We start from the raw sequence: 56,764 nt of genomic DNA, 5'->3' as shown, positions 1-56,764 counted from the left end.
TTCCTGGCGGCATTCGACGCCGGCAGCACGCCCTTGCGGCCGGCGGTGGACAACATCGTGCGCCTGCTGGCGCACTGCCGCGCGCAGGGCATTCCGGTGTTCTACACCGCCCAGCACGGTGACCAGGACCGTCGCGACCGCGGCCTTCAGGCCGACCTGTGGGGACCGGGCATGCGTCGCAGCGCCGATCATGAGCCGATCATCGAGGCGCTGGCGCCGCAGCCGGGCGAGCATGTGCTGGTCAAGCATCGCTATAGCGCCTTCCAGCGCAGCAACCTGGAGACGCTGATGCGGGTACGTGGGCGTGATCAGCTGCTGGTGACCGGCGTGTACGCCCATATCGGCTGTACCGCGACCGTCGTCGAGGCCTTCCAGCGTGACATCGAGGCCTTCATCGCCGCCGATGCGGTGGCGGACTTCTCGCGTGCCGATCACGATCAGGCGCTGCACTGGATCGCGCGCACCTGTGGTGTGCCGATGACCACCGATCAGCTGCTGGAGGTGCTGTGATGGCTGCCATGGGTGAGGCGCTGGATCTGGAGCGGATGCGCGCCGACGTGGCGCGCGTGCTGGAGTGCACGCCGGCCGAGATCGGGGACGACGACAACCTGATCGACCTGGATCTGGATTCAATGCGCATGCTCGGCCTGGTCCTGGCGTGGGGCAACACTGGCCTGCCGCTGGAGTTCTCGCAGTTGGCCGAGCACACCACGCTGCGCCGGTGGTGGGGTGTGGTGCAGCAACTGCAGGCCGCGCAGAACGCATGAACGCCGCAGCGCTGGCCACGCCGGTGGCGTTGACCGAGGCCCAGGCGGGGCTGTGGTTCGCACAGCGGCTGGCACCGGACAATCCGTCATTCAATACCGCGCACGCGGTATGGATCGACGGCCCGCTGGACGTGGCCGCGTTCGTCGCAGCCGCAGACCAGGCTGCGCGCGAGGCCGAGGCTTTCGCATTGCGCTTTGCCGAAGGTGCCGATGGCCAGCCACTACAGTGGCATGACCCGGCACACGTGCCGTTGCTTTCGGTGCGCGATGTTTCTACCGAGGCGGATCCCGCCGCTGCGGCACGCAACCTGATGCACGCCGACCGGCTGAGCCCGGTCGATCCCGCCCGCGACCGGATCAGCCAGCAGGTACTGTTCGATCTGGGTGGCCTGCGCTGGGTCTGGTACCTGCGCGTGCATCATCTGGCGGCCGATGGCTACGGCATGGCGCTGTTCACTGATCGGGTGTGCGCGTTGTATGCCGGTCGTACCGGTGAGTCACTGCCGGGGCTGGCGGGCGTGCTGGCCGATGATGCCGCGTTTCGTGCCGATCCGCGCCGCGTGCAGGCCGGGCAGTGGTGGCGCGAGCACATGCAGGGCGCACCGGCAGGTGCAGGCCTGGCCGGCACGCTCGCGGCCAGTGACGACGCGCTGCGCTGGGTGCAGCCGCTCGATGCGGCATTCCGTGAGCTGTTGCTGCAGGCTTCGGTGCGTTGGCTGCAGCCCTGGCCGGATGTGCTGGTCGCGCTGGCGGCCGAGTACCTGCGGCGGATGAGTGGCGCCGATGAAGTGGTGCTGGGCGTGCCCTACATGGGGCGGTTGGGCAACGCGTCGGCGCGGGTGCCGGCGATGGTGATGAATGTGTTGCCGCTGCGCGTGGCGGCCGGCGAGGGCAGCGTCGAGGCCTTTGCCCGGGGCCTGGGTCGCCAGCTCAGTCAAGGCCGCAGGCACGGCCGCTACCGGGGCGAGCAGCTGCGCCGGGACCTGGGCCTGGTCGGCACGCAGCAGCGCCTGCATGGTCCATTGGTGAACGTGCAGCCGTTCTACAGGCCGCTGGCGCTGACCGACGTGCAGGCGACGCTGGAGGTGCTGTGCACCGGGCCGGTGGATGACCTGGCGCTGGGTTTCCGTGGCGATGGCCAGCACCTGCTGGATCTGGAGATCGAGGCCAATCCCGCGCTGTACAGTCGCGAGGATGTCGAGGCGCACGCGGTGAGGCTGCTGCATTTCGTGTCGGCGGCGCTGCAGGCTAACGATATCGAAACCGTACCCTTGGCGACGCCCATGGAGGCGCAACAGGTGCTGCAGGGTTTCAACGCCACCGCGCACGCGCTTCCTGAGACCACCTTGGTTGAATTGCTGCAGCAGGGCATGGATCGGGACCCGCACACGCCTGCGCTGGTGTTCGGCGATGCGACGCTGGATTACGCGACGCTGGAAGCGCGCAGTTTCGCGCTGGCGGCACAGCTGCGGGCGATGGATGTCGGCCCGGGCAGCGTGGTGGCGGTGGCATTGCCGCGCTCGCTGGAGCTGGTGATCGCGCTGGTCGCGGTGCTGCGCGCAGGCGCGGCCTATCTTCCGCTGGACCTTGCCCATCCCGATGAGCGGCTGGCGCGCATCCTCGCCTCGGCACAGCCTGTGTGCGTACTGGCTGCGTCCGAGGTTTCGGCGCGCATGGCCGGCGTACCGGTGCTCGCGCCGGAGCAGTGGGCCGCGCTGAGCTTCGCTGCGTCCTGGGCCGATCCGGCGCCCAGCGATGCGGCCTATGTGATCTATACCTCCGGTTCGACCGGCGAGCCGAAGGGCGTGGTCATCGAACACCGCGCCATCGTCAACCGCCTGCTGTGGATGCGCGAGCACTACGGCATCCGCGCCGATGACCGCGTGCTGCAGAAGACCCCGGCCACCTTCGATGTGTCGGTCTGGGAGTTCTTCCTGCCGTTGCTGTGCGGGGCAACGCTGGTGATTGCCGGGCCCGATGCGCATCGCGACCCCACTGAACTGGCCCGCTTGATCCGTGGCCATGGCATCACCACGGCGCATTTCGTGCCGTCGATGCTCGATGCCTTCCTCGCTGCACCGGCCTCCGAAGGCCTGCAGCAGCGACGGGTATTCACCAGTGGCGAGGCGCTGGACGCCGCGTTGCGCGACCGCTTCCACGCGCGCATGCACGCCGAGCTGCACAACCTGTATGGCCCGACCGAAGCCGCGGTGGACGTCAGCTACTGGCCGGCGTCGGCGCAGGATCGATCGCGGCCGGTGCCGATCGGCTTCCCGGTCTGGAATACCCGACTTTACGTGCTGGACGCGCGGATGCAGCCGGTGCCGGTCGGTGTGGCCGGTGACCTTTATCTGGGCGGTGTGCAGCTGGCGCGCGGCTATCTCGGTCGCGAGGACCTGACTGCCGAACGCTTCCTTGCCGATCCTTTCCTGGCGGGCGAGCGAATCTACCGCACCGGCGACATAGCGCGCTGGCGCAGCGATGGCGCGGTGGAGTACCTGGGCCGCAGCGACCATCAGGTGAAACTGCGCGGCCTGCGCATCGAGTTGGGCGAGATCGAGGCGGCTTTGCGCGAACTGCCGGGCATGGAGCGGGTGGAAGTGCTGCTGCGCCAGGATGCGCCCGGCGACGCGCGTCTGGTGGCGTATGTGCCGACTGCGCTTGCCGATGCCGTGATGCTGCGCAGCCATTTGGCCACGCGTGTGCCGGACTACATGGTGCCCTCGGCGTTTGTCGGCGTGGACCACTGGCCGGTGACCGCCAACGGCAAGCTCGACCGCAACGCGTTGCCGAAACCATCACAACATGAGGTCGCCGGATTGGCGCCGCGCACGCCGTTGGAACAGAAGCTGGCGTCGCTGTTTGCCCAGGCACTCGGGCGAGAAGCGCCGGTGGCTGTGGATGCGGATTTCTTCAGTCTCGGCGGTGACTCACTGTCGGCGGTGCACCTGCTGCTGGCGATCGAACAGCGCTGGCGCTGCGATCTCGGTCTGGGGGCGTTGTTTGCCCAGCCCACCGTGGCCGCGCTGGCGGTTCGCATTGCCGAGCCACCCGCGCTGGCCGATCACGCACTGGGGCCGGTGATCGCGCTGGCCGCGACCGACGCTGCCGGGCCTACGCCGCTGTTCGTGCTGCACCCGGCCGGCGGCATCGCCTGGAACTACCGCACCCTGGCCCGGGCACTGCAGCCGGCACGCCCGGTATATGGCCTGCAGTCGCCGGCACTGGACGCGCGGCAGCCGCTGCCGAGCAGCATCGAGGCGATGGCCAGCGACTACGTACAGCGCGTGGTTGCATTGCAGCCAAAGGGGCCGGTACACCTGCTGGGCTGGTCGGTGGGTGGCATCCTCGCGCAGGCAATGGCGGTGCGACTGCATGAGATCGGGCGCGAGGTCGGCGAACTGGTACTGCTGGACGCCTATCCCAGCGAGTGCTGGCGGGCCGAGCCGGAACCCGATGCCATCGCCGCATTGCGGGCACTGCTGGCGATTGCCGGGCATGACCCGGATGCGCATCCGGAACTGGACAGCCAGGAGCGCATTCTCGCGTTCCTGCGTCGTGGTGGCAGTGCGCTGGGTAGCCTGCCGGATGTCGTGCTGGATGGCGTGGTGCGCGCCGTGACCGGCACCAATCGACTGATCCGTGAGCATATCCACCGGCCGTTCGATGGCACGCTGGTGCATGTGCGTGCGGGCCGGGATCACCAGGCGCGGCCACAGTTGCAGTCGGCGTTGTGGCGGGCACACGCGCGTAGGGTGCAGTCGTTGGAACTGCCGTTCCTGCATGCAGAACTGACCGGCCGCGATGCGGTGGCGCAGCTGGCGCCGTGGTTGTCGGCGCGGTTGCGCCAATGGGACGAGCAACAGGAGATCGCAACATGCAGTTGACCGGCTTTGAAGGCCGCGTGGCGCTGGTCACCGGCGCTGCCGGCGGCATCGGCGAGGCACTGGTACGGTTACTGGCCGAGGCCGGTTGCACCGTGGTGGCGACCGATCGCGAGGCGCCTGTTACGGCAGATGTGCGTGTGCATACCTTCGCACTCGACGTGACCGACAGTGCCGCCGTGGACGGCTTGGTGGATCAGGTCGAGTCCAGCATCGGGCCGATCATGCTGGGCGCCAGCGTGGCCGGTGTGCTGCATGTGGGCGGCGTGACCGAGACCGGCGATGACGACTGGCGCCGGGTGTTCGCGGTGAACACCGACGGGGTGTTCCATGTCGGGCGTGCCCTGGCGCGGGTGATGTCGCCGCGCGGGCAGGGCGCGATGGTTACCGTCAGCTCGAATGCGGCCGGTGTGCCGAGGCATGGCATGGCCGCCTATGCGGCATCCAAGGCCGCCGCCACGATGTTCACCCGCTGCCTCGGGCTGGAGCTGGCGCCGTTGGGCATCCGCTGCAACATCGTCGCCCCGGGCTCGACGCTGACCCCGATGCAGACCGGCATGTGGCAGGACGAGCACGGCGCCGAACGGGTGATCGCCGGCAACCTGGAGACCTACAAGGCCGGCATTCCGCTGCGCAAGCTGGCCACCCCCGAGGACATCGCGCACTCGGTGATGTTCCTGCTCTCCGAGCAGGCCGGGCACGTAGCGATGAGCGACCTGTACGTGGACGGTGGCGCCACCCTGCGCGGCTGAGCCCCGACCGCCGCTGCCCGGCAACGGTAGTGCCGGCCGCTGGCCGGTAGTCCATAGCCCCCGGTAGTGCCGGCCGCTGGCCGGCAACCTCATTCAGCTTCAGACATCTCCCAGCCCCCATCGAGGCTTGGCCCGACAGCCAGCGCCCAATGATCGACCCACCATGGCGCATGAGCAGCCATCGCCTCCGCCTGGGCCGTCGCTCGATCATTGGCCAGGCCTACGTTCTGACCACCACCACGCATCAGCGCCGCAGGCTCTTTGAAAGCGATGCTTCGGCAGCATGTGTAATCGATCAGTTCGATTGCATCGAACAGCGCGGGCTCGTACGGTCACACGCATGGGTCGTCATGCCGGATCACGTCCACTGGATGTTCGAGCTGCGTGCAGCTGACCTTCCCGACATCGCGCGCCGGATGAAGTCGTCGAGCGCGCTTGCCCTGAATCGCCTGGCGGGCCGTCGAAGCACGGTGTGGCAGCCCGGCTACTTCGATCATGCATTGAGGACCGAAGAGTCGCTGGCGCGGCAGGCGTTGTACATCCTGGGGAATCCGGTACGCGCCGGTCTCGCTGGACAGATTGGCGAGTATCCCTATGCGTGGTCGGCCTGGATGTGATGCCGGCCAGCGGCCGGCACCACCACAGCAGAACCGACGCGCAGCGTAGATCGCGTTCCGGCGCACAGAGCACCCTCGATGGTAGTGCCGGCCGCTGGCCGGCAACCACATGACCCGCGCAGAGATGCGTAGCTGCCGGCCAGCGGCCGGCACCATCATTCAATGTTCAGCGCGACCATTCGCTGTTCAGCGCCGCCTGCGCGCGCTTCGGCCGTGGTCGGCCGGGATGTGATGCCGGCCAGCGGCCGGCACTACCACAGCAGAACCGAAGCGCAGCGCAGATCGCGTTCCGGCGCACAGAGCACCCTCGATGGTAGTGCCGGCCGCTGGCCGGCAACCACATGACCCGCGCAGAGATGCGTAGCTGCCGGCCAGCGGCCGGCACCATCATTCAATGTTCAGCGCGGCCATTCGCTGTTCAGCGCCGCCTGCGCGCGCTTCGGCCGTGGTCGGCCTGGATGTGATGCCGGCCAGCGGCCGGCACTACCACAGCAGAGCCGACGCGCAGCGCAGATCGCGTTCCGGCGCACAGAGCACCCTCGATGGTAGTGCCGGCCGCTGGCCGGCAACCACATGACCTGCGCTGAGATGCGTAGCTGCCGGCCGGCGACCGGCACTACCATTCAGTGTTCAGCGCGGCTTGCGCGTACGCTTTGGCTTTGTGGTATCACCGCCGCTGGCGGCGCTGTCCTGCAGCGCCTGCAGCCAGGACAAGGTGTCCACATAGTCGATGAAGTGGCGCAGGTAGCCGGGGCTGGTGGCCTGCATCGTGTCGAGCATGCGTTGCACCAGTACCGCCGAGTTCAGCGGGCCGCCATCGGCCGGGGCCTCGGCGCGTAGCGAGCGGCGCACCTGCAGTTCGCTGCGCAGCTCCGACCATTCGCGCTGCGCCTGTTGCAGCATCGGCACCTGCGGGTAATGCGGCAGCGAGCGCGACCCCGCATCGAGGTCACGCACCAATGCGCGCAGGCCTTCCAGGGCGGGCGGTTTACTTGCCATCCGCCGCCTTGGGCTTGGGAATCGGCGCGATTTCCACGCGGCGATTGCGCGCGCGGCCTTCCTCATTGGCGTTGGAACTGACCGGCTGCTCGCTGCCGAACGCGGCGGCGAACACGGCGTCGGCCGGTACGCCATCGGCGATCAGGGTGCGGGTCACGGTCAGCGAGCGCTGCGCGGACAGCTCCCAGTTGTCAGCAAAGCGGCGGTTGCCTTCGCGCACGGGCGCATCGTCGGTGAAGCCGCTGACCATCAGGATCTCTTCGCGGCTGCCCAGATAGGCGGCCAGCGGTGCGGCCAGGCTGCGCAGCAGCTCCTGGCCTTCCGGCTGCAGCTGGTCGGAGTTGAGCGCGAACAGCACGCTGCCGCTGATGCCGATGCGGCCATTCACCAGCGTCACGCGGCCGGCCGCCAGCGGTCCGGCCAACGCTTGCTCCAGCGTCTGCAGGCGCTTGGCCTCGGCCTGGCGCTGCTTCACTTCCTGCTCCAGCCGCTGCGACAGCTCCAGCTGCACCGCGACCACACCCACCAGGATCAGCACGAACGCACCCAGCAGCACCGACATCAGGTCGCCGAAGGCGGCCCAGATCGGCGCGTGCGAGCCGCCATCGACCTCCAGCTCGTCGCTCATGCGCTGCCGGCCTTGCCGCGGCGTGTGGCCAGCTGCTGCAGTTCTTCCATCACCTGCTTCTGCGACAGCAGGCTGAGGTCGACCACCTCGCGCGCCTGCGCTACGTAGTAAGCCAGTTGCTCATCGCTTCGGGCCAGCGAGGCATCCAGTGCACCACCGATCTGTTCCAGGCGGCCGGAAAGCTCGGTGGCGGCACTGCCGAACTGCGCGACCGCTTCACCGAAGGCGCCGGCCAGCTGGCCGACGTCACCCGCGCTGCCGGTAAGTGCTGCCGCAATGCCATCCAGCTTGCCGGTCTCGGCGGCGATATGATCGGTAAAGCGGTTGCCGACACGCTCCAGCAGCTCGGCCGAACCGCCAACCAGTGCGTCCACCGCGGTGCGCTGTTCGTGCGATGCGTGGTTGATCGCATCGAGCAGGGTCTGCACGGTGGCCAGCAGGCGGCCGCGCTCTTCCAGCATCGCGTTGTCGCGCACCAGGCTTTCGGACAGCGTACTGCGCAGCTCGTTGATGACGTCGGCCGCAGCCTTCGGCGCGGCCGCGGCGGTCTGCAGCAGGGTGGACACTTCGGCCAGCGTGGCACTGGCCTGCGCGCGACCGTTCTCGCCGATCTGCTGTGCGGTGGCCGCCAGCGTGTCGCAGACCTGTTGCTGCTGCGCAGCCAGGCGTTCGCCATTGGCCTGCAGGCGCTCGGCCAGCTCAGTGGAAACGTGCTGCAGGGCATCACTCCAGCGCTGCAGGCGCTGTTCGTCGCCAGCCTGCAGTTGCGCCTGCAGGGCGGCGTGGGCCTGCTGCAACTCGGCGCTGACCGCGTCCCAGCGCGCTTGGCGCTGCTGCTCGCGGCTTTCCAGGCTGGCCTGCAGTTCGGCGTGCGCAGTCGCGGCGGCGGCCTGCGCGGCCTGCCACTGCTGCGAGCGCTGCGCTTCATGATCCTGCAGCAGTGACTGGTTGGCGCTGTGCTGCTGTTCCAGTGCCTGCAGCAGCGCCTGCGCACGCGCATCCAGATGTTCGCTGGCGGCGATCAACGCCTGCTGCTGGCGCTCGACCAGCGCGCTGTTGAGGGCCTGCTGCTGCTCGGCGGCGGCACGCAAGACGTCTGCATTGCTCTGTGCATCGGCCTGCAGGCGCTCGCCGATGCGCGCGATCAACGCTTCGGCATGCGTGCCCTGGCCATCGCTGAAGGCCTGCAGGTGCTGGCGCAGATCACTCACCAGCGCCTGCTGCGCCTGGGTCTGTTCACTCACCACCTTGGCCCAGCTGGCTTCGGTGGCGACCCGGCTGCGTTCGAAACCGTCGCTCAGGCCCGCCAGCTGCTGTTGCACGGCCCGCTCGACACGGGCATGCAACGCTTCGCCATGGTGAGCCAGACCGGCCAGGGTGGTCTCGGCCATCGGCTGCAGCGCGCCACCGATGGCCGCGGCACTGGCTTCGGCACCTTCGCGCAGCGACTGCTGCAGCGACAGGGCCAGGCGTTCCTGCAGCGCCTGGCTCTGCGTCAGGAACTCGGCCTGGCCTGCCAGCAGGCGCTCATTGGCGGCCGCACTGTGCTGTTCAAAGGTGCTGGTCATCGCCTGCAGGCGGTCGACCAGCGCCGGCAGCGCGGCGGACTGTGCCTGCAGCAGGCGCAGGGATTCGGCGCGCTGCCAGGCCTGCGAATACGGGTGCAGGTCGCCGGCAATGGCGCGGTCCAGCTGCTGCACGGCCTGCAGGCGGTCGCGGCGCAGCAGCGCGGCCAACAGACCGAGCATCGCCGAGCTGGCCACGCCGGCGATCGAGGTACCGAAGGCCACCGCCAGGCCCTGCACCGGCGAGGCCAGCGAGCCGCGGATCGCGGCCATGTCGGTCGCGCTCTGCAGGGCCAGGCCGGTGCCACGCAGCGTGTCCATCATGCCCAGCAGGGTGCCGAGCATACCCAGCAGCACCAGCAGGCCGACCAGGTACGGGGTCAGCACCGGCGCGGGCAGGGCAGTGCGCTCGCCTTCCACGCGCAGGCGCACGGCGTTGCGCAGGCCCATCGGCACGCGCTCCAGCCAGGGGGCGAGGCCTTCCTTTGCGCTGGACAGGTCGTTCAGTGCGGCGCGCAGGCCGTTGCTGGCCTGGCGGTAGCGGTACAGCTCCACGCCGCCGGCGATGTAGCAGGCCGCGATGATTGCCGCCACCGCTGCACCCAGCGGATGCACCGAAACGTAGCCAATGCCGATCCAGCACACGGCCAGCAGGCCGACAAGGAAAACAACGACATGGAGAGCAGTTCTGGACATGGTGTTCCGGTCAGTGGGAGCGCAGGGCGTCTTGCAGCCCTTCGATCGGGTGGAAGCGCAGCTGCAGCTCGGCGAGCAGCAGCGTGCGCATGTCATGGCGGAAGGCCGCGCGCCAGCCGGGCTGGCCATGCACGCGTTCAAAACGGGCGCCGAGCACCGCCGGCGCGGTGGCCAGCAGGCTGTGCTCGCGCGGGGTGAGGGTCTGTTCCATCACCGCATCAACCTCGGCCAGTCGCGCCAGCTCCGGCGAGACCTGTACCAGCTGGTCGCGCAGGCGGCCGCGCAGGCGCCCGGTGGCGGTCTGGATGGCCTGCTGCAGCACCCGGTAGCGCTGGCGCAGCGAAGCGAAATTGGGTGCGGCAGTCGCCTCGGCCAGGTCCAGCAGGCGCTCGGCCTCGGCGTCCTCGCGGATCGAGGCCAGCAGGCTGGCATGGGCCTGGGCGCAGTCGGCCAGTACATCCTCGGCCCCCTCGGCAGCTTCGCCGGGCTCGGGCAGGCGTCCGCCCAACGCGCCGGACAGGGCCACGGCACGGCTCCAGTCCACCCACTGGCCGAGGCGATCGGTCAGAGCGGGACTGCTGGCCGGCATCGCGCCGTCGCTGAGACGGGCGAGCAGGCGGAGGAACTCCGGTCCACCCAGGACCGGCTGCGCTGCGTTCGCCATCAAGGGGTGAGGGGCCAAAAACCGCTGATTTTACAGCCAGATGACCCCGGCTGGATGAAGGCGGGGCGTGGGGGGGCGGTACCTGCAGGCGCGACAAGGCTTAGAATGTCCGGCTGCATCCACCCGCTCGACCCTTGGAGTACCCCCATGACTGTTGCGCAGTTCTACCCGATCGGCACCCCCGGACAGCCCTGGGGCGACGTGGAACGCGCACAGTGGCGGGCCCGCCAGCAGCGCCAGCGCAGCTACCACGATGACGTGGTGGCCGCCCTCGAACGCCTGGACGACAGCGTTTTCGACGTGATCCAGTACGGCCAGCTGGACTATGCGCCGGACCATTATCCGCTGTTCGCGGTGGTCAACCACGACTGGAACCCGGCGCTGCCGACCGCGCTGATCACCGGCGGCGTACATGGCTACGAGACCAGCGGCGTGCACGGCGCCCTGCAGTTCCTGGAACAGCAGGCCGAGCGTTACCTGGGTCGGCTGAACCTGATCGTGGCGCCGTGCGTCAGCCCGTGGGGCTACGAGCGCATCCAGCGCTGGAACCCGGATGCGATCGATCCGAACCGCAGCTTCCGTGACGGTGGCCAGATCGAGGAAGCGGCCGCCCTGATGCGCTGGGTGGCCGAGCGCAAGCCGAACCTGCTGGTGCACCTGGACCTGCACGAAACCACCGACAGCGACCTGCACGAGTTCGATCCGGCGCGTTGCGCCCGCGACGGCAAGCCGTTCGAGCGCGACACGATTCCCGATGGCTTCTATGTGATCGGCAACAGCGAAGACCCGCAGGCCGAGTTCCAGAAGGCCCTGATCGCCGCAGTGGCGCCCATCACCCACATCGCTCCGGCCGATGCCGACGGCAACCTGGTCGGCCTGCCGCTGCAGTCGCCGGGCGTGGTCTGGGGCGAGTCGCGTTCGATCGGCGCCTGCGCCGGCTTCACCGACGCACGCTTTGCCACCACCACCGAGGTCTACCCGGACAGCCCGCGCACCAACCCGCAGGAATGCAACGACGCCCAGGTGGCGGCGGTGTGCGCCGGCCTGGATTTCGCCCTGGCGGCGCAGTAGCGCATCAACACGAGGTAGCGCCGGGCCCTGCCCGGCGGGTCGGGCGTGCGCTAGCCCAGCAGGATCACGCCCCACACCGTACCGACCATCAGCAGCGCGGTGGTCTGTGCGGCGCTGCCCATGTCCTTGGCGTTCTTGGATAGTGGGTGGTGGTCAAGCGAGATGCGGTCGACCACCGCTTCGATGGCCGAGTTGAGCAGTTCCACCAGCAGGCTGATGAAGCAGGCCGCCAGCACCACGGCGCGTTCGACCCTGCTGATGTCCAGCAGGAACGCGGTGGCGATCAGCAGTGCATGCAGCAGCAACAGCTGCCGGAAGGCTGCTTCGCCACGGAAGGTGGCAATGAAGCCATCGCGCGAATGGATCAGCGTATGGAAGATACGGCGAAGCCCGGTCTTGCCGTGCGGGTACTTGCCGCTGTCCCTGGGGTGAAGTGGCTGCATGCCGGTCCTGCCATGAGTTGACCTCACGACAGGATGTGCATGCAGGCGTCGGGAAGGCGTCGGACGCCCGTTGGATTTTCCTTCAGCCGCCTTGGCGCTGCGCCTGGATGGCCTGGTCGAGGGCGTCCAGCTCATCCGTCGGCGAGGCCAACCATGCCGGGTACGCCTCGGTCTCGACGAAGGCGGAGGATCGCAGCACGTCATCGAACGCCGGATTGTCCTTCTCCGCATGGCGCAGCAGGCCGGACATCAGCCCGCAGATGCGGACTGCGGCCTGGAAGGCGCCCTGCAATGAACCGGCCGGCTCGGTGACCGTGTTGAGGAAGGCCGCATAGGCCGGCCCATCGAAGACGAAGTCCTCGCGCCGCTGGAAGGCATCACCGTTGAGGTTGGCTTCGCCAGAGACGTGCCGCGAGAATCCCCAGGACCAGATGTCGAGGAAACGCAGGTCATCCAGCATCCGGCGCGCATCGTCATTCAGTGGAACGGCGCCGGACAGGGCGTGCTCCAGCGTGGCCGCCGCGAAGGGCTCGGTGCCCTCGTGGGCCAGGAAATCGCTCAGGCAGCGCAGGGCACCGGGATGATGCGGGTCCAGCTGCAGCGCCCGGTAGATCACCCGCGCACCTTCGACGTGACGGCCCTGGGCGATGAAGATGTTGAGGGCATGGTGCGCGAGCTGGTCGGCGCTGAGGTCGGCAATGCGGGTCATCGGGTCTGGCGGGCATGGACGAAAGGTGTGCGCCAGTCTGACAGATCGCTCAATCGGCCGGGCTGCGTGAATCGCGGATCGAATAGATCACCGAGAAGTCCTGGGGAGGAGTGAGGTGCCGCTCGCGCATCAGCGCGCGTAGGTTCGCCAGAAAAGCACGTGGTCTTCGGCCGTGTTGACGGCGACGAAGACGGATTTTCCGGATTCGGGCGCGCAGCGAAAGACGCGGTACGACGACTTGAGCGTCCCGTCGCCCGGCCACCAGTATCGATCGAACGCAACAGGATCGCTGCTACTGAATGTCGTTGCCTGGCAATCCGCCGGCAGCTGCAGTGATGCCGCAGGGGGTTTGGTGAAGGCCAGCGCGCTGGTGTTCGAGTCGAGGTCATGTACCTCCCGCAGATCGGTCGCCGCTTGCGGCACCCAGCCGGGAATCCACCCCTTGTTCACCCTGTCGGAGTCAAGCGCCTCCTGCAGGGTGTCGAACGAACTGTCCATCACCATACCGCAGGCGCATAGCGCGATACAGAACGTCACGACAATGGCGCGCCTGGCCCATGCAACGGGGCTGGTCATCCTCGTCATGCTCTGCGGAAAGCAGCCTACCCACTTCTTAGGGCGGCAAGCGCTTGAGCCGCGCTTCCAGCCCCGGTCGTACGGCCGGTCGCAGGGTTCTGCATGGCGCTGCGCCTTGCGCGCGTACTGCTGCATGAACAGGCCGATCTCCTGCGCGATCCTGTCCTTCCGGCTCTTGCCTGCCATCGACGGGCGTCCCTGTGTTCATCCTGAATCATCGGTCGGCGCACGCCAGCACGGATGACGGGCGCCGCAACAGGCCGGTTTGACGTTGAGGAAGGTCTGCGCGGATGATGCGCGGGCGCGCGGCGCAGGAGGGGATCTGTCAATGGGGCAACTTGACGTGGTGGAGCATGCCGGTGTTCCCTTTACCCGCTATGCCAGCCGTGAATGCAGTGGTCTCTGTGCGCAGCGATGGTGGTATGAGAACCGGTTGGGCCTGGATACCGAAGCCTGGTCGGTGGAACTGGATGCTTCCGATCGCGTGCTCGCAACGTCGCGCTTGACGTCACCCTAGAAGACCGCGACGAACGCATGCGCATCCATCGACCTTTCGTCTTCATCGCAAGCCTGGCCCTGATGGCGTTGTGCGGACTGATGGGCGTACTGGTGCTCATCCATGGCTTCAACGAGCAGGGCCTGCGCTGTGGCAGGCTGTGCTCACTGGAGGTCTCCCTCCGCCTGCTCTTCGGTGATCGGGGATTCGAACTGCTGGTGGCGATGGGACTGTTTGCCACAGCGCTGATGTGCGCGTATATCGCACTGCGGGAGGGCATGCATGCCGGGCGGCCGCGGAGGCAGGTGCAGCGTCGGGGGCGCAAGCGCCGCCGACCGTCACAGCCCCGGTCGTGAGTATCCCTCCACGTGGCGTGCTGCCGCGCGGAGGGACACCGCAGGAGGTCTCAGCGATGCAGCGCGTCGATGATCAAGCCGGTCGCGATCTCCACCAACAGATACTCGGTGTCGGACTGGCGCACCCAGCGCTGGCCGCGACCCGGATTGCGCAGGTCGTAGCGCGCGTAGTCGTCTACCCAGTAGCGGCGGTCCACTTCGGCCCAAGGCAGGCGGTCGCCACGACGCCAGGCCTTCTTCTGCCAGCCCGGCGGCGGCGCATCGCGGTTGTGCGGGCCACCTGCATGCGGCGGCGGGCCGTTGCCGCGGGCGTGGTGCGGCGGATCGGCGAAGGCGGGGGCCGCAGCCAACGCGGTGGCGGTGGTCAAGGCGATGGCAAGCAAACGTGTGGTCTTCATGGAGATGCCTCCGTCATGGCCGCGGCATGCGGCGCTGTGGCGGGAATATAGGGCAGGCAGCGTGAATGAATACGGGTGTGCGCGGCACTTTCCTGAACACACGGCGTGACGTGCAGTCGCCGTCCCGGAACGGATCAACGGGTCCCGTCCCGGGCCGGATCCGTTGCGCCCCAACCACCGCCCAGTGACAGGAACAGATCCATCTGGCGATCGACCCGGTCCGCGCGCGATGCGGCCAACGCGGACTCCGCATCTGCCAGTGCGGCCTGGGCCGAAAGCACATCGAGAAAATCGATCCTGCCGAAACGGTAGAGCTGCTGCGCCTGCCCCGCGGCCCGCGCTGCGTCCCCACGCGCCTGTGCCAGGCTGCGCTCGCGTTCGAGCTCCTGCGTGCAGGCAGAAAGCGCAGTCTCGGTCTGGCGCAGTGCCTGCAGCACCGCGCCGTCAAAGGAAGCAAGAGCGGTATCTGCATTGGCACCGGCCGCTGCGATGCGGGCCTTGGTGGCGCGGCGGTTGGGCCAGTGCCATGACAGCAGCGGCCCGACGCTCGCCCCGAAACCGTTGGCGGAAAGCAGCTGCCCTCGCATGCCCGCCGTGCCCAGGGACGCGCCCAGGGTGACCTGCGGATAGAGTTCCGCGGTCTCTACGCCGATCATGGCCGTGGCCGCGGCAAGGCTCCGCTCGGCGGCACGTATGTCGGGGCGCCGCTGGAGCAGCTGCCAGCCCTCACCGACCGGCAGCGCCTGCCCCAGCTCCGGGGGGCGCGGGCACGCTTCCGCCTCCCTCGGATAGTCTGCCGGCACCCTGCCCATCAGCGCGGCCAGTTCGAACAGTGCGGCCTGGCGCTTCGCCAGCAGGTGCGGCACCGCCGCCGCGCTGCGGTTGACCGCCGCTCCGGCACGGCTGACATCGAAGTCCGTTCCGCGCCCGCCCGCGGCCAGGCGACGGGTTGCCTCCAGCGTGGCGCGCTGTATCGCCAGCACCTGCCGGGTCGCAGCGAGCGTGTGATTGCTTGTGCAGATCTGGAGATAGGCACGGGTGACAGCAGCAGCGACGACCACGCGGACCTGGTCGCGTGCCGCAGCGACAGCCTCCGCGTCGGCGTTGGCGGCTTCGATGCCGCGGCGGATGCCGCCTGCAAGATCCAGTGGATAGGAGAGGTGAAGGCCCAGCGCATAGGACTGCGGCGCGGCCGACGCCTGGGTGTAGCCACCGGCACGGGTGAGCGTGCCCGATGCATCCACGTCGGCCTGCACGGCACCGCGCGCGGTACTCCAGCACGGTAGCGCTGGCGCGCCGAAGATTGGCATCAGCGGCGCGCAGGTCGGTGTTGGCCGCCAGTGCTTCGCGCACGTAGCCGTCAAGCTGGGGGTCGCCATACAGTTGCCACCACCGATCGGGTGGCGCGTCGTGGCTGAACGATGCCTCCTTGCCCGAGACGAACGGCTGCGCCGCGCGTGTGGAGGCAGAGGCGGCATTCGCAGGCAGGTGATAGTCGGGGCCGGAGACGCAGGCCGTCATCGGCAGCAGCAGGGCAAGCAGCCCACCGCGTAGTGTTCGCAAGCTCACTTGCAGGCTCCCTGTGCCGAGGGCGTGATGGTCACACTCGCAGTGCGACCGACGATCAGGCGGGTATCCGGCCGCGCATCATCAATGCGGATGCGTACCGGGATCCGCTGTGCCAGCCTCACCCAGGTGTACGTCGGCGCTACGGCGGGGAGCAGGTTGTGCGTGCTTGAGCGCTGATCGTCGGCAATGCCGGCGGCGATGGTATCCACCTGCCCGCGCACGTCGTGGTCGTCGCCCATCAGCCGGGCCACGGCGGCATCGCCCTCGGTGATGCAGCCCAGCTTGGTTTCCTCGAAATAGCCCTCGATGCGCAGGCTGCGGGTGTCGATCAGCGCCAGCGCCTGTGCCCCCGGCTGCAGGTAGTCGCCCGCGTGCAGGTCCAGGTTGGTGACGATGCCATCGGTGGTCGCGCGCACCTCGGTGCGTTGCACATTGAGCCGGGCAACGCGCTGTTCGGCCCGCGCCTGTGCCAGGGCGGCCAGCTCGGTATCGACCTTGGCGGCATTGCGTTCGCGGGTTTCCGAAGCGACCAGGTTGCCCAGTGCGTTGTCCCGCGTCGATTCGCGGCGGGCCAGCGCCAGCGTGGCGCGTGCGCTGCTGGCCGCTGCGTCGGCCTTCACAAGTGCGGCAGCGAAGCGCGGCTGGTCCAGCACCAGCAGCAGCTGTCCGGCGCTCACCCGCTGGTTATCGTGCACCAGCACCTGGGTGACCAGCCCCCCCATGTCTGATGCAACGCGCACCACGTCGGCACGCACCCGTCCATCGCGCGTCCACGGGCGTGTTTCGTAGCGATGCCAGATGGCCAGTGCAGCGACGACGGCAATTGCGAACACCACCAGGGTTGCGCTCCAGCGCCCGATGACAGCAAGCGTGTGTTTCATCTCATTTCTCGAACAGGGGCGCGAGCCGGATCATCAGCTCCGCCAGGATCACGAACAGGGACAGGCCCACCAGTGGCCACGCGGCGAACAACCGGTACAGACCGAGGCTGGCGAGGAAACGTGAGGTCAGTACCGACACCGCCAGCGCGGCGACGGCCACCGCAAGCAGGCCGGGAATCAGCACGCCGTCAATCGAAAGATCAGGAAGCATGAGCTCAGCGCCGATGAGTGAGCGGAGATACGAGAAGGTCGCGGCGCAACCCGCAGAGCAGGTGCGACAGCTGCTCCCGATCAGCCCCGCTGCTGGCCGCGGCAGCCTCGCGCATGCGGTCCAGCAGTTTCAGAAGATGGATGTCGCCACTGCTTGGCGCGCGTGTGCGCATCCTGAAATGTGCGGCGATGCGCTCGACCAGCGCGGCGTGAAGCGACTGCGTGCGCGGATCGACCAGGCGCCTGCCCAGTGCGCGGAGTTGGCTGGATGCACGTGCCGCACGAACCTCCGCAAACAATGCCCGCAGGTCGTGTGCCGCGCTGGAACGGCCCTGCAGCCTGGGAGCGAGCAGCCCGATTCGATCCAGCATGCGGCTGAGCCAGGCCCGGGTCAAATCACCTTGTCCGGCGGCGTGTCGTGCGATGTCCCGACGGATCGAACGCTCCAACCGAGCGCGGTTGCGGCCCGCATCGGCGGTCTGGAACAGCTGCATGCTGCACAGTGCCACCGTCGTACCGATGAACAACGCAACGCTGTTGTTGAGTGCGCCGACGATATTGATCGCATTGGTCGCACCCAGGCCGGCGATGAGCGGGAAGGTCAGCACCACGCCCAGCGCGGCCATGATGTAGGGCGGCCGGGCCAGGAACGATCCGCACAGCAGCAGCACCGGCGCGAGCGCGGCGACCAGGCCGGCGATACCCGACAGCGAAGGAATGATCACCAGGGCGTACACAAGACCGACGGCGACACCGATGGCGGAGCCGACCAGGTAGCGCATAACATGCGGCGCAGGCGCTTCGATCGTGCCGAACAGCACGCACGCCGTGCCGATGATGGACACCGCCGTGGCGCCCTCCGACCAGCCGGTGACGATCCACAGAACGCAGCTCAGCAGGATGCCCACGAACGCGCCCAGCGCGCTGCGCAGGGCAAGCTGATGATCCCGGTGAAGCGCCGCACCACGCGCATGTCGCGCAAGGCGAGCAGGTACATGCAGGCGCCAGTCGGGCCGGGCAGTGTGCAGTTGCGCCTGCAGCACGCGGCAGTCGGCGTGGGCCAGGTCGAGCTCGGCCTGTTGCGTGGCGAGGCTGGCCTGCAGCAGATCGCGCCAGCCGCTTGCATCCATTGTGCCGGCCTGCGGTGAACGCAGCCGAGCGATGGAATCTTCCACCGCGCTGGACAGCATCAGGACGTCCAGCATCCGGTCATGCAGGGCGCGCAGGATCTGCACCTGGGCCACGCCGTGGGCGCTGTCGAAGGGCAGGTGGATCGACAACACGTGCAGATCAAGCAGGTCGGCTGCCACTTTCGAGCGGTCCGTCACCAGCACCGTGTCCGATGCACCGGCGCGCATGTCCCGTGTCCATCGTTCCGCATCATCCAGCACGGCAGCAACCCGTGCGCGCACGCGCGACGAAACCCGGCGCGGCAGCACCAGCCCATGTACCAGCGTGGCGGCCAGGATGCCGATGGCGATTTCCTGCACCCGCGTGATGGCGATGGTGAACACGTCTGCCGGCACCATCACCGCAGGAAACCCGATCAGGCTGGTGGTATAGCCGGCCAGCAGGAACGCGTAGGCACGCGGCGTGCGGTCGAGCATCGCCAGGTACAGGCACAGCGCCATCCACGCGGCGAGCGCGGCGCTCAGCACCAGGGGTGCATTGGCGAAACGTGGCACCAGCGCGAGGTGGCGACGGCCCCGCCCACGGTACCGAGCAGGCGGAACAGGCCGCGGCTGAGTGTCGCCCCGGAAAGGGGCTGCGACACCAGATAGACCGTGCCGATCACCCAGAACGGGCGATTCAGGCCGATCCGCAGGGAGACATACAGCCCCAGCGACGCGGCGAGCAGGCATTTGAGCGAGAACAGCACGGCCTCCTGGTCGGTCCGGAGGGCAGGGCTTTTCAATCGGGCGAATGCCTGGAGCAGGTGGGGAAGGAAAGGTGTGGGGAGGTGCATGCGGCTCATGCTAGTGATCGGCCGCAACGACTAATTTCGCTACAATGACAATCAATCGCTAAAATCGGTCAATGTGAGAATGGCTCGCATTTCGCTCCCCGGCTTTGACCTGGACCCGGACGAGACCGACCGCCCGGCGGTTGCCAGCCGCCTGCAGGTGGCCGAGCACGACGCAGAGATTCCCGTGCATGAACACCGCAAGGGCCAGCTCATTCTTGCGCTGCATGGCGCGGTGACCTGCGAAGTGGCCAATGCGTTGTGGATCGTTCCGCCCCAGTGTGGCGTCTGGATCCCGGGCGGCATGCCGCACAGCAATCGCGCCACCGCCAACGCGCGCCTGTGCTACCTGTTCGTCGAGCCCGGCGTCGTCGACCTGCCGGCGCAGTGCGTGACGCTGGCGATCTCGCCGATGCTGCGCGAGATGATCCTGCACCTGGCCGACGCGCCGCTGGACTACCCGCATGGCAGCCACACCGACCGGTTGGCGCGGGTGTTGCTGGACGAGCTGGTACAGATGCCGGCCGAGCATCTGTCGTTGCCGGTCAGCCATCACCCGAAGGTGCGTGCGCTGGCGGCGGCGCTGTCGGCGGATCCGGCAGATCGCAGCACCATCAGCCAGTGGGCGGTGCGCCTGGCCCTGGGCGAGCGCACATTGACCCGGCTCATCGAACGGGAAACGGGCTTGTCCTTCGGGCGCTGGCGGCAGCAGCTGCACCTGCTCATCGCCATTCGGGAACTTGCCACGGGCGCACCGGTACAACGCGTTTCCGAGACGCTGGGCTATGAGTCGGTGACGGCCTTCATCACGATGTTCAAGAAGGCGCTTGGCCTTTCCCCGGCGCGGTACTTCGCGGTGCGCTTGCGTGGGCGGTAGCGGGGAACAACGGGCGAAGCCGTTGCCTGGAACGGCTACTTCGAGGTGTCGGAGACCGATTGAATCGCGGCCACCACCGCAGCGGGTTCCTCGCGCTGGAGGGTGAGGCCGGTTGCCAGGTAGCGGTGCGAGCCGCGTGTGAAGCCCGGGAAGAGCAGGGCGTGTGTGGGAGATTGTGCTGGTAGTTTTGTGAGCTATGAACACGGACTCCCTGTAGAGGAAGTCATGGGAGCCCGGCGTAGGCCGCTGAATGGCCACGGATGCTTGAATCTGTGACCGGTTACGCGACTCCACACTTGAATGTGCAAGCGTCCTCGCCGATAAAGGCGGCATGTGGCACTGCCGCATTCCGGACCAGGGACGATCCGATGCACGACGCGTGGGCTCAGCTCCGCGTTCTCGTTCCCGCCGGCGCTGTGTTCGTCCAGGAAGGAGAACAGGGATGTTGGAACGACTGAAGACCCTCTCGCGTGCCGCGCTGGCGATTGTTGCCGCTGGCTGCATTGCGCCGGCTGTTGTACAGGCGCAGGAAAGCAAGATCACCTGGCGTATTTCGCAGCCCGGTGGCGATGCGACCCAGTACAAGACCCAGCAGGCGGCGGTGGCCGGCATCAAGAATCTGCCGGCGCCCAGCCCCTTCCCGCCGGAGTTCCAGTTCGGCTGGCAGTACGTCGACAAGATCAAGTCGAAAGTCGTGGACTTGAACGGAAACACGGCGATTACCTACTGGATGGGAAAGACTCAGCCCTCCGATCCTGACTGGACTTACTACGGCGCGGGTGATGGTGGCTTCCTGTCCGAAGAGGAAGTGCTGGAAGCGCTCATTGCAGACTTGCAGGACATCAATCCCCAGTGTCCTGGGGAAACTGCTGTGCCGGAAGGAGAATGGGGCCCAACTGCTCCAGGGATGGACGGAATTTCGGAGGTCAGGGAGTACCGGGTCACCGGCATGCTGGGCAGCAATTCGGCGGAGTCTCCGTGCGTGCCCTTCGACGCAGGAACGACAGGGCTTGCTCGCATGCGACGCTTGAACTGCCCGATCCCCTTCACGCAGTGGTCCAACACACACAACGCCTGCGTCAGCGAAGAATTCGTTGCAACCATCACCTCGAAGTCGCAGAAGTGCGACAAGGACGGCGGCAACGGTAGCTGCCCCATGTCCCGCAACGATACAGCGGCGAACATGAGTCCGATTCCCGACAAGGACCCGGCCTCCAACGGCGGTACCTGCGACGGCAATGTCGGCAACCCATGTGATGTCAAAACGGGCGAGAAGTACGAGATCGCGCCGGACTTCGATCTGGGCTGGATCGCGCTGACGCGCTTCCATCACTCCGGCATCTCCACCTCATCCGGTGGCTTCGGCTATGGCTGGACCCATTCGCTGGGCGCCCACCTGGCACTGGACGGCGTTGACAGCGTGGGCATCATTGAAAGCACCGGTTTCCAGCGTGCATTCAAGAAGATCGGCCAAGCCTATGAGGCGGACGACGACAGTGGTGACCGTCTGGTCCAGAACGGCAACTGGACACTGTACTCGGCGGATTCCATCTCGACCTTCGGCGCGGACGGGCGTCTGGCCGCCAAGCGCTTCGCGGATGGCACGTCGCTGACCTATATCTACGACGACAGCGACCGCCTTGCGGCGGTCACGCACAGCAGTGGCCGCACACTGGAGTTCGTTTACCAGTCCAACGACTATGAGGCGCTGATCAGTTCGGTGCTGGTCGAAGGCATTGCGCTCGCCACCTATACCTACACGCCGCAGAACCAGGTCGCCACGGTGACCTATGCGGGTGGTGGTGTGCGGACGTATCACTACGAGAACCAGGACTTCCCCCAGCACCTGACCGGCATCACCGCCGAGGACGGTCGCCGCTACAGCACCTTTACCTACGATTCCATCGGTCGTGTGATCTCCAGTCAGCATGCCGGCGGTGCCGATGGCGTGACACTGGCCTACAGCCCCAATGGCGGTGCGGTGGTGACCGACGCGCTGGGGCGGCAGACCGACTACACCCTGACACCCGGCGGCGACACCGCGCCGTCGCGCAAGGTGACCGGCCTGACGGATTCGCAGGGAACCGTCAGCCGAACCTACTACGACCAGAGTGTCGACTTCCGCCGGCGTCTGGATACCTACACCGATCGCCGCGGCATCCAGACCAAGCACACCTATGCGCAGGGCACCGATCCGGTAAGCGGTCGTGCCGTCAGCATCCATACCGTGACCGAAGCGGTCGGCTTGCCCGAGCAGCGTGTGGTGACCACGGCGCGCGACGTCGAAACCAATGCGGTACTGACCACCCGGATCGGTAGCCGCGAAACCCGCACGGCCTTCAATGCCCGACGCCAGCCGACGGCCAACACGGTGACCGACACCGCATCCGGCCAGACGCGCATCACCAGCTACACCTACTGCGAAGCTGCGGACGTGGCTGCGGCAGGCAGCTGCCCCGTGGAAGGGTTGCTGAAGAGCGTGGACGGCCCGCGCACGGATGTGGTCGATACTGTTACCTATGCCTACTACCCGGCGGATGACGCAGGGTGCGCGACCGGAGGTGCCTGCAGCTATCGCAAGGGCGACCTGCGCAGCGTGACCAATGCGCTGGGCCAGACGGTCGAGACCTTGGCCTACGACGCGTTCGGACGGTCGTTGTCGGTCAAGGACGCCAACGGCGTGGTGACTGATTACACCTACCATCCCCGCGGCTGGCCGACCTCCATCACCGTGCGCGGCGCGACCACTGCCGAGGATCGGGTCACCCAGCTGAGCTACTGGCCAACCGGCCAGGTGCAACAGATCACCGAGCCCGACGGCAGCAGCGTTTCCTATGTCTACGATGCGGCGCTGCGCTTGACCGATATCGAGGACAACGCGGGCAACACGATTCACTACACGCTGGACAATGCCGGCAATCGCCTCAAGGAAGACACGCTCGATGCAGGCGGCACGCTACGTCGCACCTTGGCACGGACGTTCAACACACTCGGCCAGCTGACCGCGCTGAAGGACGCAGGCAATCACGCCACCGGCTTTGCCTACGATGCCAACGGCAACCCGCAGACCGTGACCGACGCCCTGCAGCGCGTGACCAGCCAGCAGTACGACCCGCTGAACCGCCTGGCCCAGACCCTGCAGGACGTCGGCGGCGTCGCGGCGGAGATCCGCAGCCAGTACAACGCGCTGGACCAGGTCACCCAGGTCACCGACCCGAAGGGTCTGCATACCACGTACGCCTACAACGGTTTCGGTGATCTGACCGGACAGGTCAGCCCGGACAGTGGCGCCAGCAGCTTCACTGTGGACGCCGCTGGCAACCGCAAGACCGCTACCGATGCGCGTGGCGTCACCGCCACCTATCACTACGATGCACTCAACCGCCTGATCGGTATCGCCTACCCGGACCCCAATCTGGATATCGGCTATAGCTATGACGTGGCGCCAGCGGTCTGTGCCGCCGACGAACGCTTTGCCAAGGGACGTCTGGGGCAGGTGCTGCACGCCAATGGCAGCACCCAGTACTGCCATGACCGCTTCGGCCAGGTCACCCGCAAGGTGCAGACCGTCAATGGTGTGACCACCACCCTGCGCTATGCCTACAGCAAGTCGGGTCGCCTGACCGCGTTGACCTACCCCGACGGCAGCGTGGCCGACTACGTGCGCGATACCCAGGGCCGCATCAGCCAGATCGGCCTGACCCGGCCTGGCCAAGCGCGCCAGATCGTGGTGAACAACGTGACCTACGCGGCCTTCGGCCCGGCCACCGGCTGGACCTATGGCAATGGTCGCCAGCTGCAGCGTCCGCTGGACCTGGACTATCGCCCGCAAGCGGTGCATGACCCGGCCGCGGGCGGCCTGTCACTGGGCTACGGCTATGACCCGGTCGGTTCAATTACCGAGCTGAAGAACGGCGCAGGCTCGTCGGTGCTGGCCAAGTACGCCTACGACGCGCTGGGTCGCCTGATCCAGACCCAGGACGGTGCGACCGGCACGCCGATTGAAACCTATGCGTATGACGCCACCGGCAATCGCACCGCGCTGACCACCTCGGCGGGCACCGCCAGCTACACCTATCCCGCAACCAGCCACCGGCTGACCGCAGTGGATGGCGAAGCGCGCAACCATGACGCTGTGGGCAACACCACCCGAATCGGCAGCAAGACCTTCACCTACAACGATGCCAACCGCATGAACGCGGTGAAGCAGGGTAACGCCACACTGGAGAGCTACGCGTACAACCATCGTGGCGAGCGCGTGCTGCGTACTCCGGCTGGTGGCGCTGCTCAGATCACCCTGTATGACGAGACGGGGCAATGGCTGGGCAACTACTCGGCCACGGGCCAGGCGCAGCAGCAGGCCATCTGGCTGGACAATTATCCGGTGGCGCTGATCAACGTGCCGAGTACCGGCGTGCCAGAACTGGCCTACGTCCAACCAGATCACCTGGGCACCCCGCGCGTGGTGATCGACCCGGCGCGCGATGTCGCGATCTGGGAGTGGAGCAACAAGAGCGAGGTATTCGGCAACCAGATTCCGAGTGCTGACCCGGATGGCGATGGTGTGGTGTTCGAGCTGGCGCTGCGCTTCCCGGGCCAGCAGGCGATGGATGCAAGCGGGTTGTTCTACAACTACCAGCGCGAGTACGACCCATCCGTGGGGCGCTACTCTCAGAGTGATCCGATTGGGTTGCTGGGAGGAATTGGCACCTATTCCTATGTGGGAGGCAACCCTCTTATTGGCTTGGATTCACTAGGCCTTTGCGAGCAGACATCGGTTTGTCGAGCGCTACCTGGCATGTCAGGATTTAGCGAGGCTGCGCGAGCTGCTTACTTGGCGAATCCGTCCTCTCCCCTCGACAAAATATGGCCTTTCAGTGTGCTGCGTGGAACGCGAATTCATGTACAGTTTGCATTTAATGTAAAGGCCCTTGGAGGCCCGTACGATTCCGAAGTTTCTTACTTGAACGGCATCGTTGTAGATTATGGAACTCCAGGATCAGTTCGCGCCGACGGTGTATATGGACCCAGGGCGTACCCAAAGTATGTGGTCGAGTTGAAGTCGGGAGCGGCTGGTCTGACCGCGGCAGAAATTCGCAATTACTACACACACCTGCCCAAGGGAACTATACTTTGCGGTGTTCTGGAAAGGTCGGTGCCCTAGCATGAGATCCATTGCACTTTGGAGAATGAAGCGCGAGGCCAAGAGGAGCGGTCTGCGAGTCGTTGGCAATTTTTTGATCGCGTTACATACGCGCGATGTTATCTCAGGCTTCACATTGGATCCTGCGCCATCCTCTACCTACATATGGACCTTCGTAATTCCGACATATGATGATTTGCCCTACCTGCACATGTCTCTAGGTCAGAGGATTGCAAGCGCGGAAGTGGATAAAGTTTTTTTTTGTGGAATGCATGAGGCGCATATCAAAAAGCTTGAGGCAGTGAGAACGGCGGCAGACTTGTTGCTCTATGTCGACAGTCTTGACTTCACAAGCGACTATTCAGAATGGGTAAAGTACATATCCGCCATCCGGCTGGGCGATTTCGTGGCGGCGGACGCGACGCTGAAGACGCTTTTGAAGTTGCCAATGTCCAATGCTATTAAAAGTAGATTAGATGCGATTCTTTCTGTGCTGAAGAATGGCGGTGAATCGGGCGCGCAGCATCTTTTGGATGCGTGGTCTGTTCAGACGGATCGATTAGTGGGCGGCAGCTCCTGGGGCAGCGGACGGTAGCGAATCGTCGCGCTGCACGCAGCCCCAATGCAGCAGGGAATACCACGCTCTGACAGCAGATCGTTTACCTGCAGCGATACCAACCGCATGAACGCGGTGAAGCAGGGTAATGCCGTGCAGGAAAGCAACGCCTACAACCATCGCGGCGAGCGCGTGCTGCGTACCCCTGCCGGTGGAACTGCCCAGATCACGCTGTATGACGAAGCAGGGCAGTGGCTGGGCAACTACTCGGCCACGGGTCAGGCGCACCTGTGGCGTTGATCAACATGCCGGGTACCGGCGTGCCGTTGCTGGCCTACGTCCAGCCGGATCATCTGGGCACACCGCACGTGGTGATCGATCCGGTGCGCGATGTGGCGATCTGGGAGTGGAGCAACAAGAGCGAGGTATTCGGCAACCAGATTCCGAGTGCCGATCCGGATGGTGATGGTGTGGCGTTCGAACTGGCGTTGCGCTTCCCGGGCCAGCAAGACGGAAGCCGCTACCTTGTGCTGCCAGGTCTGATAAAAGGAAATCCGATCAATCAGATCGTTGATCCTTGCGAGAGAACCATCAAGAATGTGGCTTTGCCAGGTCGCCAATTTGGCGGATCGGTCACTGTTTCAATTCAACAGAGGAGCGGTGTGGCGGGTGCGCATATCGTTGGAACTGTTATCGGGCCGAATCCGATCATGAATCAGCTTATGGGGCCGATGAATTTTGAGTATCTCGGTTCCCGCGCCGCGAGGTCTTTGGGGTCATGAATAATGTGCTAAATAAGGGCTCAAGGCGCCGATTGGTGTTCGCTCTGTTTCTGCTCCTATGGTTCGTAAAATCTATTTTGGGATTCATTGCTGTCGCAGGACGAGATGCTCCTGGCTACCCGGGCGCTGTGAGTGGCTTCCCATATCCGTATCTTGGAGACGCGACATTTTACGTTGTAATGCCGGCTATGTTTGTAGGGCTTAACGTGATCATGTTTTTGTTCGCGAGCAGGATTCCGAAATGATTAGCCATCATCGTTGCGGCGCTGCAATTATTTACTCTGCTGATGCTCCTGTTTCTTGGTGCAGGAGGAATTTAAGTGAGCTGCATATCCGAAGCCCCGCTCACGCGGGGCTTCTCTTTCACCTGCAACGATGCCAACCGCATGAGCTCGGTGAAGTTGGGTGACGCCACAATTGAGAGCTACGGTTACAACCATCGCGGCGTGCGCGTGCTGCCTACCTCGGGTAGTGGCGTAGCGCAGATCACCCTGTACGACGAAGCAGGGCAGTGGCTGGGCAACTACTCGGCCACCGGCCAGGCGGAGCAGCTGGCCATCTGGCTGGACAACTACCCGGTGGCGTTGATCAATGTGCCGGCTACCGGCGTGCCGGAGCTGGCCTACGTGCAGCCGGATCATCTGGGCACGCCGCGTGTCGTGATCGATCCAGCGCGTGATGTCGCGATCTGGGAGTGGAGCAACAAGAGCGAGGTGTTCGGCAGCCAGATTCCGAGTGCCGATCCGGATGGCGATGGTGTGGTGTTCGAGCTGGCGTTGCGCTTCCCGGGCCAGCAGGCGACGGAGGCGAGTGGGTTGTTCTACAACTACCAGCGCGAATAAGACGCTGCGACAGGACGCTATACGCAAGCGGATCCCATAGGCTTGTCCGGTGGCATTTCCGCGTACGGGTATTCGAATGCCTCTCCGCTTCTCGCGGCTGACCCACTTGGGCTTGAGCCCGTGTTCGATACAAGTACGTGCGGCGGACAGCTGGGAATGGTGACTTGTGATGGCAATGGAGGATTTCTGGTCAGTGTCTGCAATTCAGGCTGCGACAAGATATGCACCGTTATGCATGAGCGAAACCATAAGGCGTTATTGGAAAAGAGGGTTCCTAATGCCTGCGTGGGTAGGCCTAAAGGTGCAAGCCCATTCCCAAAGGACTGGGAATATGGTGGGATCGAGCATCGGCAGCTGGCCAATGAGCTTGAGTGTCGTGCATATCAAGAGCAGATGATCTGTGCAACTCGGCTGCGCGATGGAGGACTCGGAGGCGCCGCAGTAGACAAGGCCTACAGCAGGGCAGTAAAGGAAAGGAGCAACAGGCAATGCGGTGCATTCGGATACTAGCCATCCTCTCGCTCGTTCTGGGCCAGCTGGGGTGCCGGGATGAGGTTGAGAGTTCAACGTACCCCATGGGTCAGACGGGAAAGAGTTGCACTGCCTACAAAGGCTTTGATCGCCAGCCTCCCGAAGTGGTTGTTACGGAACTGGCCAGACGGGGGTTGGACAGTCGCAGGTTGATCCATAAAACAGTTTGCGGCTCGATCACCAGCTGGGAGATCCTTCCCGCAGGGGCGTCAATCAATCGGATACCTCCCCCAGATACCTACGTGAACGTCTGGCTGAGGGAAGACGGCTCTGTTTCCGTCAGTACGGACCTCCCTTGATGTCGGCGCTCTGATGCTCACGCATCGGGCCAGCGCGCCTGCGCAATAGGTCAGCTAAGGCGAAGTCGCGCTCACTTGATGTCATCCGGGTGGACCGCGCGTGGCAATCGCTCGGTCGCCCGATGTCCCGGCTTGGGCGCGGAGCAGAAAGAGCGAAGTGTTTGGCAACCAGATTCCGAGTGCCGACCCGGACGGGGATGGTGTGGCAGTCGAGCTGGCGCTGCGCTTCCCGGGCCAGCAGGCGACGGATGCGAGTGGACTGTTCTACAACTACCAGCGCGAGTACGACCCGGCTGTGGGGCGCTATTCGCAGAGTGATCCGATTGGGTTGAATGCTGGCGTCAGTACGTATGGCTACGTGATCTCGAATCCCACCCGATTTATTGATCCGCTCGGGCTGACGACTACGCTGATAACGACATATAATTTCGGTATTGCAAACCACTCGGCGATTCATGTTTCGAGGCCTGGAAAGCCTGATTTCCTGTACGACCCTTCCGGCACTTACGCACCTGGTGGCCGTCGAGGAACAGGCGGGCTATTTGAGGGGCGCGATGCTAGCTTGGCCAGCTACAAAAAGTATCAGGTGGGAACTGGTAGCCGAGTTGAATTAACGGTAATCCCTTTGACTCCGGAGCAAGAGTTAACTCTCATTGCGAACGCGGAGGAATGGGGGGATGCACGTGGCTTCTGGTGTGCGAGCCACGTGTCCGGCGCGTTGGATGGAATGTGTGGGATAAAGCAAACACTCTTCCCGGGTGTTCTTCACAAGAGTGCAAAGGCGGCAGAATGTCCAGTCAAATGAAGGATAGGCTTATCTCATCATTGATATGCTTCACTCTATCTGTTTCTGTGAATTCTGCGGGATGGATATGGATATCCGCTTTCATGAAGATAGGAGCGATGCGAGTTCCATACGTACTGCTTCTCTCACTACTTCTTTCGGTTACATTCTATGCGCTCTCTCGATGCGAAAGTATGCGCCGCATCCCGCGAAGTTTAGTGGTGGGGTTGATCGCTGGTCTTGTACTCGGGGTCGTGGCTGTCACTTCTTCCAATCTGGCAATTGATGGGGGGGGCGCTTGCTTCTACAGAGCCTTGAGAGATTCGGAGCAACGGCGTTGGTAGCAGACCTTTGGCCGTCGCTATTACTTGGAAGCTGGCTTGTGGGGGCGGTCGCATTCTGCGGGGCGTCGGTTTACTTAAGGCGAGCGTTCCTGGGGACGCCATGAATAATCGCCGCAGAGCCTTGGATTTCGACCGCGCTGAATTGATCCTATGCCTGCGGCGCCACCGGTAATGGCCGCGCTGACCACCTCGGCGGGAACTACCAGCGGGAATACGACGCTGCGACCGGACGCTATACGCAAGCGGATCCCATAGGCCTGTCCGGCGGCATCTCCGCCTAGGGGTACTCGAGTGCCTCTCCGCTTCGCGCGGTTGACCCACTTGGGCTTGAGCCTGTGTTCGACACAAGTACGTGTGGCGGACAACTGGGAATGGTGACTTGTGATGGCAATGGAGGGTTCCTGGTCAGTGTCTGCAATTCGGGCTGCGACAAGATATGCACCGTTATGCATGAGCGAAACCATAAGGCGTTACTGGAAAAGAGGGTTCCTAATGCCTGCGTGGGTAGGCCCAAAGGTGCAAGTCCATTCCCAAAGAACTGGGAATATGGTGGGATCGAGCATCGGCAGCTGGCAAATGAGCTTGAGTGCCGTGCATATCAAGAGCAGATGATCTGTGCAACTCGGCTGCGCGGCGGCGGACTCGGAGGCGCCGCAGTAGACAAGGCTTACAGCAGGGCAGTAAAGGAAAGGAGCGACAGGCAATGCGATGCAATCGGATACTAGCCATCCTCTCGCTCGTTCTGGGCCAGCTGGGGTGCCGGGATGAGGTGGAGAGTTCAACGTACCCCATGGGTCAGACGGGAAAGACTTGCACTGTCTACAAAGGCTTTGATCGCCAGCCTCCAGAAGTGGTTGTTGCCGAACTGGTCAGACGGGGGGTGGACAGTCGCAGGTTGATCCATAAAACAGTTTGCGGCTCGATCACCAGTTGGGAGATCCTTCCTGCAGGGGCGTCGATCAATCGGATACCTCCCCCAGATACCTATGTGAACCTCTGGCTGAGGGAAGACGGCTCTGTCTCCGTCAGTACGGACCGCCCTTGATGTCGGCGCTGCCCCTGATGCTCACGCATCGGACCAGCGCCCCTGTGCAATAGGCCTGCCAAGTGGGGAACTGCGCTCACTCAGCGTCATCCGGGTGAGCCTCGCGTGGTGATCGATCGGTCGTCCGATGTCTGGGCTTGGGAGTGGAGCAACAAGAGCGAGGTGTTCGGTGACTGGATCCGGAGTGCTGATCCGCAAGACGATGGAGTGGTGTTTGAACTCGGCCTGCGCTTTCCCGGCCAGCAGGTGACTCGCGCGAGTGGCTCGATCAAAACATCAAGGACGACTCTGCCGCTGACTCCGCTGCGGATCAGCTGGCAAATCGCCTCGGACGATCATCTGGACAAATGGACCGTACGGGGAGTTGCTCGCAGATGTGCGGGAGCTTATCGTCCGGGTGGAAGCTTCCCCTACTGATGACTCGGACGCCTCAAATGCACGCTGCCAAGCTGCTCCCAATCGTGACGCTGTCAATCACACTTTCTGGTTGCATGGAAGTTGCCAGCACCGAGTATGCAGACCGCAACCAAGCCGTCTCAAGACAAGCAATCGGTGAATCGAAGTGGTTGCCTTCATGGTTGCCTGAGGACGCAGTCAACATACGCGAGTCGCACGACATGGACACAAATGAATCGTGGCTGGTTTTCCGCCTTACCAGTGGGGTTCTTGCTTTGCCCGAAGACTGCAGGCTAGTGAGCAGGCCGGAGATGTCCGACGCGCGAGTCATGCGGAGATTTCCTCAGTTTGCCCGCAACGCGTGGTCGCGAGCGTCAAGCTATGGCGGCAAGTTCTATCTGTGCCCGGAGGGTAATGTTGGTCGCTGGGTCATGCGCGATGAACAGCTGGGCCTTGTTTACAGCGGAATAAAATTCTAGGTGGATGGACGGTCTCACCTGGCAAGCGAATGCGTGAGTGGCATTTGGCAGCCTCCTTTTCCGGCACCTGATTCGGCAATTTCCGGCTGAGCGTCGTGTGTGGGAGGGGTTCTGGGATATCGGCCCCATGGGCTATGGTGGCTGTAGGACAGGCGGCAAGTAGAGGCGAATAGAAATGAAAGGCAATCTGAGAGAAAGAGATGCGCTGTCGCCAACTGGCTTCTATGACCAATACTATGCGGATAGTGGCCTGGATCAGGAAATCGTAGGGGAGCTGCTGGAGCATGTTGCAGACGAGCTTCGTTTGCCCTCCGGGAAGCTCCGTCCTGGAGATCGATTTTCGAAGGAACTGTCGCCTGGTGAAGCTCATAGCTGGGACTCGGGCTATGGAGTTTTAATATTCGAGCTTCAATCGCTCGCAAAAAAACGCGGTATTGCAGTCGATCGGCGGGTGGATTCGCTCGACGACTACATTCGTATCATGGCGGGTATCTATTGATGAGATTGATGCGTTCCTGAATGGCTATTGGCATGAGACGTCGCAGTGCCTACTGAGGATTCGGGGATGCCAAAGGTGAGGTGTGCCGCAGCTGTCATTGCCGGTCTGGTTCTGGCCGGCTGTGCAACATTGGGTGGCGATATGATCGTGCGCGTCTCGGGAAGCGTGCCGCCAGGTCAGGGTGACGTTCGCGCTCTCGATTGTGAGCTGAGCATGCTCGGGGAGGGCGAAGGTGTAGTTTCGTCGAAACCGGTTGGAAGCACATTCTCGGTCCCCATGATGGTCGTTGCAGGGCCGGAACCCCATAGCTACCAATTCGCCGTTGAATGCAGGGACGGCCGGAGGTTCGCATCCAAGCCGGTGCAGATCAGTAGTCGGCGGTCCTATGCCCGGGATCTCAATCTTGGGGAGCTTCAGGAGCGGTGAGAGAGAGGAAGGGGCGACCGGGGTCGCACCTCCGTGGTATGCATCTGACGGATTCCAGTGGATGAATGAAGATTTCAACTTGCTCGAATGGTGTGACGCCACGTTGCTGGCCATCAACATTGACAGGAGCAAACCTGGCGTATGCGACGAGGTAAAGGTCCACGTGCGCTGGCCGGACGGCCGGCAGGCAACCGTCTGCTTCTCGGAAGCCTACGGGTGCTCGGCGCTCATGAACTTCGGCGTACTGGGGGAGGAGGGAATAGAGTTCGCCAGGGTCGAGGACGACGAGCCGGGGCTTGCTCATCTTCTTGATCGTTGGAAGGCGGTCGGCTATCCGCTGTCCGGCCTGAAATGTTTCCGTATCGAGACCACCTCGACCGGAAGCGTAATTCTCATCTACGCCAGGACATGGCGGATCGAGCATCTTCCGATGGCGGGTGCAGTGCCCTGAAGGACATTCCGTGCCCAGATTCCTCACCCCGACAAGGCTCCCTCATCCGGGGGAAGGCGCCTGAGAAGACCGAGCGGAGACGTGCTTGGTTTCACGATTTTTGGCCCTGCGGCGACGTTGGCCGCCACACTCTGCAAATTGAGGCCTTGATGATGGTGAGGATCCTGACAGCACTACTTCTGATTGGAGTCGGACTTGGATTCTCTGGCGGCGCATGGGCTGTAGGAAAGCGGCCCTTCAAGATGATCCAGTTCTGCGTGCATGACCAAGAGGGCGTGAATCGGTTCAAGCAGACCCTCAGCTCTATCGCCAAGGACGAAGGAATGCAGTACTTCGATGGCAGCGCTGAATTGGATCGCCAGCTTGCCAGGGCAAAGGTGGACGTGAAGCGCCCTGTCGTCTACGTCGGAGTGAAGCGGGAAGATGGCTCGGGACTGGAGGCGGGGAACCTCGGATTGGATCGCTTCGAGATAGCTATCGGCTTCTCTGAAGGGAAGATGCCCGCCGAGGCACGGTCATTTTCTGTCCGCGTCGAACGCACCTTGGCCGAGCGCTGGAATGCACTCGCGATTCCCTCGGCGAAGGGCGCTACGCCGCTGGCATGTCGGGTGGAAGGCGGTTCTCGTTGAAGTCCGTTGCACATGACATTCACCCTTCGGGCTGTAACCGCCCCACCGCGTGGGCGCACAACGACTGGCAGGCCATGACCAACCCCTCCATCACCCGGTCGCCCACGTACTGCCCGGGTTCGCCGTTCTGACGGGTGCGTTCGGCCGCCAGCAGCATTTCCAGCACCACCCGCAACCCGCTCAACGCGCAATCGGCGTCGGCCAGGGCCAGGCAGCGCCCGGGCAGCTGGTGACGCTCCGGCCAGGGTTGCCCGTCGGCCGCAGCACCGGAGCCGATGCGGTGGAGGTTGGCAATGAAGGTGTTCCTGTCCACTGTTGGCGCAGCCTGTGGCGCACCGTCGTGGCCGGCGGTGTTGCGGTAGGCGTGCAGATGCGGGAAGTCCGATTCGTTCATGGCAAGGCTCCGTGCAGGGCAATCGGTAGCCGCCACCCATAAAAGTGGCGGGCGGTACGTGGTTCGAACACCGGGTTGATGTCAGTCCGGCGGGCCCGAAGGCCCCCACGCACCGCCCGCCATAGCCGGCAGACGGATTGCCAGCCGGCGCCACGCTAAGGTGGCGCCGGCTGGCAAGCGCATACATCAACATCAACTCGGGTGTTCGAAGCCCGGCCACCTATTTCCGGTGGCACGCCATCTGAGCCCTTGGCGCTGTGCAATGCCAATCAGAAGAGTTGTAAACATCACTCGATTGGAGACGCTTTCGGCATTCTCCCATGCTGTTAAGCACTGCCAGCGCTGGCTGGCGCGGCGGTCCGCCCGCACCGTGCAATCTGCGACAGATGTCGAGGTTGGGGGGCGTTACGGAACAAAGGGGGAGGGGCGATGACGACAGGCTCTGCGGGGAGCGACCTGTGTCGAGCATGGCCCGCGTCTACAGGCGCCAAAGCGTGACGTGCGACTCGGGTTGACGTTCCCAGCCACCAAGCGCAGGCTTGCTCAGCACGTTTCCTAAACAGAAGGAGACTTATGACCGCCACCGCTTCGCTGCACCCCACCCCCGACACCCAAGGCCGTTCCCGCCTGTGGAGTGTGTTCTGGCTGCAGGGCGTCATTCCCAGCAACATTCTGTGGGCGGTGGCCCTCTGGGCGCTGGCCAACCAGCGCACCCCGCTGCTGCTGGGGGTATTTGCCGTGCTGCTGCTCTATACCGGCTGGATCATCCCGGCGGTCTGGCGGGCGGCGCCCACCGCGCACAACCCCAACCTGGGCGTGGCGGCGCGCGGGCTGACCGTGGCCTGGGGGCTGAACACCGTGCTGGTGATCTTCTTCCTGACCCTGCAGCTGGTGGCTCAATAGAACTGAACGGGCTCGCCGCCACGGTCGAAGGCGGCGAAGCGGCCGATCTGACCGTCATGGATGGCGTTGACCATCAGCTGCAACGGGCGCGCGGCTTCGTCGCTGTTCGGCGCGAAACCGCCACGGCCATCCAGCGCCGCTACGAACACCAGGTCCCAGTCGATGCCGGTGGTGGTCGATTCGCCCGCCAGCGCCTGGAAGCTGGGCACCTCGGCCGGCAGCTTGTCCACGCACAGCACCGGCGACAGGGTGCCGCCCTCGCGGCGGTCATGACGGTCGCGCTGGTCGCTGGTGGGCGATTCGGGCAGCTCGGCGCGCACGAATACGAACAGCAGGCGTTGCGGTTCAGCCTGCTCGCCGGCGGCGTGCAGCAGTTGCTGGAAATCGTTCATCATCATGAGGGTTGTCACACGCCCGCTGCACGGAAAGCCGCATGCTGCCACAACGCCTGCCGCGCGGGGCCGAACGCGATTGATTTAAGTCATGCCGATGGAACTGAAGGCCGCGTACTCTGGCAATCGTTCCAGCAGGCGAGGGTATCCGGGCCGTTCCGGGAACAGGCAAGACGGTGGAGCAACAAGGTGGACCAGCCATGAGCCAACTCACCGACGGTTTCGGACGCAGCTTTCCGTACCTGCGCCTGTCGTTGACCGAAGCCTGCAACTTCCGTTGCAGCTACTGCCTGCCCGACGGTTACCAGGCCGATGGCCGCCCGCGCTTCCTGCAGGTGGATGAAATCGCAAGGGTGGTGCGTGCGTTTGCCGCGCTGGGCATGAGCAAGATCCGCCTGACCGGCGGTGAGCCCAGCCTGCGCAAGGACCTGGACGAGATCATCGCCACCGTGGCGGCGGTGCCGGGCATCCGCAAGGTGGCCATCACCACCAATGGCACGCTGCTGCCGCGGCGCCTGCCGGGATGGCACCGGGCCGGCCTGACCGCGCTGAACGTGAGCATGGACAGCCTGCAGCGCGAACGTTTCCACACCATCACCGGGCACGACCGCCTGCCGGAGATCCAGCAGGGCCTGGCCCTGGCGCAGGCGTTGGGCCTGCAGGCGATCAAGCTCAACGCGGTGCTGCTGCGCGGCCTGAACGACGACGAGCTGCCGCAGTGGATGGACTACCTGCGCGATCGCCCCTTCAGCGTGCGCTTCATCGAGCTGATGCGCACCGGCGACAACGAAGCCTATTTCCAGCGCCACCACCTGCGCGCCGATCGGGTGATCGAGCAGCTGCTGGCTGCGGGCTGGCACGAGCGCCCGCGCGCGGCCGATGCCGGCCCGGCGCGCGAGTTCGGCCACCCCGACCATCGCGGCAGCATCGGCATCATCGCGCCGTATTCGCGTGACTTCTGCAAGGGCTGCAACCGCCTGCGGGTGACCGCCAGGGGCGACCTGCGGCTGTGCCTGTTTGGCGAGTTCGGCGTTCCGCTGCGCCCGCTGCTGCAGCGCGACGAGGACCGCGACGCGCTGCTGGCACGCATCACCACCCAGCTTGGCCTGAAAGCGGCCGGGCATGGACTGCACCAGGGCCAGACCGGGCTGACCCCGCACCTGGCCTCCATCGGAGGATGAGCAACACGATGAGTGGGGAATTGAACGCGGCCTTCCACATGGCCGATGTGCGCAACAAGCGCATCAGCCGCCGCCGTGCGGTGGCGGTGGGCGAGTTGCATGCCGGTCCAGTGGCCTATCCGCTGATCGTCGAGCGCCGCCTGCCCAAGGGCGATGCGCTGGTGATGGCCGAGATTGCAGGCCTGCAGGGTGCCAAGATGGCGTCGATGCTGATGCCGCTGTGCCATCCGCTGCCGCTGGAACTGGTGCAGGTGTTCTGCGCGCCGGTGCCGGAACGGCAGGCGATCCGCGTGTGGTGCGAGTGCGCCAGCGAGGCCCGCACCGGCGTGGAGATGGAGGCACTGGCCGGCGTCAACGCGGCGCTGCTGACCCTGTACGACCTGAGCAAGCCGGTGGAACCGGCGCTGCGCATCGAAGGCATCCGCCTGCTGTTCAAGGAAGGCGGCAAGCGTGGTGTCTGGCTGCACCCGGACGGCATGGACGAGGCCGAGCGTGAGCGTTTCAAACCGCGTGCGCCGAAGGGCCTGGAGGGCGCGGCCTGCGCGGTGATCACGCTGAGCGATCGCGCCAGCGACGGCACCTATGAAGATGTGTCCGGCCCGACCCTGGTGTCTGGCGTGGAAAAACTGGGGGGCGAGGTGGTAGCCGCCGAGGTACTGCCCGATGGCATCGAGCCGTTGGCGGGCCGCCTGCAGGCCTTGGCCGCCGAGGGCGTGCGCCTGTGCCTGTGTACCGGCGGGACCGGGCTGGGCCCGCGAGACCTGACCCCGGAGGCGTTGCGTTCCTTGAACGCGCGGCCGGTGCATGGCCTGGCGCAGATGGTGCGTGCACTGAGTGCACAGCACACGCCGATGGCCTGGCTGAGCCGCGCCGAGGTGGTGCAGCTGGGCAACATGCTGGTGTTTGCATTGCCGGGCAGCCCGAAGGCGGCGGCGCAGTGCCTGGACATCCTGGCGCCGGTACTGGGCCACGCACTGGCAATGGTCGAGGGTGGTGGCCACTGATGATTGCCTATAGCGAAGCCTTGCAGAACCTGCTGGACGCGGCCATGCCGCTGCCGGCTGAACATCTGCCGCTGCATGAGGCCGGCGGCCGCACTCTGGCCCGTGACATCCACAGCGCGCAGTCGCTGCCGCCGTTCGACAATTCGGCGATGGACGGCTTCGCGCTGCGCGCCGACGGCGCGACGTTCGAGGCCGGTACCGAGTTCGCGGTGCAGGGCTGGCAGGCGGCCGGCGATGCTGGCGCCGAAGGCGGCGAGGGTGCCTGGGAAATCATGACCGGGGCACGCATGCCGGTTGGGCTGGACACGGTGGTGCCGGTCGAGAATGTGGAGATCCTCGCCAGCGAGGACGGCCGCCCGACCCGCATTGCCCTGAAGGCATTGGTGAAGCCGGGCCAGAACGTGCGCCTGCGTGGCGAGGATGTAAGCGACGGCGAGCGCGTGCTGCAGGCCGGGCAGGTGCTGGATATCAACGCGCGCACCCTGCTGCATGCGATCGGCGTGGGCGAGGTGGCGGTGGTGGCAAGGCCAAGGGCCGCAGTGATCGCCACCGGCAAGGAGCTGGTGACCGAGGCGGCGCAGACGCTGGCGTCCGGGCAGATTCGTGACAGCAACCGGCCGTACCTGGTTGGCCGCCTGCAGGCCGCCGGTGCCGAGGTGGTCTGGCAGGGCACGGTGGGCGACGACGTGGCCGCCTTCAATGCAGTGCTGGATGAAGCGCTCGCCGCGGGCGCGCAGGTGCTGATCAGCACCGGCGCGGTGTCGGCTGGTCGGTACGATTTCGTTCCCGATGCGCTGCGCGGCCGGTGTGCGCGCATCGTGTTCCACAAGGTGGCGATCCGCCCCGGCAAGCCGTTGCTGTTTGCGGTGCTGCCCAATGGCGCGCTGTATTTCGGCCTGCCGGGCAATCCCGTCTCGGCGGCCGTGGGCCAGCGCTTCTTCGTCGAGCCGGTGCTGCGCCGCCTGCTGGGGCTGGCACCGGAGCCGGTGCTGACGTTGCCGCTGCAGGCCGACGTGCGCACGCCGCCGGGCCTGCGCTTCCACGCGCGGGCGCGGGTGGAAGTGGACGCGCAGGGGCGCCTGAGTGCGCGCGTGCTGTCCGGGCAGGAATCATTCCGTTTGATGTCCATGCTGCAGGCCAACGCCTGGGTGGTGTTGGAAGGCGAGGGCAGCGTGGCCGCTGCCGGCACGCCAGTGCGCGTGCAGGGCTGGGGTCATCAGGACCCGGTGCAGCTGGCGAGCCAGGAGCCGTGATGAGACAGGTGAATCTGCAGTTGTTCGGTGCGTTTTCCGATCTGGATGCAAGCCGTGAAATCGCGGTGGAGGTGGCTGGTGGCACCGTGGCCGATCTGCGCCAGGCGCTGCGCGAGCTGCTGCCACTGCGTTGGCCGGGTTTCCGTGCCGGCCTGCTGGATTACTCGGCATTCGCCGATCAGCAACGCGTGCTGCGCGACGACGAGGCGCTGCCCGACGATGGCCGGGTGGCGATCCTGCCGCCGGTGAGCGGGGGCTGAGCGATGAGCGAGACGATCATTGCCAAGGTGGTGGACCGCGCGCAGGCGGCGATCGATCCGGCCGAGGGCATCGCGGCGGTCTCCGATCCGGGCTTCGGCGGCATCGATGTGTTCATCGGCAAGGTGCGCGACGTCAACATCGGCCGGCCGGTGACCGGGATCACCTACGACCTGTTCGAGCCGCTGGTGTTGAACGAGTTCAAGCGGTTGGCCGCCGAGGTCGAGGCGACGTTTGGCCCGAAGCTGAAGCTGTATGTGGCCCATGCCAAGGGCCGGCTCGGCATCGGCGATGTGGCGGTGGTGGTGGCCGCCGGCAGCCCGCACCGTGACGAGGCATTCCGGGCCTGCCGGCAATTGATCGAGGTGGTCAAGCACCAGTGCCCGATCTGGAAGCAGGAACATTACGAAGACGGCGACAGCGCGTGGAGCGAGGGCTGCAGCCTCTGCCACGCGGACAGTGAACCTGCACATGCCCATGACCATGCGCACGATCATCAACATTGATGCCGGCGCAGCCACGCATGGCGTGGCTCTACTGCGATGAGCATCACCGGCATCGTGCTGGCCGGTGGCCTGTCCACCCGGATGGGCCGCGACAAGGCGCTGCTGCCGTGGCAGGGGCGCACGCTGCTGGAACACATGCGGGGCCTGTTGATGCAGGCTGGCGCACGCGAGGTCTGGGTCAGCGGAAATTACCCGGCGTTCGGCGGCATACCGGACCGCCTGGCACGTTGCGGGCCGCTGGGCGGGCTCTACAGCGTGGCGATGCGCATGCCCGATGGCCCGGCCTGGGTGGTGCCGGTGGATACACCGCTGCTGCCGCCGCGATTGCTACAGAAATTGCGTGACGGCCATCGCGGTCCATGCACGATCTTTGCGGGCCACCCCCTGCCCATGCTGGTGGATATAGACGATGCTTGCCGCAACGTACTTGGATCGATGCTGGATGACCCGGACGGCCCGCGCTCGCTGCAGGCCCTGCAGCGCCGTCTTGGCGTGAATTCCGTGGCCCTGGCGCCGGTTGACGAGGCCGGGCTGGTCAACTGCAATACCCCCGAACAATGGGAGGATGTTGCGTCATGAAAGTGCAGTTGCAGGACCAATCGGTACGGCTTCGCCTGGACGAGGCCGAACTGGCGCGCCTGCTGGCCGGTGAATCGGTCGAGAACATGACCCGCTTCGGCGGTATCGAGGGCTGGGGCATGGCGGTGTCGCTGCATGGCGGCGAGCGGCCGGTGCTGCTCGATGGTGGCACCTTCTGCCGCCTGGTGCTGCCGCGCCCGGCGGTTGAGGCCTTGGCGGCGCGGCTGCCGTGCCGGGATGGCCTGCCATTCGACATTGCCCTGGAAGATGGCAGCCGGCTTCAGCTGCAGTTCGATGTGGACGTGCGCGACAGCGTGCGCCAGCGCGGAGTCACGCGCCGCAATACCGCTTCATCGGTTTGACATTTGTCAGGGGCAGGGTGAAAACCGGCCCCTGATTGATCCAGATCAACCCCGTCGTAGTTGCCGCACGGCCTAATGGCTGCACGACGACGGGTCACAACTTGAAAGCAATACCCACGTCATTCCACAGCCTTGGAGCCATGTATGACCGTCGGTAGCGATCCTGTTGTCCGCAGCACTGCCCGTCCGGGTCGCGTCATCAGCGACTGGACGCCGGAGGACCCCGGCTATTGGGAGCGCACCGGCAAGCGGGTTGCCACCCGCAACCTGGTCATCTCGATCCCCTCGCTGCTGCTGGCCTTCTCGGTCTGGGTGCTGTTCTCGGCGGTGTCGATCAGCCTGCCGAAGATCGGCTTCAACTTCAGCACCGACCAGCTGTTCTGGCTGGTGGCGCTGCCCAGCCTGTCCGGCGCGACCCTGCGCATCTTCTATTCGTTCGTGATCCCGATCTTCGGCGGCCGCCGCTGGACCGCGCTGTCGACCGCCTCGCTGCTGGCGCCGACGCTCTGGCTCGGCTTTGCGGTGCAGGACCCGGCCACGCCGTACTGGGTGTTCGTGGCCATCGCGATCCTGTGCGGCTTCGGTGGCGCGAACTTCTCATCGTCGATGTCCAACATCTCCTTCTTCTATCCCAAGCAGAAGCAGGGCCTGGCGCTGGGCCTGAACGCTGGCCTGGGCAATGTGGGCGTGTCGGTGGCGCAGGCGGTGATCCCGCTGGTCATCACTGTAGGCGTGTTCGGTGCGCTGGGTGGTGCACCGCAGCCCACGGTGGAGGGTGGGGCACCGCTGTTCCTGCAGAACGCCGGCTTCATCTGGGTGCCGGCCATCGCGCTGTGCGCCATCGCGGCCTGGTTCGGCATGAACGACCTGACCAGCGCCCGCTCGTCGTTCTCCGAGCAGGCGGTGATCTTCCGCCGCAAGCACAACTGGCTGATGTGCTGGTTGTACATCGGTACCTTCGGTTCCTACATCGGTTTCTCGGCCGGCTTCCCGATGCTGGTGAAGAGCCAGTTCCCGGACGTGAACCCGCTGGCCTACGCCTTCATCGGCCCGCTGCTGGGCGCACTGATGCGCTCGGTGGGTGGCAGCATGGCCGACCGCTGGGGTGGCGCACGCCTGACCTTCTGGGTGTTCGCGCTGATGATCGCCGCGGTGTTCGGTGTGTTGCACTTCCTGCCCAGCGATGGCCAGGGCGGCAACTTCCATGGCTTCCTGCTCAGCTTCATGGCGCTGTTCGTGCTCAGTGGCATCGGCAACGGCACGACCTTCCGCATGATCCCGGTGATCTTCCGCACGCTGCATGAGCGCTGGTCGGCCAACGACAACGCCGAGGGCAAGGCTACCGCCGCGCACCAGGCCAGCATCGAGTCGGCTGCGGTGGTCGGCTTTTCCGGTGCGATCGGCGCCTACGGCGGTTTCTTCATTCCCAAGAGCTACGGCTCGTCCATTACGTTGACCGGCAGCCCCGACATGGCGCTGTACGGATTCGTTGTTTTCTATGTCACCTGCCTGGCCGTGACCTGGTGGTGGTACTACCGGCGCGGTGCCGAGACACCCTGCTGACGACATGAAAACGCACCGCAGCCAGATGACACACACAGCCACGATGCCGATGTCCGCAAAGGGAGATCCCCGATGAGTTATTTCCTCGATCGCTTGCAGTTCTTCAAGCGTGACCCCCAGACCTTTGCCGATGGCCATGGATTTGCCAAGAGCGAGGGCCGCGACTGGGAAAACAGTTACCGCGCCCGCTGGCAGTACGACAAGATCGTGCGGTCCACCCATGGGGTGAACTGCACCGGCTCCTGCAGCTGGAAGATCTACGTCAAGAACGGCCTGGTCACCTGGGAAACCCAGCAGACCGATTACCCGCGCACGCGTCCGGACCTGCCCAACCATGAACCGCGTGGCTGCCCGCGTGGCGCCAGCTACTCCTGGTACCTGTACAGCGCCAACCGGCTGAAGTACCCGCTGATCCGCGGCACGCTGCTGCGCCTGTGGCGCGAAGCGCGCAGGAGCAAGGCCCCGGTCGATGCCTGGGCCAGCATTGTTGAAGACAAGGAGAAGGCGCGTTCGTACAAGACCCGCCGCGGCATGGGCGGCTTCGTGCGCCTGCAGTGGGAAGAGGCCAACGAGATCATCGCCGCTTCCAATCTGTACACGGTGAAGCAGTACGGCCCGGACCGCGTGGTCGGCTTCTCGCCGATTCCGGCGATGTCGATGGTGTCCTACGCCGCCGGCGCGCGTTACCTGTCGCTGCTGGGCGGCGCCTGCCTGTCGTTCTACGACTGGTACTGCGATCTGCCGCCGGCCTCGCCGCAGATCTGGGGCGAGCAGACCGACGTGCCCGAATCGGCCGACTGGTACAACAGCCGCTACATCATCGCCTGGGGCTCGAACGTGCCGCAGACGCGTACGCCCGATGCGCACTTCTTCACCGAAGCGCGCTACAACGGCACCAAGACGGTGGCGATCTGCCCGGACTATTCCGAGCTGGCCAAGCTGACCGACCACTGGCTGCACCCCAAGCAGGGCACCGACGCTGCGCTGGCGTTTGCGTTCGGCCATGTGATCCTGCGTGAGTTCCATGTCGATTCGCCCTCGCAGTATTTCCAGGACTACTGCCGCCAGTACTCGGACATGCCGATGCTGGTGCGCCTGGAGCGCCGCGACGATGGCCGCCTGGTGGCGGGCCGCTTCCTGCGCGCCAGTGAGCTGGGCGGGCTGGGTGAAGCCAACAACCCGGACTGGAAGACCCTGGCCTACGACGAGAACAGCGGCCAGATCGTGGTGCCCAATGGCTCGATCGGTTTCCGCTGGGGTGAAAAGGGCCGCTGGAACATCGAAGAGAAGGCCAGCAATGGCGCCGACACGCGCCTGCGCCTGAGCTTGTCCGACGCCAATGACGGCATCGAGGCGGTGAGCTTCCCGTACTTCGGTGGCATTGAAAGCGACGGCTGGACCGCCGCACCGGCCGAAGACGTACTGGACCGCAACATTCCGGTGCGCCGCCTGGCCACGGTCGACGGCGGCGAGACGCTGGTGGCCACGGTCTACGATCTGCTGCTGGCCCAGTACGGCGTGGACCGTGGCTTTGGCGGCGGCAACGTGGCATCGAGCTTCGATGACAGGGTGCCGGGCACGCCGGCGTGGCAGGAGCGCATCACCGGCGTGTCGCGCGCCGAGGTGATCGAGATCGCCCGCGAGTTCGCGCGTACCGCCGACAAGACCCACGGCCGCTCGATGATCATCGTCGGCGCGGGCATGAACCACTGGTTCCACAACGACATGAACTACCGCGGCCTGATCAACATGCTGATCATGTGTGGTTGCGTGGGCCAGACCGGCGGCGGTTGGGCGCATTACGTGGGCCAGGAGAAGCTGCGCCCGCAGACCGGCTGGCAGCCGCTCGCGTTCGGCCTGGACTGGAGCAAGCCGCCGCGCCACATGAACGGCACCTCGTTCTTCTATTTCAACACCGGGCAGTGGCGTTACGAGAAGCTGCAGGTGGACGAGCTGCTGTCGCCGCTGGCCGATGCCCGCAAGTACAGCGGCAGCCTGGCCGACCTGAACCTGCGCGCGGTGCGCATGGGCTGGCTGCCGAGCACCCCGCAGCTGGACCGCAACCCGCTGCAGTTGGTACGCGAGGCCGAAGCGGCCGGCGTGGCCCCGGCGGACTACGCGCTGGGCAAGTTCAAGGATGGCTCGCTGGACTTCGCCTTCGCCGACCCGGACGCCAGCCAGAACCACCCGCGCATGATGTTCATCTGGCGCTCGAACCTGCTCGGTTCCTCGGGCAAGGGCCACGAGTACATGCTGCGGCACCTGCTGGGTACGCGCCACGGGCTGCAGGGCAAGGACCTGGGCGAAATGGGCGCAGTGAAGCCGCAGGAGGTGAAGTGGCGCGACGACGCGCCGGAAGGCAAGCTGGACCTGCTGGTCACGCTCGACTTCCGCATGTGCACCACCGCGCTGTACTCGGACATCGTGCTGCCGACGGCAACCTGGTACGAGAAGGACGACCTCAACACCTCGGACATGCACCCGTTCATCCACCCGCTGTCCAAGGCGGTGGACCCTGCGTGGGAATCGCGCAGCGACTGGGACATCTTCAAGGAGGTGGCCCGCACCGTGAGCGAGATGGCGCCGGGCGTGCTGGGCGTGGAGAAGGACCTGGTGCTGGTGCCGACCCTGCACGACACCCCAACGAGCTGGGCATGCCGTTCGGCGTAGCCGACTGGAAGAAGGGCGAGTGCGAGGCCATTCCGGGCCAGACCATGCCGTCGATGACGGTGGTGGAGCGTGACTACCCGAACCTGTACCGCAAGTTCACCTCGCTCGGCCCACTGCTGGACAAGCAGGGCAACGGCGGCAAGGGCATGAGCTGGGACACGAAGCACGAGGTCGAGTTCCTCGGCAAGTTGAACCACACCGTGCACGAAGAAGGCATAAGCCAGGGGCGCCCGGCCATCTCGACCGCGATCGACGCGGCCGAAGTAATCCTGCACCTGGCGCCGGAAACCAACGGCCACGTGGCGGTGAAGGCCTGGGAATCGCTGGGCGCCTTCACCGGTCGCGAGCATACGCATCTGGCGGTGGGCAAGGAGCACGAGGCGATCCGCTTCCGTGACATCCAGGCGCAGCCGCGCAAGATCATCTCTTCGCCGATCTGGTCGGGACTGGAAGACGACAACGTCAGCTACAACGCCGGCTATACCAACGTGCACGAGCTGATTCCGTGGCGCACGGTGACCGGTCGCCAGCAGTTCTACCAGGACCACGAATGGATGATCGACTTCGGCGAGGCCTTCATGAGCTATCGCCCGCCCGTCAACACGCGCACGGTGGAGCCGCTGCTGAACCAGCGCCCGAACGGCAACAAGGAGATCGTGCTGAACTGGATCACCCCGCACCAGAAGTGGGGCATCCACAGCACCTACAGCGACAACCTGATCATGCAGACGCTGTCGCGCGGTGGTCCGATCGTGTGGATCAGCGAGGACGACGCGCGCAGTGCCGGCATCGTCGACAACGACTGGATCGAGCTGTTCAACGTCAACGGTGCGATCGCCGCGCGTGCGGTGGTCAGCCAGCGCGTGATGCCGGGCATGGCGATGATGTACCACGCGCAGGAACGCATCATCAATGTGCCGGGCTCGGAGATTTCCGGCACCCGCGGCGGCATCCACAACTCGGTGACCCGCATCGTGCTCAAGCCGACCCACATGATCGGCGGCTACGCGCAGCTGGCCTATGGCTTCAACTACTACGGCACCTGCGGAACCAACCGCGACGAGTTCGTGATCGTGCGAAAGATGGACAAGATCGATTGGCTGGACGATGAGGCAGTACCTGCAGCTGTAAAGGAGGTGGTGTGATGAAGGTCCGTGCACAGATCGCGATGGTGCTGAACCTGGACAAGTGCATCGGCTGCCATACCTGCTCGATCACCTGCAAGAACGTCTGGACCTCGCGCGAGGGCGTCGAGTACGCCTGGTTCAACAACGTGGAAACCAAGCCGGGCATCGGCTACCCGAAGGAATGGGAGAACCAGGACAAGTGGAACGGCGGCTGGGTGCGCAGCCGCGCCGGCAAGCTGGTGCCACGCGCAGGTGGCCGCTGGCGCATGCTGGCCAAGATCTTCGCCAACCCGGACCTGCCGCAGATCGACGACTACTACGAGCCGTTCGATTTCGACTACCAGAACCTGCACACCGCCAAGGACAGCCAGCACCAGCCCACCGCACGCCCGCGTTCGCTGATCAGTGGCGAGCGCATGCAGAAGATCGAGTGGGGCCCGAACTGGGAGGAGATCCTCGGTTCGGAGTTCAGCAAGCGCTCACGCGACTACAACTTCGACCAGGTGCAGAAGGAGATCTACGGCGCCTTCGAAAAGACCTTCATGATGTACCTGCCGCGCCTGTGCGAGCACTGCCTGAACCCGGCGTGCGTCTCGGCGTGCCCCTCGGGCGCGATCTACAAGCGCGAGGAAGACGGCATCGTGCTGATCGACCAGGACAAGTGCCGCGGCTGGCGCATGTGCGTGTCGGCGTGCCCGTACAAGAAGATCTACTACAACTGGAAGAGCGGCAAGTCGGAGAAGTGCATCTTCTGCTACCCGCGCATCGAGATGGGTGAGCCAACCGTGTGCTCGGAAACCTGCGTGGGCCGCATCCGCTACCTGGGCGTGATGCTGTACGACGCCGACCGCATCGCCGAGGCCGCTTCGGTAGCCGCCGAGAAGGACCTGTACCAGGCCCACCTGGACATCTTCCTGGACCCGAACGATCCGGCAGTGATCGCCGCCGCGCGCAAGGAAGGCATCCCGGACAGCTGGCTGGATGCGGCCAAGCAGTCGCCGGTGTACAAGCTGGCGATCGACTGGAAGCTGGCGCTGCCGCTGCACCCGGAATACCGCACGCTGCCGATGGTCTGGTATGTGCCGCCGCTGTCGCCGATCCAGTCCGCCGCCGAGCGTGGCCGCGTGGGCATGAGCGGCGAGCTGCCGGACGTGGCGTCGCTGCGCATCCCGATGCGCTATTTGGCCAACCTGCTGACGGCCGGTGACGAGGCGCCGGTGGTACGCGCGCTGGAGCGGCTGATGGCGATGCGTGCCTGGCGCCGGGCCAAGAACGTGGACGGCGTGGAAGACACCGCCGTGCTGGAACAGACCGGGCTAAGCATCGCCCAGGTGGAAGAGATGTACCGCTATCTGGCCATTGCCAACTACGAGGACCGTTTCGTGATTCCGACCGGCCACCGCGAGTACGCCAACGACGCCTTCGGTGAGCGCGGCGGCTGCGGCTTCAGCTTCGGAAACGGCTGCAATGGTGACAGCCCGGCGGACCTGTTCGGGCAGCGCAAGACCACCACCTTCGTGGTGGACAAAGGCCCGAACCAGCGCCGCAAGGAGGTGGTGTGATGAGCGTGCTCAAGCTGGTCGGGGTGTTGCTGGACTACCCCCGCGAGGAACTGTGGGAGCACGGCGAGGAGCTGCTCGCCGCCTGTGACGACCCGGCGCTGAACCCCGCCCGCCGCCAGCAGCTGCGCAGCTTCGTGCAGCAGCTGCTGGCCACCGATGCGCTGGATGCACAGGCGGCGTGGCTGGCCAGTTTCGACCGCGGCCGTTCGATGAGCCTGTTGCTTTTCGAACACATCCATGGCGAGTCGCGCGACCGCGGCCAGGCCATGGTCGATCTGGTCGAAACCTACCGCCGCAACGGCTTCGAACTGGATGCCCGCGAGCTGCCGGATTACCTGCCGTTGCTGCTGGAGTTCCTGGCCCACCGCCCCGGTAGCGAGGCCCGCGAGTGGCTGCACCACATCGGCCATATCGCCGGCATGCTGGCCGCGCGTGCCGCCGAGCGTGAGCTGCCGCACCGGGTGCTGTTCGAGATCCTGGTCGAAGCCGGTGACGGCAAGGCCGATCTGCAGGCGCTGCGCCAGCGTGCCAGCGAGGAAGTCCGCGACGATACCGCCGAGGCCATGGACCGCTTGTGGGAGGAGGAGGCGGTGCGCTTCGGCGCCGAAGCCCCTGCCGAAGACTGCAAGCCGCCCGTGCGTTCGCCGGCCCGTCCTTCGCATCGTGAGGTCCAGCCATGAGTTACTCCCTGCATCAATTCGCCTTCCAGTACTACCCGTACATCGCCGTGGCAGTGCTGCTGATCGGCAGCTGGGCCCGCTATGACAAGGCCATGTACACCTGGCGCACCGGCTCCAGTCAGATGCTGTCGGACAAGGGCATGCGGCTCGGCAGCAACTGCTTCCACATCGGTATCCTGGCCATCCTCGGCGGCCACCTGGTCGGGCTGCTGACGCCGCACGCGGTGTACGAGCACTTCATCACCTCCTCGCAGAAGCAGATGCTGGCGATGGTGGTCGGTGGTGTGTTCGGCGCACTGTGCTTCATCGGCATCAGCATCCTGCTGGTACGCCGCCTGTTCAATGCGCGTGTTCGGGCTACCGGCAGCTTCGGTGACACCCTGGTGCTGGTGCTGCTGTTCGCGCAGCTGTGCCTGGGCCTGTACAGTATCCGCGTCTCGTCCGGTCACCTGGACGGTGGGGTGATGGTGCAGCTGGCCGAGTGGGCGCAGCACATCGTGACCTTCCGTGCCGGAGCCGCTTATTACATCGAGGGCGTCAGCTGGGTCTACAAGATGCATATCTTCCTGGGCCTGACCCTGTTCCTGATCGCGCCGTTCACCCGCCTGGTGCACGTATGGAGCATTCCGATCAGTTACCTGTGGCGGCCCTACCAGGTGGTGCGCCGCCGTCAGGCCACGCTGCGCTATGGGCCGCGGGAGTAAACCATGCGCAGCCTGCCGAAATTCCTGCCGATTACCGTGATCGACTCCGCCGCACCGGTTCCCGCCGAGGCGCATTCGCACCACCATGACGCGGCGGCGCAGGGGCCGCGTTCGCTCGGGCAGCCGGCACCGTGCCGGCTGTTCGTGGACGAGACCGCGATCAGCGAGGCCGACATCGCCCGCGAGATGCAGCACCACCGGGCGATGCGCCCGCAACAGTCACGTGCCGAAGCGGCACGCGCACTGGTGGTGCGCGAACTGCTGCGCCTGGAAGCGCAGCGGCTGGGCCTGCAGGCGCCGGAGGGTAACCGGGTAAGTGACGAGGAAGTGCTGATCCAGCAGCTGCTGGAAGACGCGATCGAAGACCGCGTGCCGACCGATGAAGACTGCCGGCGCTACTTCGAGCAGAACCCGGAGCGCTTCCGCTCCCCCGACCGTGTGCGCCTGCGCCATATCCTGCTGGCCGCACCGGCCGACGACGTGGCCGGGCGCTTCGCTGCACGCACCGAGGGCGAGCGGCTGCTCGGACTGCTGAAGGAGTCGCCGCACCTGTTCGCCGATTTCGCCCTGCGTCATTCACGCTGCCCGTCCAGCAGCGAAGGCGGTGACCTGGGCTGGCTGCAGCGTGGGCAGACCACGCCGGAGTTCGACCGACAGGTGTTCCGCCTGCGCGAAGGCCTGGCCGGTTTCCCGGTGGAATCGCGCTGGGGCTACCACGTGGTCTGCGTCGATGCCCGCGAGGAAGGCCAGCCGCAGCCGTTCGAGGCCGTGCTGCCGCAGCTGCGTGACTACCTGGAGTTGCAGGTGCGGCAGCGCGAGGTGCAGGCCTACCTGCTGCAGTTGCAGGAACGCTACCCGGTGCGCGGGCTGGATGAGATCGAAGCCGAAGCGGATATCGGCTGAACCCCTTTGAACGAGGAAAATTCATGAACCAGGCCCTTGCCCCCGCCAGTGCCGGGCAGCAGCAACGTGCGCTGTGGCTGAGCACGTTCGCCTTCACCGTGTGCTTTGCGGTGTGGATGATCTTCTCGATCATTGGTATCCAGATCAGTCAACAGCTCGGTTTGAATGACACCCAGTTCGGTCTGTTGATCGCCACGCCGGTGCTGACCGGCTCGGTCAGCCGCGTCTTCCTCGGCATCTGGTCCGACCAGTTCGGTGGCCGCAAGGTGATGGTGCTGGTGATGCTGTGTGGTGCAGTCGCTACCTGGATGCTGACCTACGCACAGACCTACAGCCAGTTCCTGGTTGCCGCGCTGTGCGTGGGTATCGCCGGCGGCAACTTCTCGGTGGGCGTGGCCTACGTCTCGAAGTGGTTCCCGGCCAGCAAGCAGGGCACTGCGCTGGGCATCTTCGGTGCCGGCAACATCGGTTCGGCGGTGACCAAGCTGCTGGCGCCGCTGGTGATGGTGGCGGCCGGCTGGACCATGGTTGCCAAGGTCTGGGCCGTCGCGCTGGCGGTCACTGCGGTGCTGTTCTTCCTCTTCAGCAAGGAAGACCCGTCTCTGGAACAGCGCCGCCGCGAAGGCGTGAAGCCGGTGCCGTTCGCCGAGCAGATGGCACCACTGAAGAACCTGCAGGTATGGCGGTTCTCGCTGTACTACTTCTTCGTCTTCGGCGGCTTCGTGGCGCTGGCGTTGTGGCTGCCGCACTACCTGGTTGGCGCCTATGGCATGGACGTGGGCCACGCCGGCATGCTGGCGGCGTGCTATTCGATCCCGGCCAGCCTGTTCCGCGTGGTCGGTGGCTGGATGTCGGACCGGATGGGCGCGCGCCGGGTGATGTACTGGACCTTCGGCGTGTCGGCCATCTGCACCTTCCTGCTGGCCTACCCGGATACCGAGTATGTGGTGAAGGGTATCCACGGGCCGCTCCATTTCCATCTGGCCATCGGCGTGGTGATGTTCACCGTGCTGGTGTTCGTGCTGGGCTTCTTCATGTCGCTGGGCAAGGCCGCGGTCTACAAGCACATTCCGGTGTATTACCCCAGGCATGTGGGCGCGGTGGGCGGCGTGGTCGGCATGATCGGCGGCCTGGGTGGCTTCGTCCTGCCGATCGTGTTTGGCGCGTTGAACGATGCGGTGGGCATCTGGAGCAGCTGCTTCATGCTGCTGTTCGTGCTGGTGGCGGCTGCACTGGCGTGGATGCATTTCGCGATCCGCCGCATGGAACGTCGCCACTTCCCGCAGATCGACCGCGAAACCGACCTGCCCGAAGCCATCGACGCGGCTGCCGCCGAGCGGGTGCGCGGCGGGTGAAGGGTGCTGCCGGCCAGCGGCCGGCACTACCAGGACGATACGCGGCGGGTGAAGGGGTGATGCCGACCAGCGGCCGGCACGACCGAGTGGTGGGTGAAAGGGTAGTATCGGCCGCTGGCCGGCAGGAACCATCAGATGCGCCACGCTTGATTTCAATCAGGGCCACGCGAAGAGGAACGCCCGAAGATGTCTGCCATGAGCTTCCACGTTGACGAGAGCGAGGACACTGCGCTGCAGGCGGCATTGCTGCGGCAGCCACGGCACGTGCTGTTTCCGCCGGCTGACCAGTTCAGTACCGGCTTTGGCGAAAGCGGGTGGCGCGCCGCCGTGCGCGCCAGCAACGAGCACCTGATCCCGCGTGGTTTGACGCTCGGCTTCCAGGCGGGTCGTGGCGGGCGCGACGTGCCACCGCAGGCGTATCTGGACACCCTGCTGCTGGCGCTGCGCCTGCAGGCCGGCGCGCTGGCTGAAGATCGCGAGGTGGTGGCAATGGTGCTGCAGTTGGGGCTGGCCGAGACGCTGCCGCCACCACAGCTGGGCCAGCTGCTGGATGCCGTGCCGCAGTACTTGCGCACCGTGGCGCGGCCACAGGTGGAGGTGCGGCTGGACGCGGGCAGCGCGCTGGCGCCGGCACAACTGCGTGCGGTGGGCTGCACCCGCCTGAACGTGATCGATCGCGCCGATGCACCGGGGCCGACGCTGCTGGCGCATGCGCGACAGGTGGGCTTTACCGCGCGATGCTACCAGTTGCGGGTGCCCGGCAGCGCGGATACCGGCTTCATCGAACGACTGCATGAGGTGCTGGCCGAAGCGCCCGAGCGCATCCTGCTGCCGGCGCCTTGCGCGCTGCCAGAGCATCCCTCGGCGGCACGATGGCTGCAGAGTTGGCGCCTGCTGCGCGCAGCCGGCTACGAACCGATCGGTGGTGACCACTACCAGCGCGGCGACCTGCCGATCCCGCATGGCCCGGGCGATGGCCAGCGTCATTGTGACCTGGCCGGCGTGCCACGCCGCGACCGCAGCGATTTCATCGGGCTTGGGCTGTCCGCCTGCAGCCAGATCGGCGAGGTGTTCTACCGCCTGGAGGACGAACTGGGCGAATGGCGTGCGCGGCTGCAGGCCGGGCATATGGGCGTGTCTGCCGGATTGATCCTGTCCGAAGACGAGCGACTGGCGGCCGAGGTGGCGCAGAGTATCGCCTGCGATCACGCGCTCGATGCGGCTGCCTTCGAATGGCGCAACGATGAACCGTTCGAAGAATGCTTCGCCGGGCAGCTGCCAGCATTGGCACCGTTGCTGGCGCGCGGCTGGGCGCACTGGGATGCGCGCGTGCTGCGGCTGGCCGAAGAAGGGCGCCTGCTGTGGCGTATGATGGCCGCATGCTTCCGGCCGGCGGCCGCCATCGCTTGAGTCTTGCCCAGATGTCTTCGAATCCGCCTTCGCACGGCCGCCTTGGACAGGCCACCCCGAACCCCGCCGCCGCCGATGACGGCGACGCGCTGCACTTCTGCAGCACCTGCGCGTTTTCCGACGCCTGCATGTCGCAGGGCTACGACAAGACCGCACTGGGCGATCTGCACGTGCTGGTCGACCACGTCGGTCCGTTCCATGCGGGTGACTACATCTTCCGCGCTGGCGAGTCGTTTGATTCGATTGCTGCGGTGCGCGCCGGCATGGTCAAGACCTTCGTCGACGACAGCCAGGGCAACGAGCAGGTGCTGGGCTTCAGCCTGCCGGGCGAAGTGATCGGCCTGAATGCGATCCACGGTTCGCGCTTCCCCTGCAATGCGGTGGCGCTGGATACGGTGCATCTGTGCCGCATCTCGTTCCCAAAGCTGAGCTCGCTGGCCACGCGCATGCCCGGGCTGCAGGCCAAGCTGTTCAGCCTGCTCAGTGCGGAGATCGGCAAGGTCGCCACGCTGGCCGCCAACCACCGTACCGAAGAGCGCATGGCCGCATTCCTGCTGGACATGTCCGAGCGCTACGCGCGGCGCGGTTTTTCTGCCACGCGCTTCAACCTGACGATGGCGCGTACCGAGATCGCCAACTACCTGCGGATGGCGCCGGAAACCGCCAGCCGCGTGCTGCGCCGCCTGAGCGATGATGGGATCATCGCGGTGAAGCAGCGTGAGATCCTGCTGCTGCAGCCCGAGCGCCTGGCCGCGCTGGCGGTGGCCGACGAATCCGATCCGAACTGAACCTGGCCGGGAGCCGACGATGAAGCGAGCTGGACTGTTGTTGCTGGGCCTGCTGGCCACGGTGCCGGCCTGGGCGGCCACGCTGACCGTTTCGGCGGCATCGAGCCTGACCGAGAGCTTCCGCGAACTGGGCAATGCCTATGAGAAGGCGCACCCGGGCACCAAGGTCGATTTCAACTTCGCCGCGTCCGGCGTGTTGCTGCAACAGATCAGCCGCGGTGCGCCGGTGGATGTGTTCGCCTCGGCCGACGAAACCACCATGGACCAGGCCCAGCAGCAGGATCTGCTGGCGGCCGGCACCCGCGAGGTGTTCGCGGTGAACGCGCTGTGGGTGGTGGTGCCACCGCAGGCCAAGGCGGCGCCGCGTACCTTGAAGGACCTGGCCGGTGCCGGTGTGCAGCGCATCGCACTGGGCAACCCGGACAGCGTGCCGGTCGGCCGCTATGCCAAGGGCGCACTGGAAGTGGCGCGCCTGTGGTCGTCGGTGCAGGGCAAGACCATCACCACGCAGAACGTGCGTCAGTCGCTGGATTACGTGGCGCGCGGTGAAGTGGATGCCGGCTTCGTCTATGCCACCGATGCGCAGGCGATGCCCGACCGGGTGCGCCGTGCGTTCGCGGTGCCGGTGTCCGGGCGCATTGCGTATCCGCTGGCGGTGACCAGGGCCAGTACGCAGCCGGCAGAGGCACGGCGCTTCGCTGCCTTCGTGCGTTCGGCACAGGGCCAGGCGATTCTGGCCAAGCACGGGTTCGGCAAGCCCTGAGGCATGGATCTGGACTGGACCGCGCTGGGGTTGTCGCTGAAGGTGGCCGGCTGGGCCACCGCGATCAATCTGGTGCTGGGCGTGGCGCTGGGCGCGTTGCTGGCCCGCCGTCGCTTCCCCGGGCGCGAGCTGCTGGATTCGCTGCTGACCCTGCCGATGGTGCTGCCACCGACGGTGCTGGGGTACTACCTGCTGGTGTTGATCGGTCGCAATGGTCCGATCGGTGCGTGGCTGCAGTCGTGGTTCGGCATCAACCTGGTGTTCACCTGGCAGGCGGCCGTGATTGCTGCGGCGGTGGCCTCGCTGCCGCTGGTGTTCAAGCCGGCACGCGCGGCGTTCGAGGAAGTGGACGGGCAGCTGGAGCAGGCCGCACGCACGCTGGGTGTGTCCGAAGTGGCGGTGTTTTTCCGCATCACGCTGCCACTGGCGTGGCGCGGCATCCTCGCCGGCCTGCTGCTGGCGTTTGCGCGCGCAATGGGCGAGTTCGGCGCGACGCTGATGGTGGCCGGCAGCATTCCGGGCCGGACGCAGACGTTGTCGATCGCCATCTACGAGGCGGTACAGGCCGGCCAGGACGGCAAGGCCAATGCGCTGGTGATTCTCACCTCGGTGGTCTGCATCGTGATCCTGTTGCTGGCCGCGCGGCTGGTGGGCGGGCGTCGCCGGGAGCTGCGCGATGTGGCTTGACCTGCAGGTGCAGCGTCGCCTGCAGGCGGCCGGCCAGGAGTTCGTGTTGGACGTATCGCTGCAGTGCACGCAGCGGCAGGTGGTGTTGTTCGGGCCTTCGGGCGCGGGCAAGAGCCTGACCTTGAAGGCGGTGGCCGGGCTGCTGCGGCCGGGCCAGGGTCATGTGCGCGTGCAGGGGCAGACCCTGTTCGATGCGGCCACCGGCGTGGATCTGCCGCCGCAGCGCCGCCGGCTGGGCTATGTGTTCCAGGATTACGCGTTGTTCCCGCACCTGAGCGTGCGCCAGAACGTGGCGTTCGGGCTGGAGAAGGGGTGGTTGAATCCGCGCGTGGGCCAGCGCTTCGATGCGGTGGAGCAGTGGTTGCAGGCATTCCGCATCGACACCGTGGGTGATCTGCTGCCCTCGCAGATTTCCGGCGGGCAGCGCCAGCGCAGCGCACTGGCGCGGGCGCTGGTGACGCAACCGCAGGCGTTGCTGTTGGATGAGCCGTTCTCCGCGCTGGATCATGACCTTCGCCAGCACCTGCGCCAGGAGTTGGAGGCGGTGCTGGACAAGACCGGCATCCCGTTGTTGTTGATCAGCCACGATCCGCAGGACGTGGCCATGTTCGGCCAGCAGGTGGCGCGCATGGTGGACGGGCGTATCGTCGGCGATTGACCTGCATCTGTAGAGCCGAGCCCATGCTCGGCTGCTGTTGGCGGTGTTGCGAAAAGCAGCCGAGCGTGGGCTCGGCTCTACAGGATCTACGGATCAATACAGTTCACAGTGCGTGCGGCCTTCATTGCGCAGCGCGTCCCAGCGCCCTTCGCCACCGATGGCATCGATGGCCTCGCGCACCGCGCCTTCCAGGTGGCGCTTGTTGCCGCACAGGTACAGATGCCCGCCCCGGGCCAACACGTCGCGCACTTCGGCGGCACGCTGCTGCAGCACATGCTGCACATAGACCTTTTCGACGCCATCGCGCGAGAACGCGGTATGCAGGCCAGCCAGAACGCCACGCGTGTGCCAGTCCTGCAGCTGGTCGCGGTACAGATAGTCGTGCTGGCGGTGCTTCTCGCCGAACACCAAGTGCACTTCGCGTTCGCAGGCATTGGCCTGCAGTTCCTGCATCAGGCCCATCAACGGTGCGATGCCGGTGCCGGTGCCGACCAGCAGCAGCGGTGCCTGGCCGGTATCGGGCAGGTGGAAGCCAGGGTTGGAACGGCAGTACACCCGGGCGTGGTCGCCGCCATGCAGCAGGCTGCCGGTGGCAGTGCCGAAGCGCTCGCGGCCGCGCAGGGTGTAGCGCACTTCGCGCACGCACAGGCTCAGCTGGTCGTGGCACGGATGCGAGGCGATGGAATAGGCGCGCGGCAGCCGCGGTGACAGCAGCTCGCGCAGCCGGGCCTGCGGCACGCCGTCCGGCGTGGCGTGGTCCTGCAGCACGTCCAGCAGGTCCAGGCCATGCAGGTAGGCGTCGAGCTCGCGCTTCTGGTTGACCTTCAACAGGCGCTTCAATCCCTCGCTGCCGCTGAGCCTGGCCAGTTCGCGCAGCACGCCCTTGCTCAGCAGGCGCAGCTCGCGGTCGTGCAGGGCGGCCACGGCGGTGCTGTCGCCGTACCAGGTGGCCAATGCCCGCAGCAGGGCAGGATCGTTCTCCGGCACCACGTGCAGGGTGTCACCCGCGCGGTAGGCCATGCCACTGCCGGCGATGTCCAGCTGCAGGTGCCAGGCAGCGGGGTCGCTGCTGTTCAAGCGGCGACGTTCGAGAATGCGGGCGGCAAAGGCATTGTCTTCGCCATAGGCGGTGACCTGCAGGTGCAGGTCGTGGCCAGCGTTGAGGTCGCCCTCCAGCACCTTGCCCAGCACCGGCCGCCATTGCTGGAAGAACTGCTCGTAACCCAGGTCGGCGTCCACGCGGTGCAGCAGCGGCTGCGCCTGGCGCTCGCTCAGCGCAGCATCCAGCGCCTTGGTGAAGCCACAGAAGTTGGGGTAGCCGGTGTCACCAAGGCCGAACACCGCATAGCGCAGGCCAGCCAGCGTCGGGGTCTGGCGCAGTGTTTCGAAGAACTGTTCGCCGCTGGCTGGCGGTTCGCCATCGCCGAACGAGCTGGAAATCGCCAGCAGCACATCGCCGTGGCCGAGACTGGCCACGTCGATGTCGTTGAACGGGAGCACCTGCGGCGCGTGCGGCTGCAGGTCCGCGCCCAAGCGCTGGGCCAGGGCGCGGGCATTGCCCGACTCGGACGCGAATCCCACGAGCAGGCGGCTGAAGGGCGTACTGGTCGGGAGGGCGTTCACGCGGCCTCGTAGAAGTCGTCGAACTTTTCCTTGCTGAACTCGACCAGGTCGTAGTTCTGCATCAGGTCGTTCACCACGCGGCGGATGCTGATGTAGGAGGTGATGTTGCCGT

General features: G+C 65.5%; 51 protein-coding genes and 5 pseudogenes (2 of these 56 running past the window's edge). 39 read left to right on the top strand and 17 right to left on the bottom strand.

The features are described 5' to 3' along the window. From ROV93_RS06990 to ROV93_RS06970, 5 genes are all read left to right on the top strand, one after another. Positions 1 to 510, top strand: the 3' portion of a protein-coding gene (locus ROV93_RS06990) for an isochorismatase family protein (RefSeq protein WP_049465418.1). Its footprint begins 123 nt before the window's first position; only the last 510 of its 633 coding nucleotides appear in the window; its start codon lies beyond the left edge, outside the window; its stop codon occupies positions 508 to 510. Continuing rightward, positions 510 to 767, top strand: coding sequence for a phosphopantetheine-binding protein (locus ROV93_RS06985; RefSeq protein ID WP_072167534.1), 258 nt, complete (start codon positions 510 to 512; stop codon positions 765 to 767). Before ROV93_RS06990 ends, ROV93_RS06985 begins: the two co-directional genes overlap by 1 nt. Further along, positions 764 to 4,654, top strand: a complete 3,891-nt coding sequence (locus ROV93_RS06980) for an enterobactin synthase subunit F (RefSeq protein ID WP_312539003.1) — start codon at positions 764 to 766, stop codon at positions 4,652 to 4,654. The genes ROV93_RS06985 and ROV93_RS06980 overlap by 4 nt, the downstream gene beginning before the upstream one ends. Continuing rightward, positions 4,645 to 5,403 (top strand): 2,3-dihydro-2,3-dihydroxybenzoate dehydrogenase, encoded by a 759-nt coding sequence (locus tag ROV93_RS06975; protein ID WP_072167536.1) that lies wholly within the window; start codon positions 4,645 to 4,647, stop codon positions 5,401 to 5,403. Before ROV93_RS06980 ends, ROV93_RS06975 begins: the two co-directional genes overlap by 10 nt. A gap of 170 nt (positions 5,404 to 5,573) precedes the next feature. Then, positions 5,574 to 6,020, top strand: coding sequence for a transposase (locus ROV93_RS06970; protein ID WP_072167537.1), 447 nt, complete (start codon positions 5,574 to 5,576; stop codon positions 6,018 to 6,020). 630 nt (positions 6,021 to 6,650) lie between these two features. On the opposite strand, the gene ROV93_RS06965 is transcribed toward ROV93_RS06970, so the two are convergent. From ROV93_RS06965 to ROV93_RS06950, 4 genes are read right to left on the bottom strand one after another with little or no spacing between them, the layout of a single operon-like run. Beyond that, positions 6,651 to 7,019, bottom strand: a complete 369-nt coding sequence (locus ROV93_RS06965) for a DUF2894 domain-containing protein (protein WP_072167538.1) — start codon at positions 7,017 to 7,019, stop codon at positions 6,651 to 6,653. Further along, a complete protein-coding gene (locus ROV93_RS06960) occupies positions 7,009 to 7,647 on the bottom strand; it encodes an OmpA family protein (RefSeq protein ID WP_072167539.1) in 639 nt (212 codons plus the stop codon). The genes ROV93_RS06965 and ROV93_RS06960 overlap by 11 nt, the downstream gene beginning before the upstream one ends. Then, positions 7,644 to 9,908 carry a DUF802 domain-containing protein gene (locus ROV93_RS06955; protein WP_312539001.1) on the bottom strand — a complete coding sequence of 755 codons (2,265 nt, stop codon included), beginning with the start codon at positions 9,906 to 9,908 and terminating at the stop codon, positions 7,644 to 7,646. The genes ROV93_RS06960 and ROV93_RS06955 overlap by 4 nt, the downstream gene beginning before the upstream one ends. 10 nt (positions 9,909 to 9,918) lie before the next feature. Further along, complete coding sequence (locus ROV93_RS06950) at positions 9,919 to 10,572, bottom strand: DUF3348 family protein (RefSeq protein WP_072167541.1); 654 nt, start codon at positions 10,570 to 10,572, stop codon at positions 9,919 to 9,921. A gap of 147 nt (positions 10,573 to 10,719) precedes the next feature. Here ROV93_RS06950 and ROV93_RS06945 point away from each other — a divergent pair, with 147 nt between their 5' ends. Then, positions 10,720 to 11,643 (top strand): M14 family metallocarboxypeptidase, encoded by a 924-nt coding sequence (locus ROV93_RS06945; protein ID WP_072167542.1) that lies wholly within the window; start codon positions 10,720 to 10,722, stop codon positions 11,641 to 11,643. A gap of 50 nt (positions 11,644 to 11,693) precedes the next feature. Here ROV93_RS06945 and ROV93_RS06940 read toward each other — a convergent pair whose 3' ends face one another. The 3 genes from ROV93_RS06940 to ROV93_RS06930 all read right to left on the bottom strand — a co-directional run bounded on the left by ROV93_RS06940 (position 11,694) and on the right by ROV93_RS06930 (position 13,557). After that, a complete protein-coding gene (locus ROV93_RS06940; protein ID WP_072167543.1) occupies positions 11,694 to 12,086 on the bottom strand; it encodes a diacylglycerol kinase in 393 nt (130 codons plus the stop codon). 82 nt (positions 12,087 to 12,168) lie between these two features. Then, entirely contained in the window at positions 12,169 to 12,795 is a 627-nt protein-coding gene (locus tag ROV93_RS06935) for a hypothetical protein (RefSeq protein ID WP_061479990.1), read from the bottom strand. A gap of 129 nt (positions 12,796 to 12,924) precedes the next feature. Continuing rightward, positions 12,925 to 13,557: a hypothetical protein gene (locus ROV93_RS06930; protein WP_255299139.1), complete on the bottom strand. Its 633-nt coding sequence runs from the start codon at positions 13,555 to 13,557 to the stop codon at positions 12,925 to 12,927. Positions 13,558 to 13,699: 142 nt separating this feature from the next. Between ROV93_RS06930 and ROV93_RS06925 the strand changes: the two genes are divergently transcribed. Together ROV93_RS06925 and ROV93_RS06920 are read left to right on the top strand one after the other, a co-directional pair. Further along, positions 13,700 to 13,888 carry a hypothetical protein gene (locus tag ROV93_RS06925; protein ID WP_255299140.1) on the top strand — a complete coding sequence of 63 codons (189 nt, stop codon included), beginning with the start codon at positions 13,700 to 13,702 and terminating at the stop codon, positions 13,886 to 13,888. Between the two features lie 17 nt (positions 13,889 to 13,905). After that, on the top strand, positions 13,906 to 14,223 hold the full coding sequence (locus ROV93_RS06920) for a hypothetical protein (RefSeq protein WP_072167547.1): 318 nt from the start codon (positions 13,906 to 13,908) through the stop codon (positions 14,221 to 14,223). A gap of 50 nt (positions 14,224 to 14,273) precedes the next feature. Here ROV93_RS06920 and ROV93_RS06915 read toward each other — a convergent pair whose 3' ends face one another. From ROV93_RS06915 to ROV93_RS06895, 5 genes and pseudogenes are all read right to left on the bottom strand, one after another. Beyond that, positions 14,274 to 14,621, bottom strand: coding sequence for an RcnB family protein (locus ROV93_RS06915; RefSeq protein ID WP_021204235.1), 348 nt, complete (start codon positions 14,619 to 14,621; stop codon positions 14,274 to 14,276). A 134-nt stretch (positions 14,622 to 14,755) separates the two neighbouring features. Further along, positions 14,756 to 16,190: pseudogene (locus tag ROV93_RS06910) on the bottom strand (efflux transporter outer membrane subunit). Continuing rightward, a complete protein-coding gene (locus tag ROV93_RS06905) occupies positions 16,187 to 17,071 on the bottom strand; it encodes a biotin/lipoyl-binding protein (protein WP_180890633.1) in 885 nt (294 codons plus the stop codon). The pseudogene ROV93_RS06910 and the gene ROV93_RS06905 overlap by 4 nt, the downstream one beginning before the upstream one ends. A 1-nt stretch (position 17,072) precedes the next feature. After that, the gene (locus ROV93_RS06900) at positions 17,073 to 17,282 is read right to left on the bottom strand and encodes a DUF1656 domain-containing protein (protein WP_072167550.1); all 210 of its coding nucleotides are present in this window, start codon (positions 17,280 to 17,282) and stop codon (positions 17,073 to 17,075) included. Between the two features lie 4 nt (positions 17,283 to 17,286). Beyond that, a pseudogene (locus tag ROV93_RS06895) lies at positions 17,287 to 19,160 on the bottom strand (FUSC family protein). 166 nt (positions 19,161 to 19,326) lie between these two features. Here ROV93_RS06895 and ROV93_RS06890 point away from each other — a divergent pair. After that, positions 19,327 to 20,121, top strand: a complete 795-nt coding sequence (locus tag ROV93_RS06890; protein WP_072167551.1) for a helix-turn-helix transcriptional regulator — start codon at positions 19,327 to 19,329, stop codon at positions 20,119 to 20,121. 35 nt (positions 20,122 to 20,156) lie between these two features. Here the strand turns inward: ROV93_RS06890 and ROV93_RS06885 are convergent. Then, positions 20,157 to 20,285, bottom strand: a pseudogene (locus ROV93_RS06885) (alpha/beta hydrolase); the annotation flags it as partial. Positions 20,286 to 20,563: 278 nt separating this feature from the next. Between ROV93_RS06885 and ROV93_RS06880 the strand changes: the two are divergent. From ROV93_RS06880 to ROV93_RS06835, 10 genes and pseudogenes are all read left to right on the top strand, one after another. After that, the gene (locus ROV93_RS06880; protein ID WP_180890635.1) at positions 20,564 to 25,285 is read left to right on the top strand and encodes an RHS repeat-associated core domain-containing protein; all 4,722 of its coding nucleotides are present in this window, start codon (positions 20,564 to 20,566) and stop codon (positions 25,283 to 25,285) included. A gap of 25 nt (positions 25,286 to 25,310) precedes the next feature. After that, positions 25,311 to 25,859: a hypothetical protein gene (locus ROV93_RS06875; protein WP_141653568.1), complete on the top strand. Its 549-nt coding sequence runs from the start codon at positions 25,311 to 25,313 to the stop codon at positions 25,857 to 25,859. Between the two features lie 87 nt (positions 25,860 to 25,946). After that, positions 25,947 to 26,120 (top strand): hypothetical protein, encoded by a 174-nt coding sequence (locus ROV93_RS06870; RefSeq protein ID WP_240458928.1) that lies wholly within the window; start codon positions 25,947 to 25,949, stop codon positions 26,118 to 26,120. Then, positions 26,111 to 26,602, top strand: a complete 492-nt coding sequence (locus ROV93_RS06865; protein WP_072167554.1) for a hypothetical protein — start codon at positions 26,111 to 26,113, stop codon at positions 26,600 to 26,602. Before ROV93_RS06870 ends, ROV93_RS06865 begins: the two co-directional genes overlap by 10 nt. Positions 26,603 to 26,955: 353 nt before the next feature. Then, a pseudogene (locus ROV93_RS06860) lies at positions 26,956 to 27,954 on the top strand (RHS repeat-associated core domain-containing protein); the annotation flags it as partial. Between the two features lie 477 nt (positions 27,955 to 28,431). Then, on the top strand, positions 28,432 to 29,079 hold the full coding sequence (locus tag ROV93_RS06855; protein ID WP_072167557.1) for an RHS repeat-associated core domain-containing protein: 648 nt from the start codon (positions 28,432 to 28,434) through the stop codon (positions 29,077 to 29,079). Between the two features lie 1,802 nt (positions 29,080 to 30,881). Next, positions 30,882 to 31,322 carry a hypothetical protein gene (locus ROV93_RS06850; protein WP_154350965.1) on the top strand — a complete coding sequence of 147 codons (441 nt, stop codon included), beginning with the start codon at positions 30,882 to 30,884 and terminating at the stop codon, positions 31,320 to 31,322. A 175-nt stretch (positions 31,323 to 31,497) separates the two neighbouring features. Next, positions 31,498 to 31,821 (top strand): hypothetical protein, encoded by a 324-nt coding sequence (locus ROV93_RS06845; RefSeq protein WP_141653570.1) that lies wholly within the window; start codon positions 31,498 to 31,500, stop codon positions 31,819 to 31,821. A 487-nt stretch (positions 31,822 to 32,308) separates the two neighbouring features. Next, positions 32,309 to 32,698, top strand: a complete 390-nt coding sequence (locus ROV93_RS06840) for a hypothetical protein (RefSeq protein WP_061479978.1) — start codon at positions 32,309 to 32,311, stop codon at positions 32,696 to 32,698. A 149-nt stretch (positions 32,699 to 32,847) separates the two neighbouring features. Then, positions 32,848 to 33,327, top strand: coding sequence for a hypothetical protein (locus tag ROV93_RS06835; RefSeq protein WP_227837675.1), 480 nt, complete (start codon positions 32,848 to 32,850; stop codon positions 33,325 to 33,327). Between the two features lie 19 nt (positions 33,328 to 33,346). On the opposite strand, the gene ROV93_RS06830 is transcribed toward ROV93_RS06835, so the two are convergent. Then, a complete protein-coding gene (locus tag ROV93_RS06830; protein WP_312538974.1) occupies positions 33,347 to 33,721 on the bottom strand; it encodes a hypothetical protein in 375 nt (124 codons plus the stop codon). Between the two features lie 573 nt (positions 33,722 to 34,294). Here ROV93_RS06830 and ROV93_RS06825 point away from each other — a divergent pair. Then, the gene (locus ROV93_RS06825; protein ID WP_019659894.1) at positions 34,295 to 34,624 is read left to right on the top strand and encodes a hypothetical protein; all 330 of its coding nucleotides are present in this window, start codon (positions 34,295 to 34,297) and stop codon (positions 34,622 to 34,624) included. Here ROV93_RS06825 and ROV93_RS06820 read toward each other — a convergent pair. Beyond that, complete coding sequence (locus ROV93_RS06820) at positions 34,618 to 35,022, bottom strand: ribonucleotide reductase subunit alpha (protein ID WP_072167560.1); 405 nt, start codon at positions 35,020 to 35,022, stop codon at positions 34,618 to 34,620. The genes ROV93_RS06825 and ROV93_RS06820 overlap by 7 nt on opposite strands. A gap of 194 nt (positions 35,023 to 35,216) precedes the next feature. Here ROV93_RS06820 and moaA point away from each other — a divergent pair, with 194 nt between their 5' ends. The 19 genes and pseudogenes from moaA to ROV93_RS06725 all read left to right on the top strand — a co-directional run bounded on the left by moaA (position 35,217) and on the right by ROV93_RS06725 (position 55,029). Next, positions 35,217 to 36,197, top strand: coding sequence for a GTP 3',8-cyclase MoaA (gene moaA, locus ROV93_RS06815; protein ID WP_072167561.1), 981 nt, complete (start codon positions 35,217 to 35,219; stop codon positions 36,195 to 36,197). Positions 36,198 to 36,205: 8 nt separating this feature from the next. Then, entirely contained in the window at positions 36,206 to 37,201 is a 996-nt protein-coding gene (gene moaCB, locus ROV93_RS06810; RefSeq protein ID WP_072167562.1) for a bifunctional molybdenum cofactor biosynthesis protein MoaC/MoaB, read from the top strand. Next, positions 37,201 to 38,454 (top strand): gephyrin-like molybdotransferase Glp, encoded by a 1,254-nt coding sequence (gene glp / locus ROV93_RS06805; RefSeq protein ID WP_072167563.1) that lies wholly within the window; start codon positions 37,201 to 37,203, stop codon positions 38,452 to 38,454. Before moaCB ends, glp begins: the two co-directional genes overlap by 1 nt. Next, a complete protein-coding gene (locus ROV93_RS06800; RefSeq protein WP_065177647.1) occupies positions 38,454 to 38,714 on the top strand; it encodes a MoaD/ThiS family protein in 261 nt (86 codons plus the stop codon). Before glp ends, ROV93_RS06800 begins: the two co-directional genes overlap by 1 nt. Positions 38,715 to 38,717: 3 nt before the next feature. Further along, a complete protein-coding gene (locus ROV93_RS06795; protein WP_005416853.1) occupies positions 38,718 to 39,218 on the top strand; it encodes a molybdenum cofactor biosynthesis protein MoaE in 501 nt (166 codons plus the stop codon). A gap of 36 nt (positions 39,219 to 39,254) precedes the next feature. Continuing rightward, on the top strand, positions 39,255 to 39,797 hold the full coding sequence (locus ROV93_RS06790; RefSeq protein ID WP_072167564.1) for a molybdenum cofactor guanylyltransferase: 543 nt from the start codon (positions 39,255 to 39,257) through the stop codon (positions 39,795 to 39,797). Continuing rightward, the gene (locus ROV93_RS06785) at positions 39,794 to 40,159 is read left to right on the top strand and encodes a hypothetical protein (RefSeq protein ID WP_053499740.1); all 366 of its coding nucleotides are present in this window, start codon (positions 39,794 to 39,796) and stop codon (positions 40,157 to 40,159) included. Before ROV93_RS06790 ends, ROV93_RS06785 begins: the two co-directional genes overlap by 4 nt. A 144-nt stretch (positions 40,160 to 40,303) precedes the next feature. Next, entirely contained in the window at positions 40,304 to 41,722 is a 1,419-nt protein-coding gene (locus tag ROV93_RS06780) for a NarK family nitrate/nitrite MFS transporter (RefSeq protein ID WP_053499738.1), read from the top strand. A 72-nt stretch (positions 41,723 to 41,794) separates the two neighbouring features. After that, positions 41,795 to 45,537 (top strand): annotated as a pseudogene (locus tag ROV93_RS06775) (nitrate reductase subunit alpha). Beyond that, positions 45,537 to 47,081, top strand: coding sequence for a nitrate reductase subunit beta (narH, locus tag ROV93_RS06770; protein WP_065177652.1), 1,545 nt, complete (start codon positions 45,537 to 45,539; stop codon positions 47,079 to 47,081). Before ROV93_RS06775 ends, narH begins: the two are co-directional and overlap by 1 nt. Beyond that, the gene (gene narJ, locus ROV93_RS06765) at positions 47,081 to 47,761 is read left to right on the top strand and encodes a nitrate reductase molybdenum cofactor assembly chaperone (protein WP_005416842.1); all 681 of its coding nucleotides are present in this window, start codon (positions 47,081 to 47,083) and stop codon (positions 47,759 to 47,761) included. Before narH ends, narJ begins: the two co-directional genes overlap by 1 nt. Further along, complete coding sequence (gene narI, locus ROV93_RS06760) at positions 47,758 to 48,465, top strand: respiratory nitrate reductase subunit gamma (RefSeq protein ID WP_072167565.1); 708 nt, start codon at positions 47,758 to 47,760, stop codon at positions 48,463 to 48,465. Before narJ ends, narI begins: the two co-directional genes overlap by 4 nt. A 3-nt stretch (positions 48,466 to 48,468) precedes the next feature. Continuing rightward, entirely contained in the window at positions 48,469 to 49,368 is a 900-nt protein-coding gene (locus ROV93_RS06755) for a peptidylprolyl isomerase (protein ID WP_065185686.1), read from the top strand. A gap of 23 nt (positions 49,369 to 49,391) precedes the next feature. Further along, positions 49,392 to 50,723 (top strand): nitrate/nitrite transporter, encoded by a 1,332-nt coding sequence (locus ROV93_RS06750; protein WP_005416836.1) that lies wholly within the window; start codon positions 49,392 to 49,394, stop codon positions 50,721 to 50,723. Positions 50,724 to 50,918: 195 nt separating this feature from the next. Further along, positions 50,919 to 52,133: a coproporphyrinogen III oxidase gene (locus tag ROV93_RS06745; RefSeq protein ID WP_072167566.1), complete on the top strand. Its 1,215-nt coding sequence runs from the start codon at positions 50,919 to 50,921 to the stop codon at positions 52,131 to 52,133. Positions 52,134 to 52,144: 11 nt separating this feature from the next. Then, positions 52,145 to 52,921: a helix-turn-helix domain-containing protein gene (locus tag ROV93_RS06740; RefSeq protein WP_005416832.1), complete on the top strand. Its 777-nt coding sequence runs from the start codon at positions 52,145 to 52,147 to the stop codon at positions 52,919 to 52,921. 19 nt (positions 52,922 to 52,940) lie between these two features. Then, complete coding sequence (gene modA, locus ROV93_RS06735) at positions 52,941 to 53,684, top strand: molybdate ABC transporter substrate-binding protein (protein WP_065185684.1); 744 nt, start codon at positions 52,941 to 52,943, stop codon at positions 53,682 to 53,684. Between the two features lie 3 nt (positions 53,685 to 53,687). Then, a complete protein-coding gene (modB, locus tag ROV93_RS06730; RefSeq protein WP_065177657.1) occupies positions 53,688 to 54,371 on the top strand; it encodes a molybdate ABC transporter permease subunit in 684 nt (227 codons plus the stop codon). Beyond that, positions 54,361 to 55,029, top strand: coding sequence for an ATP-binding cassette domain-containing protein (locus ROV93_RS06725; protein ID WP_072167567.1), 669 nt, complete (start codon positions 54,361 to 54,363; stop codon positions 55,027 to 55,029). Before modB ends, ROV93_RS06725 begins: the two co-directional genes overlap by 11 nt. 93 nt (positions 55,030 to 55,122) lie before the next feature. Here ROV93_RS06725 and ROV93_RS06720 read toward each other — a convergent pair whose 3' ends face one another. Continuing rightward, on the bottom strand, positions 55,123 to 56,652 hold the full coding sequence (locus ROV93_RS06720; protein ID WP_312538945.1) for a sulfite reductase flavoprotein subunit alpha: 1,530 nt from the start codon (positions 56,650 to 56,652) through the stop codon (positions 55,123 to 55,125). After that, on the bottom strand, positions 56,649 to 56,764 hold the final stretch of the coding sequence (locus ROV93_RS06715) for a PAS domain-containing protein (RefSeq protein WP_069138376.1). 313 nt of this gene lie beyond the right edge of the window; only the last 116 of its 429 coding nucleotides appear in the window; its start codon lies off the right edge, out of view — the gene reads right to left on this strand; its stop codon occupies positions 56,649 to 56,651. The genes ROV93_RS06720 and ROV93_RS06715 overlap by 4 nt, the downstream gene beginning before the upstream one ends.

It is taken from the genome of Stenotrophomonas maltophilia group sp. msm4, from assembly GCF_032025605.1.
Lineage (GTDB): Bacteria > Pseudomonadota > Gammaproteobacteria > Xanthomonadales > Xanthomonadaceae > Stenotrophomonas > Stenotrophomonas sepilia.
This window is presented reverse-complemented; position numbering and strand designations above follow the sequence as displayed.

Coding starts and splice junctions, on each gene's coding strand:
- ROV93_RS06725 (WP_072167567.1), top strand. CDS start 54,361: ATGTGGCTTGACCTGCAGGTGCAGCGTCGCCTGCAGGCGGCCGGCCAG.
- ROV93_RS06950 (WP_072167541.1), bottom strand. CDS start 10,572: ATGGCGAACGCAGCGCAGCCGGTCCTGGGTGGACCGGAGTTCCTCCGC.
- ROV93_RS06845 (WP_141653570.1), top strand. CDS start 31,498: ATGAAAGGCAATCTGAGAGAAAGAGATGCGCTGTCGCCAACTGGCTTC.
- ROV93_RS06925 (WP_255299140.1), top strand. CDS start 13,700: ATGGGGCAACTTGACGTGGTGGAGCATGCCGGTGTTCCCTTTACCCGC.
- moaA (WP_072167561.1), top strand. CDS start 35,217: ATGAGCCAACTCACCGACGGTTTCGGACGCAGCTTTCCGTACCTGCGC.
- ROV93_RS06965 (WP_072167538.1), bottom strand. CDS start 7,019: ATGGCAAGTAAACCGCCCGCCCTGGAAGGCCTGCGCGCATTGGTGCGT.
- ROV93_RS06750 (WP_005416836.1), top strand. CDS start 49,392: ATGAACCAGGCCCTTGCCCCCGCCAGTGCCGGGCAGCAGCAACGTGCG.
- ROV93_RS06970 (WP_072167537.1), top strand. CDS start 5,574: ATGAGCAGCCATCGCCTCCGCCTGGGCCGTCGCTCGATCATTGGCCAG.
- ROV93_RS06940 (WP_072167543.1), bottom strand. CDS start 12,086: ATGCAGCCACTTCACCCCAGGGACAGCGGCAAGTACCCGCACGGCAAG.
- ROV93_RS06850 (WP_154350965.1), top strand. CDS start 30,882: ATGCACGCTGCCAAGCTGCTCCCAATCGTGACGCTGTCAATCACACTT.
- ROV93_RS06835 (WP_227837675.1), top strand. CDS start 32,848: ATGATGGTGAGGATCCTGACAGCACTACTTCTGATTGGAGTCGGACTT.
- ROV93_RS06935 (WP_061479990.1), bottom strand. CDS start 12,795: ATGACCCGCATTGCCGACCTCAGCGCCGACCAGCTCGCGCACCATGCC.
- glp (WP_072167563.1), top strand. CDS start 37,201: ATGATTGCCTATAGCGAAGCCTTGCAGAACCTGCTGGACGCGGCCATG.
- ROV93_RS06945 (WP_072167542.1), top strand. CDS start 10,720: ATGACTGTTGCGCAGTTCTACCCGATCGGCACCCCCGGACAGCCCTGG.
- ROV93_RS06840 (WP_061479978.1), top strand. CDS start 32,309: ATGAATGAAGATTTCAACTTGCTCGAATGGTGTGACGCCACGTTGCTG.
- ROV93_RS06905 (WP_180890633.1), bottom strand. CDS start 17,071: ATGAAACACACGCTTGCTGTCATCGGGCGCTGGAGCGCAACCCTGGTG.
- ROV93_RS06795 (WP_005416853.1), top strand. CDS start 38,718: ATGAGCGAGACGATCATTGCCAAGGTGGTGGACCGCGCGCAGGCGGCG.
- ROV93_RS06870 (WP_240458928.1), top strand. CDS start 25,947: ATGAACGCGGTGAAGCAGGGTAATGCCGTGCAGGAAAGCAACGCCTAC.
- ROV93_RS06930 (WP_255299139.1), bottom strand. CDS start 13,557: ATGGCAGGCAAGAGCCGGAAGGACAGGATCGCGCAGGAGATCGGCCTG.
- ROV93_RS06745 (WP_072167566.1), top strand. CDS start 50,919: ATGAGCTTCCACGTTGACGAGAGCGAGGACACTGCGCTGCAGGCGGCA.
- ROV93_RS06880 (WP_180890635.1), top strand. CDS start 20,564: ATGTTGGAACGACTGAAGACCCTCTCGCGTGCCGCGCTGGCGATTGTT.
- ROV93_RS06755 (WP_065185686.1), top strand. CDS start 48,469: ATGCGCAGCCTGCCGAAATTCCTGCCGATTACCGTGATCGACTCCGCC.
- narH (WP_065177652.1), top strand. CDS start 45,537: ATGAAGGTCCGTGCACAGATCGCGATGGTGCTGAACCTGGACAAGTGC.
- narJ (WP_005416842.1), top strand. CDS start 47,081: ATGAGCGTGCTCAAGCTGGTCGGGGTGTTGCTGGACTACCCCCGCGAG.
- ROV93_RS06955 (WP_312539001.1), bottom strand. CDS start 9,908: ATGTCCAGAACTGCTCTCCATGTCGTTGTTTTCCTTGTCGGCCTGCTG.
- ROV93_RS06830 (WP_312538974.1), bottom strand. CDS start 33,721: ATGAACGAATCGGACTTCCCGCATCTGCACGCCTACCGCAACACCGCC.
- ROV93_RS06785 (WP_053499740.1), top strand. CDS start 39,794: ATGAAAGTGCAGTTGCAGGACCAATCGGTACGGCTTCGCCTGGACGAG.
- ROV93_RS06875 (WP_141653568.1), top strand. CDS start 25,311: ATGAAGCGCGAGGCCAAGAGGAGCGGTCTGCGAGTCGTTGGCAATTTT.
- moaCB (WP_072167562.1), top strand. CDS start 36,206: ATGAGTGGGGAATTGAACGCGGCCTTCCACATGGCCGATGTGCGCAAC.
- ROV93_RS06900 (WP_072167550.1), bottom strand. CDS start 17,282: ATGCTTCCTGATCTTTCGATTGACGGCGTGCTGATTCCCGGCCTGCTT.
- ROV93_RS06915 (WP_021204235.1), bottom strand. CDS start 14,621: ATGAAGACCACACGTTTGCTTGCCATCGCCTTGACCACCGCCACCGCG.
- ROV93_RS06960 (WP_072167539.1), bottom strand. CDS start 7,647: ATGAGCGACGAGCTGGAGGTCGATGGCGGCTCGCACGCGCCGATCTGG.
- modA (WP_065185684.1), top strand. CDS start 52,941: ATGAAGCGAGCTGGACTGTTGTTGCTGGGCCTGCTGGCCACGGTGCCG.
- ROV93_RS06800 (WP_065177647.1), top strand. CDS start 38,454: ATGAGACAGGTGAATCTGCAGTTGTTCGGTGCGTTTTCCGATCTGGAT.
- ROV93_RS06975 (WP_072167536.1), top strand. CDS start 4,645: ATGCAGTTGACCGGCTTTGAAGGCCGCGTGGCGCTGGTCACCGGCGCT.
- ROV93_RS06740 (WP_005416832.1), top strand. CDS start 52,145: ATGTCTTCGAATCCGCCTTCGCACGGCCGCCTTGGACAGGCCACCCCG.
- ROV93_RS06980 (WP_312539003.1), top strand. CDS start 764: ATGAACGCCGCAGCGCTGGCCACGCCGGTGGCGTTGACCGAGGCCCAG.
- ROV93_RS06790 (WP_072167564.1), top strand. CDS start 39,255: ATGAGCATCACCGGCATCGTGCTGGCCGGTGGCCTGTCCACCCGGATG.
- ROV93_RS06985 (WP_072167534.1), top strand. CDS start 510: ATGGCTGCCATGGGTGAGGCGCTGGATCTGGAGCGGATGCGCGCCGAC.
- ROV93_RS06780 (WP_053499738.1), top strand. CDS start 40,304: ATGACCGTCGGTAGCGATCCTGTTGTCCGCAGCACTGCCCGTCCGGGT.
- narI (WP_072167565.1), top strand. CDS start 47,758: ATGAGTTACTCCCTGCATCAATTCGCCTTCCAGTACTACCCGTACATC.
- ROV93_RS06890 (WP_072167551.1), top strand. CDS start 19,327: ATGGCTCGCATTTCGCTCCCCGGCTTTGACCTGGACCCGGACGAGACC.
- modB (WP_065177657.1), top strand. CDS start 53,688: ATGGATCTGGACTGGACCGCGCTGGGGTTGTCGCTGAAGGTGGCCGGC.
- ROV93_RS06920 (WP_072167547.1), top strand. CDS start 13,906: ATGCGCATCCATCGACCTTTCGTCTTCATCGCAAGCCTGGCCCTGATG.
- ROV93_RS06825 (WP_019659894.1), top strand. CDS start 34,295: ATGACCGCCACCGCTTCGCTGCACCCCACCCCCGACACCCAAGGCCGT.
- ROV93_RS06820 (WP_072167560.1), bottom strand. CDS start 35,022: ATGATGATGAACGATTTCCAGCAACTGCTGCACGCCGCCGGCGAGCAG.